Annotated in this window: 41 protein-coding genes and 4 tRNA genes (1 of these 45 cut by a window edge); 33 read left to right on the forward strand and 12 right to left on the reverse strand. The window is 69.9% G+C overall.

From position 1 onward, the window contains the following. Nucleotides 1–22 precede the first annotated feature (22 nt). The 9 genes from ABFT43_RS03120 (at nucleotide 23) to ABFT43_RS03160 (ending at nucleotide 24,969) form a co-directional block, all read left to right on the forward strand. Nucleotides 23–1,069, forward strand: coding sequence for a glycosyl hydrolase (locus tag ABFT43_RS03120; protein ID WP_347958926.1), 1,047 nt, complete (start codon nucleotides 23–25; stop codon nucleotides 1,067–1,069). Between the two features lie 224 nt (nucleotides 1,070–1,293). Then, complete coding sequence (locus ABFT43_RS03125) at nucleotides 1,294–2,499, forward strand: glycosyltransferase (RefSeq protein ID WP_347958927.1); 1,206 nt, start codon at nucleotides 1,294–1,296, stop codon at nucleotides 2,497–2,499. After that, nucleotides 2,496–3,131 carry an acyltransferase gene (locus ABFT43_RS03130; protein ID WP_347958928.1) on the forward strand — a complete coding sequence of 212 codons (636 nt, stop codon included), beginning with the start codon at nucleotides 2,496–2,498 and terminating at the stop codon, nucleotides 3,129–3,131. Before ABFT43_RS03125 ends, ABFT43_RS03130 begins: the two co-directional genes overlap by 4 nt. Beyond that, complete coding sequence (locus tag ABFT43_RS03135; RefSeq protein ID WP_347958929.1) at nucleotides 3,131–4,288, forward strand: glycosyltransferase; 1,158 nt, start codon at nucleotides 3,131–3,133, stop codon at nucleotides 4,286–4,288. The genes ABFT43_RS03130 and ABFT43_RS03135 overlap by 1 nt, the downstream gene beginning before the upstream one ends. Continuing rightward, entirely contained in the window at nucleotides 4,276–5,562 is a 1,287-nt protein-coding gene (locus tag ABFT43_RS03140; protein ID WP_347958930.1) for a lipopolysaccharide biosynthesis protein, read from the forward strand. Before ABFT43_RS03135 ends, ABFT43_RS03140 begins: the two co-directional genes overlap by 13 nt. Beyond that, on the forward strand, nucleotides 5,559–6,704 hold the full coding sequence (locus ABFT43_RS03145; protein WP_347958931.1) for a glycosyltransferase: 1,146 nt from the start codon (nucleotides 5,559–5,561) through the stop codon (nucleotides 6,702–6,704). The genes ABFT43_RS03140 and ABFT43_RS03145 overlap by 4 nt, the downstream gene beginning before the upstream one ends. Nucleotides 6,705–7,436: 732 nt before the next feature. After that, nucleotides 7,437–22,550: an amino acid adenylation domain-containing protein gene (locus tag ABFT43_RS03150; protein WP_347958932.1), complete on the forward strand. Its 15,114-nt coding sequence runs from the start codon at nucleotides 7,437–7,439 to the stop codon at nucleotides 22,548–22,550. Further along, nucleotides 22,547–23,209: an arsenate reductase/protein-tyrosine-phosphatase family protein gene (locus ABFT43_RS03155; RefSeq protein WP_457590090.1), complete on the forward strand. Its 663-nt coding sequence runs from the start codon at nucleotides 22,547–22,549 to the stop codon at nucleotides 23,207–23,209. Before ABFT43_RS03150 ends, ABFT43_RS03155 begins: the two co-directional genes overlap by 4 nt. After that, a complete protein-coding gene (locus ABFT43_RS03160) occupies nucleotides 23,206–24,969 on the forward strand; it encodes a DUF4012 domain-containing protein (RefSeq protein WP_347958933.1) in 1,764 nt (587 codons plus the stop codon). Before ABFT43_RS03155 ends, ABFT43_RS03160 begins: the two co-directional genes overlap by 4 nt. Before the next feature lie 32 nt (nucleotides 24,970–25,001). Here the strand turns inward: ABFT43_RS03160 and ABFT43_RS03165 are convergent, their stop codons facing one another. Further along, a complete protein-coding gene (locus ABFT43_RS03165) occupies nucleotides 25,002–25,973 on the reverse strand; it encodes a 1,4-dihydroxy-2-naphthoyl-CoA synthase (RefSeq protein ID WP_347958934.1) in 972 nt (323 codons plus the stop codon). A 205-nt stretch (nucleotides 25,974–26,178) separates the two neighbouring features. On the opposite strand from ABFT43_RS03165, the gene ABFT43_RS03170 reads away from it, so the two are divergent. Both ABFT43_RS03170 and ABFT43_RS03175 read left to right on the forward strand, forming a co-directional pair. Continuing rightward, a complete protein-coding gene (locus ABFT43_RS03170; RefSeq protein ID WP_347958935.1) occupies nucleotides 26,179–26,400 on the forward strand; it encodes a hypothetical protein in 222 nt (73 codons plus the stop codon). Nucleotides 26,401–26,483: 83 nt separating this feature from the next. Next, nucleotides 26,484–27,134, forward strand: a complete 651-nt coding sequence (locus ABFT43_RS03175) for a PaaI family thioesterase (protein ID WP_347958936.1) — start codon at nucleotides 26,484–26,486, stop codon at nucleotides 27,132–27,134. Here the strand turns inward: ABFT43_RS03175 and ABFT43_RS03180 are convergent. Further along, nucleotides 27,115–29,280 carry an Rv1355c family protein gene (locus ABFT43_RS03180; RefSeq protein ID WP_347958937.1) on the reverse strand — a complete coding sequence of 722 codons (2,166 nt, stop codon included), beginning with the start codon at nucleotides 29,278–29,280 and terminating at the stop codon, nucleotides 27,115–27,117. The genes ABFT43_RS03175 and ABFT43_RS03180 overlap by 20 nt on opposite strands. Nucleotides 29,281–29,456: 176 nt before the next feature. On the opposite strand from ABFT43_RS03180, the gene ABFT43_RS03185 reads away from it, so the two are divergent. Continuing rightward, complete coding sequence (locus tag ABFT43_RS03185) at nucleotides 29,457–30,215, forward strand: hypothetical protein (protein ID WP_347958938.1); 759 nt, start codon at nucleotides 29,457–29,459, stop codon at nucleotides 30,213–30,215. Here ABFT43_RS03185 and ABFT43_RS03190 read toward each other — a convergent pair. From ABFT43_RS03190 to ABFT43_RS03210, 5 genes are all read right to left on the reverse strand, one after another. Next, nucleotides 30,161–31,342 (reverse strand): GGDEF domain-containing protein, encoded by a 1,182-nt coding sequence (locus ABFT43_RS03190; RefSeq protein WP_347958939.1) that lies wholly within the window; start codon nucleotides 31,340–31,342, stop codon nucleotides 30,161–30,163. The genes ABFT43_RS03185 and ABFT43_RS03190 overlap by 55 nt on opposite strands. Before the next feature lie 603 nt (nucleotides 31,343–31,945). Then, nucleotides 31,946–32,398 (reverse strand): Hsp20/alpha crystallin family protein, encoded by a 453-nt coding sequence (locus tag ABFT43_RS03195; RefSeq protein WP_347958940.1) that lies wholly within the window; start codon nucleotides 32,396–32,398, stop codon nucleotides 31,946–31,948. Nucleotides 32,399–32,557: 159 nt separating this feature from the next. Next, on the reverse strand, nucleotides 32,558–33,868 hold the full coding sequence (locus ABFT43_RS03200) for a saccharopine dehydrogenase family protein (protein WP_347958941.1): 1,311 nt from the start codon (nucleotides 33,866–33,868) through the stop codon (nucleotides 32,558–32,560). Nucleotides 33,869–33,912: 44 nt separating this feature from the next. Further along, the gene (locus ABFT43_RS03205) at nucleotides 33,913–34,992 is read right to left on the reverse strand and encodes an AbrB family transcriptional regulator (RefSeq protein WP_347958942.1); all 1,080 of its coding nucleotides are present in this window, start codon (nucleotides 34,990–34,992) and stop codon (nucleotides 33,913–33,915) included. A 78-nt stretch (nucleotides 34,993–35,070) separates the two neighbouring features. Continuing rightward, nucleotides 35,071–35,688: a class I SAM-dependent methyltransferase gene (locus ABFT43_RS03210; protein ID WP_347958943.1), complete on the reverse strand. Its 618-nt coding sequence runs from the start codon at nucleotides 35,686–35,688 to the stop codon at nucleotides 35,071–35,073. Nucleotides 35,689–35,750: 62 nt separating this feature from the next. On the opposite strand from ABFT43_RS03210, the gene menD reads away from it, so the two are divergent. Both menD and ABFT43_RS03220 read left to right on the forward strand, forming a co-directional pair. Then, complete coding sequence (gene menD, locus ABFT43_RS03215; RefSeq protein ID WP_347958944.1) at nucleotides 35,751–37,427, forward strand: 2-succinyl-5-enolpyruvyl-6-hydroxy-3-cyclohexene-1-carboxylic-acid synthase; 1,677 nt, start codon at nucleotides 35,751–35,753, stop codon at nucleotides 37,425–37,427. Nucleotides 37,428–37,580: 153 nt separating this feature from the next. Continuing rightward, complete coding sequence (locus ABFT43_RS03220) at nucleotides 37,581–38,195, forward strand: DUF3592 domain-containing protein (protein ID WP_347958945.1); 615 nt, start codon at nucleotides 37,581–37,583, stop codon at nucleotides 38,193–38,195. Nucleotides 38,196–38,214: 19 nt separating this feature from the next. Here ABFT43_RS03220 and ABFT43_RS03225 read toward each other — a convergent pair whose 3' ends face one another. Next, nucleotides 38,215–38,835, reverse strand: a complete 621-nt coding sequence (locus ABFT43_RS03225; RefSeq protein ID WP_347958946.1) for a Type 1 glutamine amidotransferase-like domain-containing protein — start codon at nucleotides 38,833–38,835, stop codon at nucleotides 38,215–38,217. 118 nt (nucleotides 38,836–38,953) lie between these two features. Between ABFT43_RS03225 and ABFT43_RS03230 the strand changes: the two genes are divergently transcribed. Both ABFT43_RS03230 and ABFT43_RS03235 read left to right on the forward strand, forming a co-directional pair. Continuing rightward, a complete protein-coding gene (locus ABFT43_RS03230; RefSeq protein ID WP_347958947.1) occupies nucleotides 38,954–40,108 on the forward strand; it encodes a glycosyltransferase family 4 protein in 1,155 nt (384 codons plus the stop codon). 53 nt (nucleotides 40,109–40,161) lie between these two features. Next, the gene (locus ABFT43_RS03235) at nucleotides 40,162–40,869 is read left to right on the forward strand and encodes a demethylmenaquinone methyltransferase (RefSeq protein WP_347958948.1); all 708 of its coding nucleotides are present in this window, start codon (nucleotides 40,162–40,164) and stop codon (nucleotides 40,867–40,869) included. A 7-nt stretch (nucleotides 40,870–40,876) separates the two neighbouring features. On the opposite strand, the gene ABFT43_RS03240 is transcribed toward ABFT43_RS03235, so the two are convergent. Both ABFT43_RS03240 and ABFT43_RS03250 read right to left on the reverse strand, forming a co-directional pair. After that, nucleotides 40,877–41,890: an oxygenase MpaB family protein gene (locus ABFT43_RS03240; protein ID WP_347958949.1), complete on the reverse strand. Its 1,014-nt coding sequence runs from the start codon at nucleotides 41,888–41,890 to the stop codon at nucleotides 40,877–40,879. Nucleotides 41,891–42,402: 512 nt separating this feature from the next. After that, entirely contained in the window at nucleotides 42,403–43,617 is a 1,215-nt protein-coding gene (locus ABFT43_RS03250; RefSeq protein WP_347959262.1) for a geranylgeranyl reductase family protein, read from the reverse strand. 203 nt (nucleotides 43,618–43,820) lie between these two features. Here ABFT43_RS03250 and ABFT43_RS03255 point away from each other — a divergent pair, with 203 nt between their 5' ends. Then, the gene (locus ABFT43_RS03255; protein WP_347958950.1) at nucleotides 43,821–44,837 is read left to right on the forward strand and encodes a polyprenyl synthetase family protein; all 1,017 of its coding nucleotides are present in this window, start codon (nucleotides 43,821–43,823) and stop codon (nucleotides 44,835–44,837) included. 165 nt (nucleotides 44,838–45,002) lie between these two features. Here ABFT43_RS03255 and htpX read toward each other — a convergent pair whose 3' ends face one another. Together htpX and ABFT43_RS03265 are read right to left on the reverse strand one after the other, a co-directional pair. After that, on the reverse strand, nucleotides 45,003–45,863 hold the full coding sequence (htpX, locus tag ABFT43_RS03260) for a zinc metalloprotease HtpX (protein ID WP_347958951.1): 861 nt from the start codon (nucleotides 45,861–45,863) through the stop codon (nucleotides 45,003–45,005). A 324-nt stretch (nucleotides 45,864–46,187) separates the two neighbouring features. Then, the gene (locus ABFT43_RS03265) at nucleotides 46,188–46,679 is read right to left on the reverse strand and encodes a YajQ family cyclic di-GMP-binding protein (protein WP_347958952.1); all 492 of its coding nucleotides are present in this window, start codon (nucleotides 46,677–46,679) and stop codon (nucleotides 46,188–46,190) included. A gap of 217 nt (nucleotides 46,680–46,896) precedes the next feature. Here ABFT43_RS03265 and ABFT43_RS03270 point away from each other — a divergent pair. The 16 genes from ABFT43_RS03270 to ABFT43_RS03345 all read left to right on the forward strand — a co-directional run. Beyond that, a tRNA-Tyr gene (locus ABFT43_RS03270) sits at nucleotides 46,897–46,977 on the forward strand. A gap of 120 nt (nucleotides 46,978–47,097) precedes the next feature. After that, nucleotides 47,098–47,170: transfer RNA gene (locus tag ABFT43_RS03275), tRNA-Thr, on the forward strand. Nucleotides 47,171–47,190: 20 nt separating this feature from the next. Beyond that, a tRNA-Met gene (locus ABFT43_RS03280) sits at nucleotides 47,191–47,264 on the forward strand. Nucleotides 47,265–47,357: 93 nt separating this feature from the next. Further along, entirely contained in the window at nucleotides 47,358–47,525 is a 168-nt protein-coding gene (rpmG, locus tag ABFT43_RS03285; RefSeq protein ID WP_003929651.1) for a 50S ribosomal protein L33, read from the forward strand. Between the two features lie 338 nt (nucleotides 47,526–47,863). Continuing rightward, nucleotides 47,864–48,961 (forward strand): fused (3R)-hydroxyacyl-ACP dehydratase subunits HadA/HadB, encoded by a 1,098-nt coding sequence (locus ABFT43_RS03290; RefSeq protein ID WP_347958953.1) that lies wholly within the window; start codon nucleotides 47,864–47,866, stop codon nucleotides 48,959–48,961. Nucleotides 48,962–49,570: 609 nt separating this feature from the next. After that, on the forward strand, nucleotides 49,571–49,714 hold the full coding sequence (locus ABFT43_RS03295) for a hypothetical protein (RefSeq protein ID WP_347958954.1): 144 nt from the start codon (nucleotides 49,571–49,573) through the stop codon (nucleotides 49,712–49,714). A gap of 224 nt (nucleotides 49,715–49,938) precedes the next feature. After that, nucleotides 49,939–50,011, forward strand: a tRNA-Trp gene (locus tag ABFT43_RS03300). 39 nt (nucleotides 50,012–50,050) lie between these two features. Beyond that, the gene (secE, locus tag ABFT43_RS03305) at nucleotides 50,051–50,518 is read left to right on the forward strand and encodes a preprotein translocase subunit SecE (RefSeq protein ID WP_347958955.1); all 468 of its coding nucleotides are present in this window, start codon (nucleotides 50,051–50,053) and stop codon (nucleotides 50,516–50,518) included. Between the two features lie 66 nt (nucleotides 50,519–50,584). Continuing rightward, complete coding sequence (nusG, locus tag ABFT43_RS03310; RefSeq protein ID WP_347958956.1) at nucleotides 50,585–51,418, forward strand: transcription termination/antitermination protein NusG; 834 nt, start codon at nucleotides 50,585–50,587, stop codon at nucleotides 51,416–51,418. Nucleotides 51,419–51,522: 104 nt separating this feature from the next. Beyond that, nucleotides 51,523–51,954, forward strand: a complete 432-nt coding sequence (gene rplK, locus ABFT43_RS03315; protein WP_006900742.1) for a 50S ribosomal protein L11 — start codon at nucleotides 51,523–51,525, stop codon at nucleotides 51,952–51,954. 90 nt (nucleotides 51,955–52,044) lie between these two features. Next, the gene (gene rplA, locus ABFT43_RS03320; protein WP_347958957.1) at nucleotides 52,045–52,764 is read left to right on the forward strand and encodes a 50S ribosomal protein L1; all 720 of its coding nucleotides are present in this window, start codon (nucleotides 52,045–52,047) and stop codon (nucleotides 52,762–52,764) included. Nucleotides 52,765–52,898: 134 nt separating this feature from the next. Beyond that, nucleotides 52,899–53,831, forward strand: a complete 933-nt coding sequence (locus ABFT43_RS03325) for an ABC transporter substrate-binding protein (RefSeq protein WP_347959263.1) — start codon at nucleotides 52,899–52,901, stop codon at nucleotides 53,829–53,831. A 22-nt stretch (nucleotides 53,832–53,853) separates the two neighbouring features. Continuing rightward, on the forward strand, nucleotides 53,854–54,903 hold the full coding sequence (locus ABFT43_RS03330; protein ID WP_347958958.1) for a FecCD family ABC transporter permease: 1,050 nt from the start codon (nucleotides 53,854–53,856) through the stop codon (nucleotides 54,901–54,903). Continuing rightward, on the forward strand, nucleotides 54,900–55,715 hold the full coding sequence (locus ABFT43_RS03335) for an ABC transporter ATP-binding protein (protein WP_347958959.1): 816 nt from the start codon (nucleotides 54,900–54,902) through the stop codon (nucleotides 55,713–55,715). The genes ABFT43_RS03330 and ABFT43_RS03335 overlap by 4 nt, the downstream gene beginning before the upstream one ends. After that, nucleotides 55,712–57,043 carry a bifunctional adenosylcobinamide kinase/adenosylcobinamide-phosphate guanylyltransferase gene (locus ABFT43_RS03340; protein ID WP_347958960.1) on the forward strand — a complete coding sequence of 444 codons (1,332 nt, stop codon included), beginning with the start codon at nucleotides 55,712–55,714 and terminating at the stop codon, nucleotides 57,041–57,043. Before ABFT43_RS03335 ends, ABFT43_RS03340 begins: the two co-directional genes overlap by 4 nt. A gap of 251 nt (nucleotides 57,044–57,294) precedes the next feature. After that, a protein-coding gene (locus tag ABFT43_RS03345; RefSeq protein WP_347958961.1) for a carboxyltransferase domain-containing protein crosses the window boundary here: on the forward strand, nucleotides 57,295–57,671 show its 5' portion. Its footprint extends 568 nt past the window's final position; 377 of the gene's 945 nt are visible here — the first part of the coding sequence; its start codon is at nucleotides 57,295–57,297; the stop codon falls past the right edge of the window.

Raw genomic sequence — 57,671 nt, forward strand, 5'->3', positions numbered from 1 at the left:
CCGTGTCCTCGCCCCGTTTGTGGTGAGTGTCTCTCTGGTTCTCGGACTCGGGATCGCCGGCGGCCTCGCCGGACCGGGGAATGCCGATGACATGAATTTCGGCAGCTCCGAATCCACCAACACGGCCCTTCCGCTCACCTCCGGCGGATACGGCTTCGCCGGTGGCGCGCACCTGTTGACTCTCAGCGAATCCGATCTCGGCCGCGAGCTCGACGCGGCCAAGCGGGCCAAGGCGACCTGGATTCGCATGAGTCTGGACTGGAACAGCATCGAGACCGCGAAGGGCAGCTTCAACTGGACCGTTCCGGACCGGATCATCAATGCCGCCCGGGCTCGTGGTCTCAAGGTCCTGGCGAATCCGGTCTCGTCGCCGGGATGGACGCGAGGGGTCGCGACGTTCTTCACGGCGCCGCCCAACAACAATGCCGATCTCGCCGACTTCCTGCGTGCATTCATCGCCCGCTACGGGAACAAGGTGACGAACTACCAGATCTGGAACGAGCCGAACCTGCCGATCTTCTTCGGCCTGAACGTCGACGCCGCGCGGTACACCTCCTTGCTGAAGGCGGCCTACTCGGCCATCAAGGGCGCGCAGCCGCACGCCACGGTCGTCGCCGCCGGTCTGGCACGATCGTCCGGCTGGAACTCGCCGGTGAACTTCGTCAACACCATGTACGACAACGGTGCACACGGCTACTTCGATGCGCTGGCGCTGCATCCGTACGTGTTCCCGGGCGGCGTCACGGCGAATCCGGACAATGCGATCTCCGATGTCGGTTCGGTCCGCACGATCATGGTCGCCAAGGGCGACAGTGCAAAGCCGATCTGGTTCACCGAGATCGGCGCCGCGACCGGCTCGACCCCGGATTCGGTGTCGCAGCAGGAGCAGGCCAAGCAGATCACCGACGTGATGAGCTTCGCCAAGTCGTCCGGTTTCGTCGGTCCGGTGCTCATCTACACCATCCGCGACAGCGGCACCGACCCCAACGACCGCGAACAGAACTTCGGCGCCATCTACAAGCACGACTGGACCCCGAAGTACACGGCAGGCGTGCTCGGCGCCGCCTGACATCCCGCGCGCGGAACGTGATCGTGTTCTGCGCGAGGCCGATTCTCCTGCGCCCGCGCCGCGTCGGCGAGCTCACATTTCCGAGGGCTCGACGCGCGGCGCGGGCGCCCTACATCTAGGATCATCCGACATGCGGACATCGGGGTCCGCGCGAGTGCTTTCACTCGTCGTCACGAGAATTCTTCTCGAAATCAAGTCGGGGGAGAAGTGGTTCTTTGGTGCACATGATGGAAGCTGGTCGCGTCGTGCAGACCGCGCCCAGGGTGGCGATAGCGCACGACTATCTGACCCAGCGAGGTGGAGCGGAAAAGGTCGTCCTGTCCTTGAGTAGGGCATTTCCGGACGCTCCCATCTACACGCTCCTGTACGAGCCGGATGAGACGTACGAGGAGTTCCGGGACAAGACGATCATCACGTCCGCGGTGAATCGGGTTGCCGCGCTACGCAGGGATCATCGGACCGCGCTGCCGGTGCTGCCGTTCGCGGCATCCCGGATGCACATCGACGCGGACATCGTGCTGGTGAGCTCGAGTGGTTGGGCACACGGGTTCCCCACGACCGGTTACAAGCTCGTCTACTGCTATTCGCCTGCGCGCTGGCTGTACCAGACCGACGTGTACCTCGGCGAATCCTCTTCGCTCCTGAAGAGATTCGCGATCAAGCTGCTCGGCGGCGGGTTGCGCCGATGGGACCGGAACGCCGCACACGGCTGCGATCGCTACCTCGCGATCTCCAGTGCGGTCCGCGATCGGATCGCCACGACCTACGGTCTCGAGTCGACCGTCGTGCCGGCGCCGGTGCTCGCGCCGCTTCCGCCCGTCGACGGCCGGTGCGCGCCCGCCGGCATTCCTGGACGACCGTTCCACTTGTGTGTCTCACGGCTGTTGGCATACAAGAACGTCGACGCGATCATCGAGGCCTTCCGTGAGACCGACGACCACCTCGTGGTGGTCGGTCGCGGTCCGGAGGCGCACCGGTTGCGCGCGATGAAGCCCGACAACGTGACGATGCTCTGCGATCTGACCGACGCGGAGATGGGCTGGCTCTACGACAACTGCACGTCGGTGGTCGCGGCCAGCTACGAGGACTACGGACTGACCCCGCTCGAGGGTGGCATGCGAGGCAAGCCGTGCGCGGTGCTGCGCTGGGGCGGATTCCTCGACACCATCGCCGAGGGCGTCAACGGCGTGTTCTTCGACCGGCCCGAGCCGGAGGCCATCCGGGCGGCGGTGGCCGAGGTCTCCTCTCGCGACTGGGATTCCGAGCAGATCAAGACCCACGTCTCCCGCTTCGGCGAGGAGACGTTCATCAAGCAGATCAGAGCCCTCGTGTCCGAGGCCGTGTCGGGCGCCGACGGCGCCGATGCGGCAGCGGGCGCGGAGGAACTCGCCGCGGTCAGTGCGGCGACGAACGAAGTGGAGTGCGCGTGACCACCGAGACGACGACCCCGGCGGCCGGTCCGGCCGTCCTCACCCTCCCCGAGCGGGACGACTTCGAGCCGCGGTACTCCTTCACGGCCATCTCGACGATCGCGAAGGCGAAGAACCGCGTCGGAATCCTGTTGTTCAACAACCTGATCACGTACATCCCGTCGCACACCGTCCGGCAGGGATTCCTACGCCTGTTCGGCGCGAAGATCGGCAAGGACACCTCGATCCTCCGGGGTTGTCAGGTCTTCGACATCGACCAGCTGCGCATCGGCAACTGCTGCTCGATCGGCTTCCGGGTGCTGTTCGACGCCCGGTCGGGGATCTGCATCGGCGACAACGTGGTGATCGCCAGCGACACCCAGATCATCGCCGGCAAGCACGATCCCGCGAGCCCGGACTTCGAGCCGATTCTCGAGCCGGTGTACATCGGCGACTACGCGTGGATCGCGACCCGGGCCACCATCGTCGGCGGCGCCAACGTCGGCCGCGGCGCGGTCGTCGCCGCGGCCGCCTGTGTCACCCGCGATGTCCCCGATCTCGACATCGTGGGTGGGGTCCCGGCCAAGACCATCGCGAAGCGACCCGAGTCGGCCCTGCAGTACCGGCCGAAGTACCGGCCGCTGTTCTACTGATGACGGCCGACAGGGTGGAGGGGGCTCACGGCGCGCCGGACCTCTCCGGGGTGCGCCTCGTCTACGTGGCGGCCGAGCGTTCGGCGGGCGGGGTGGGCAACTACTCCGAGGTCTTCGCCGAAATGGTGCGACCCTTCGTCGCGGACTTCCACGAGGTGCGCCACGGCCGCCCGGGAACCGACACGATCTCCGGTCTCGTGGCCCGGCGTCGCCAGGTCGTCGACCTGATCGAGGGGGCCGCCGGACGACCGGTCGTCGTCCACGTGGAGTTGTCCGGCGGTTCGGTCGAATCATTCTGGCCGACAGCAGGTCTCGACGTGCGCCGCGGAAATGTGGTGGTCACCGCGACCGTTCACGATCCGCCGGGACTCATCTGGTGGCCGGCGCGGGTGGGGTTCATGGCGAAGCACAAGCTGCTCACCCATGCGCTGCACTACCCGCTGCGGCCCGTGTCGCGTGCGGTGGAACGTGCCGTGGCCGGGTCGCGCACCCTGTTCGCGATGAGCGACGTCGGGGTGCGGTCGTTGCTCGCGGCATACCCGAGGACCACCGTGCGCCATGCCCACATGCCGGTGTGGTGTCGTGGGGAGGTCGTCGCGGCGCCGGACCGTCCACGCGCCGTCGGGCTGTTCGGGTTGGTATACCGCGGCAAGGGTTTCGAGCACGTGGAACGGTTGCGCGCGCTGCTGCCCGACGACATCTCGATCCGTATCGCGGGGCGGGGAACGGAATCCCTGCCGCGAATGGAGGGCGTGGAGATCCTCGGCGGCGTCGACGACGCCGACCTGGCGGACTTCTTCTCGTCGATCCGGGCACTCGTCGTCCCCTACGGGTCGCGGAGTCCCTACGGTGACGCCTTCCCCGGGTCGAGTGTGGTGACCGACGCGATCGCGCATCTGACCCCGGTCGTCTGCACCGGACACGGTGCGCTAGGTGAGTTGCGTACCACCGGTGGCGTCGTCGTGGTCGACGAGGACCGCGACGATCCGTCGACGACCGTTGCGGGGCTCGCATCCGCGGCCGTCGAATTGGTGAACTCTCGGGATCGGCTGTCGGACATGGCCATCGCGCTCAAGGCGATGCGGGCGGTGCGTGAACCGGAGCAGGTGGTGCGCACCTACCTCGAGACCTGGGCGGGACTGACATGTCGGGCCTGACCGAGACGCCGCACACGGACAACGCCCGCCCGGACGCCGGCGCCCCGGACAGCCCGAACACCCCGAACACCGCGGATCGGCCGGACGTCTCGGCGTCGACGTCCGGTACCGGCAGGCGCCACCTCGTCAAGGCGTTGATCGCCGCGGGCTGGACCTACGGAGGGCGCGCCGCCGGCCTGGCATGGACCGTCGCCCTCGTCGTCCATCTCGGCGTCGGCGCATACGGCCAGTACGCGATGGCATTCGCACTCGGGGCCATCATCGCCGCGCCGCTGGACAACCCGTTCGCCGTCCGCGCCATCCGTGAGTCCGAGCAGGCATTCGTCGCCGAAAGGGTGACGCGCATCCTGCTGGGCATCGGCCTGATGGCAGTGGGCGCACTGTGCCTGGCGGCCCCGTACCTGGTGTGGTTCGCACTGATCGTGGCCGGTGGCGAGATCGTGTTCAACGCGGTGAAGAGTCGCGCTCTGCGCGACGGGCACCCCGACCGCGTGATGCGATACGACACCACCCGGCAGGTGGTGAGCATCGTCGCCGCTCTCGGATACCTGCAGTTCGCGTCCTCACCGGACCTCACGATCGCCAGTTTCTGGTATCTCGCACCGTATCTCGTGATCGCCGCATATGCGGCGACCCTCGTCCCGGGGGCCCGGCCGCACCTGCCCGGCTCCGCGCGTCTCATCGCGATCCTGTTCGGCGAGCACCTCGCGAACGCGCTGTACATGCAGGGCGACATCCTGCTTCTCGGTTGGCTGACCGATTCCGATGTCGCAGGCTATTTCGCGATCGCGAGCACCGTCGGATGGGCGGCCGGACAGGTCGGCATGTCCCTGGCCGGCACCTACCACGAACAACTGCGCGCGGCCGGCGGCGCCGTCGCGGCCGGACCGCCGGTCCGGCACGTCGTCGTCATGGCGGCGGCGACCGCGGCCCTGGTGATGGTCGCCGGGTTCGTGCTGCTCGCGACGTCGTACTCGTCCGAACTCGCCTGGTCGTTGGTCGTCATCTCGCTGTTCGTGGGCCTGCGTGTGATGAACAACGTGCTGACCACAGTGCTCTACGTGCAGCGGCGCGACCTCGTGCGCAGCGCCTCGGCGGCGGCCCTGGTGCCGGTGAAGCTCGGATTGGTCGGTGCCCTGGCGACCCTCGGCGCCGTCGGCGCCTCGGTCGCATCGGTCGTCACCGACGCGGTGCTGTTGGCCGTCTACCTACGTTCGGTGCGACCCGCAGGGGTCGGCACCCCATCGCCCGAGACCCCAGAGGAGAACGCATGACGACCGTGACGTTCATCGTGGCAAAGGACTTCGAACACGATCACGGCGGGGACATCGCTCTCACGCGGGTCATCGTCGGCATCGCGGCCGAGGGCTTCGACGCCCGGGTGGTGTGCCTGTCCAATCAGTTCGCCGCCGGTGAGGCGCCGCGTGTCTCCCGCGACGGCCGGCTGATCCGGGTGGCCAAGCCGCCGGTGGGTCTGCCGTCGCTGGTGGCGGACAGCCTCAGGACCGGGCGCAGCGTCTGCCACGTCCGGTTCGACGTCGACGATCTGGTTCGCACGCTCGACGATCTGGAGAGCGATGTCTTCCTGGCCGAACACTCGTACATGGCCGAGTCGTATCTCCGTTCCACCCAGGTGGGCCGTAGCGAGCTCGTCATCAACACGGTCAACTCCGAGTCCCTCGTGTGGCGGGTGACCCGGGGACTGCCCGGTCGGCTCGAGGCGCGCCGCATCCTCGCCGACGAGGTGCGCACCGCCCGTCAGGCGACCGCCGTCGGCACGTACGACCTCGAGGAAGCGCGGTTCTACCGCGACCGCGGCTGTCCGTCGGCCCGCTGGATCGACCTCACCCTGCCGCCCGGTCGGCGCGCGGGCGCCGACACCGAGGTTCCGCGCCTGGTGTTCATGGGCACGCGTGACTGGCCGCCGAACCAGGAGGGCTTCCTCGAGATCCTCCGGCTCTGGCCGCGCATCTCGGCCGGCATCCCGGGAGCGGAACTGTGCATCATCGGCGCGCCCAAACCCGGTGCCACGCCGCCGCCGCTGCCCGAGGGTGTCCGCGACATCGGGTTCGTCGAGGACCTCGACGCGTTCCTCGGTTCGTGCCGCGCGCTCGTCGCGCCGATCAAGACCGGCGGCGGCGTCCGCGTGAAGCTGCTCGACGCCGCGAGCCGGGGTCTTCCGGTGGTGGGCACCACCGCGGCCATCGGCTCACTCGGGCCCGTCTTCGGGCTGACCCCGTACGACGACGAGGGCGCGTTCGTCGAGCGCGCCCGCGCGTTCCTGCTCGACGCGGATCTGGCCCGCAAAGAGGGGCAGCGGATCTTCGATGCGAATGCCGACCGGTGGGAGCGGAGGATTCCGCACGGTGCGGTCGAAACGCTGCTGAGTCGTGGACCGGTCCCCGTGGGGCACTGACCCACAAAAGACCGCCTCGAATCTCCGAGAATCCCTCGCTGGGTGTCGGCCGAATGGACGACACGCATTCGTCGGGATTTCACAGCACTTCGCGTCACGTACGAGAAAGTGAATTCTTCGGCGTTGTCGAAAACGATTCGATATACCACGGACGGGCCGCAAGGGTATTAGGTCCCGATGCGAACCGTGGCCGGGTGCACACCTGCACCCCCGAGTTGTGGGGCGCCGACCCGTCCCATAGGCTTCTCGTTGTCCGCGCGGCGGGAGAAGGGCATTCGCCCAGGCACGCAGGTGTGACCGGGTCCTTCGTTCTCCACTGTGCTCCAACAGATGGCGTCTGCGATCAGGTGGTTCCGGAGAAGTCGGTGCACCGGGAAAACCGGGCGCGCCGGTACTGCGCCGAGGGTTTCCGTGCGCAGGCGAGCGGCGGTCGAATATGACGAGGACGGCGCATGGTGAGTGGTGAGGCAGGGTCTTCTTCGGTGAAACCGAATTCATTGACTCGGGGCTCCGAGAATGTGGTCTTGTCCGCAAACACGTTCAATTCGCGCGGTCATTCTCGGTTTGCGCGTTCTTTTTCCGGGAATATCCATCCGGTCAGCGGATTCCGCTGCGGAGGTCCGGGTACCGGGGTGCCGGCGGGTGCACTTCACGGGCCGGGTGGATTCGACGGCCGGCGTGCCCCATGAGGTCCCGGCCCGACGGACGGGGTGAGCGGGGAGCGGTCCGACCGTGACCGACCCGACGTCCCCCGAGCCCCACGAGCAGACGGACGACATCGCCGCAGGCGCGCATCGATTCCGGCTCAACGCCGCCCAGCGGTGGCTGTGGTACACCCAGCAGGCCGCGCTCGACGTCCCGATCAACATCGCCCAGTACGTGGAGATCGACGGGCCGATCGATATCGGGTTGTTCCAGCACGTCACCAGTGAGGTGGTCCGCCGCGCCAAGTTCACCCAGATCAGGTTCGAGGAGACCGACGAGGGGCCGGTGGGCGTCTACGACCCGTCGCTCCACTACTGGGCCGACGTCGTCGATCTGCGGGACCGTCCCGACCCCATGGCCGCGGCCGAGGCGATCATGCGCGAGGACTGTGCCCGACCGCTCGACCCGCGCGTCGACCGGACGGCCCGGGGATGCCTGTTCCGGCTCGCCGACGAGAAGTTCCTCGTCTACAACCGCGGGCATCACCTGCTCTCCGACGGCGTCGGGGGCAAGGACCGGATGGTGGAGGCACTCGCGGCGTACACGGCCGCCGTCACCGGCGCCGAGCCGCCGCCGGCCGTGCCGGTCGATCTGGGTCTGCCGGCACGCGCCGACGACGAGTACCGCGCCTCCACGCGGTTCGCCACCGACCGTGAGTACTGGCGGCAGGTCATGGCCGGCGTGGGAACGCCCATCACCCTGGCTCATCGACGGGGACGCCCGGAAGCGGTCTCTCGCCGTGTTTCCGGACGACTGCCCGACGCCACGATGCGTGCGCTGCGGCGGGCGGCCGAGGAACGCTCGACGATCCTGCCGAACGTCATCGTCGCGGCCTTCTCCGCCTACCTGTGTCGGGCGGCCGCCGACGGCGACGAGGTGATCTTCCGGTTCCCGGTCGCCGCCCGCACCACCGCGGCGCTGCGTTCGACCCCGATGCCGGTGTCGAACGTCGTGCCGTTGCGGACGGGGGTCGTCGGCCGGGCGACGGTGTCCGAGGCGCTGGCCACCACGCAGGCGGCGCTGCTCGGCGCGCTGCGTCACCAGCGGTATCGCGGCGAGGACATCTGGGCCGACACTGCTCTCGGTGACTCCGACGCCGGCCGCGGAGCGCGCCGGACCGCCGCCGCGGAGCGGTCCGGGCCGATGCTCAATCTCATGTTGTTCCAAAGGGAGTTCCCGTGTGGGGAAGCTCACGGCACCTTCCACGTCATCACCGTCGGACCTGCCGAGGACATGGCGGTGAACATCTTCCCGGTCGCCGGCGAGGACCGGGACGCGGCGCTGATGATCGGTGTGGAGGCCAACCCGAACCGGTACGACGACGCGGAACTCGCCGAACACCACCGGCAGTTCGTCGCGATGCTCTCCCGCTTCGCCGAGGCGCTCGTCGACGCCCCGGACACGCTGGTCGACGACCTGTCCCTCGACCGCCCGGTTCCCGCCGCGAGCGGCGCGCAGATCGGGCGGCACCCGGCGACCGTCCCCGAGGCGCTCGCCGAAGCGGTTGCACGACACGCTCATTTCCCGGCCATCGAGTGCACGGCGACCGATGGGCCCGCGCGGCCGCCGACCTTTGGCGAGATCCATGCTCGCGCCGGTGATCTCGCCGTCCGGTTGCACGCCCTCGGCATCTGGTCCGGCGCCGCGGTCGGCATCGCCCTACCGCCGGGGGAGGAGCGGCTCGTCGCGTGGTGGTCGGTCGCACGAGCCGGCGCGGCGGTCGTCCTGCTCGATCCCGACCGGCCCGCCTGCGAGAGCCTCGGCGACCTGCCCGAGGTGGCGCGCCCGTCGCTCGTCATCGGTGTGCCGCGCGCCGGGGACGTCGACGGCACGTACCGCGTGATGACCCTCGATGACATCGCCGGGGCCGCACCGGCGCCGACACCTCGACGACCGCCCGCGCCGGGTGACATCGCCTGCCACGTCACGACATCCGGGGCGGCCGGCCGCCCCCGGACGGTCGCGGTGCCGCAGCGTGCGCTGGCCGCCCTCGTCGTCACCGGCGTCTTCGACGCCCCGAATAGCACCGGCGTCTTCGACGCCCCGAGTACCACCGGCGTCTTCGACGCCCCGGCAGGAGATCTCGACCACGGCCGGCTGTCCTTCGGCGCCCCTGCGATGTCCTGGGCGGCGCACCTGGAGATCGTGGCCGCGGCGTCGCACGGCCTGCGGCTCGTCCCTGCCGGTGCCCCGGCCGGCGTCGCGGCACCGCCGACCCATGTCATCGCCACGACCGCCGATCTGCTGCGCCACGACGGCCGCGGTCCGGAGACCTCGATCCTGGTGGTCGCCGACGACGCCCCGCCCGCGGTGGTGGCCCGCCTCGCGTTCGGGCGTGAGGTGACGACCCCGTACGTCCCGCTCGGCACCCTCGGTCCGTTCACCCGTTCCCGACGGGTGGCCCCGGGCACCGAATCGGATAGCCGAATCCCCTGTGGTGCACCGGCACCCGGAACCGCGCTTGCGGTCCTCGACCACCGGTTGCGTCCCGTGCCGGCGGGCGTGACCGGCGACATCCACGTCGCCGGGGTCCTCCTGCCCGCCGGGTTCGCCGGTGACGCCGCCCGGACCGCCACCACCTTCGTAGCCTGCCCGTGGAGTCCTGGTACGCGCATGATGCGGACCGGCGACCGGGGCCACTTCGACCCGGCCACCGGGATGCTCGTCGTCGACCGTCGCGCCGTCGACCTCGTCACGGTCGGCCTCGGGTCCGGGACGGGCGTACAACTCGACCTGGCCGCCCTCGACCGTGCGGCCGCGCGGGTCCCCGGCGTGCGCCACGCGGTCGCGGTGGCGACCGCCGCCGGCCTGGACGTCGCGATCCTCGCCGACGACGGGGCGGTGGGTCCGGCCGCCGGGGAGGACATCGACCCGCAACGCATCCGGGCCGCCGTCCGCCGGCGGGTCGACGAGGAGGTCCCCGTCGTGACGCGACCGCGGCGTGTGGTGATCGTCGATCGCCTGCCGTGCGATGCAACCGGGACCGTCGACCGTGCCCGTGTCGCCGAGATGATCGCCGCCACACCGGAACTCCGTGGCGTCCACCGTTCCCCGGTCACCGGGGTCGAGAAGGTCGTCGCCGAGGCCGTGACCGATGTGCTCGGTGTGCCCGACCCGTCGATGGACGACGAGCTCGTCCAACTCGGCGCCACCTCTCTGGGGGTGATGCAGCTCGCGACCCTGCTCGGCACCCGGCTGCGCGTCGTGGTGGACGTGGCCGGACTGCTGGCGGCGACGACGCTCGCCGATATCGCCGCCGTCGTCGAACAGGCCGCACCGCGTCGCACCACGACCGGTGACGGCACCGTCACCTTCCGTCCCACTCGCGTCCAGCAGGAGATCTGGCTGCTCAACCGCGCCGACCCGCGGGCGACGGTGTACCACCTCGCGGTACGGCTGTCGTTCGTGCCGGGCGTCGGCGCCGGCGCGATCCGCGCGGCGCTGATCGATGTCGCCGAGCGTCACGAGGCACTGCGCACCCGGTACCCGGAGGTGGACGGCCGTCCGGTCGCCCGGGTCCGTCCGCGCGCCGAGGCCGCAGCCGCCGCCCCGATCACCGGCGCGACCCTCGACCCCGCCGGTGTCGAACTCGCCGTGTCGGCGTCCTTCGACCTGTGCACCGAGGTCCCGTGGCGTGCGGTCGTCGACGACACCCGCGACCCGGTGGAGATGGTCCTGGTCGCCCATCACATCACCGTGGACGAGTGGTCCCTGCACATCGTGCTCGCGGATTTCGCCCACGCGGTCGCGGCCCGCTCTGCCGGACGGGAACCGGCCTGGGACACCGAGGCCGTGGCATTCAGCGCGGTCCTGGAGGATCGCGGCCCTCACGAGGCGCCGGACTCACCCGGCGCGCAGGTGTTCTGGACGAAGTACCTCCGGGACACGCCGGAACGGCTCGCTCTTCCCGAACCGGCCCGCGCACCGGCCCGTACATCGGCCGGTGCCCTCGGACTCACCGCCGGACCGGCCGTGCACACGGGCCGCCGGATCGGCCGCGAGACCGTCGACGCGGCGGCCGCCCTCGCCCGCGCATCCGGCGCCACCCTCAACACCCTGTTGTGCGTTGCCCTGGCGGCGGTGTTGTCCGAGTACACCGACTCCGACGACATCGTGATGTCGATGCCGGTGGCCGGACGACGCACCAGCGACGAGCTCCGGCCCGTCGGCATGTTCGTCGAGACGGTGCCGGTCCGGGTCACCGGTGTACGGGCGCGCCGCGTCGGAGACGCCCTGCGGAACGTGGGCGACGACCTCGACGGTGTCGTCACCCATGCGCCGAGCGCACCCACCGGTCTCGCCGACGTCATCTTCGCCTACCATCCCGCGACCCCTGACCTCGCGACGGCCGAGATCGCCTCCGGCCGGACGCTGCGCACCGCCGACGCCCGAACATCGTTGGAGTTCACTCTGATCGACGACGGATCCGGGTTGTCGGTCACCCTGACCGTCGCCGCACAGCGCGTCGACGTCCGCGCCGCCGAACGCATCCTCGACACCTTCGTCACGACCGTCGCGGAGCTGGGCACATCCGACCCGGACCGCCGTGTCGTCGAGGCCCTGCCGGCCGGACGCATCCACGAGCCGCCCGCCCGCACGACGGCGTTGATCGACCCCGTCGAGGCGCTCGTCGCGCACGCGCTGCGACGGCCCGACGCCCCGGCCGTGGTCTCCGACGGCGCCCGCCTCACCCGCGGCGAACTGGTGCACCGCGCACGGTCGTTCGCCGGGGAGCTCCACCGCTGCGGTGTGCGCCCGGGGGACCGCGTGGCACTGCTCATGGGGCGCGGCCTCGACACCGTCGTCGCGATCGTCGCGGCCCTCATGGCCGACGCCGTCTACGTGCCGATCGACCCCGACCTCCCGCAGAAACGCAGGGAGGTGATCCTCGACGGCACCGCGCCGGCGGTCATCGTGCGCGACGGCCCGGAGATCTCCCCGGGGCCGGGACTGCGCCGCGCACAACCGATGCCGGGCGCCGCATACGTCATCCACACGTCCGGGTCCACCGGTGTGCCCAAGGCCGTCGTGGTGAGCCGGGAGAATCTCGCCGCCCTGCTCGGTGCCGGTTTCGACATCGTCGGCGCGACCGAGCGAGACGTGTGGGCGTGGACGCACTCCTACGCGTTCGACTTCTCGGTCTGGGAGATCCTCGGTGCACTCGCCTCGGGCGGCACCGTCGCCGTCGTCGATCTCCCCACGATCCGCGACCCATGGGCCATGGCCGCCGCCGTCGAGCGGCGCGGGATCACCCTGTTGTGCCAGACGCCGACCGCCTTCGCCGGCCTGGCCGCCGTGACGACCCGATCGGAGCTGTCGTCGCTGCGCACGGTGATCTTCGGCGGTGAGTCCCTCGCCGCCGAAGCGCTGCGCACCTGGGCTTGCGAACATCCGAACACCCGGCTGATCAACATGTACGGGGTCACCGAGACCACCGTCGTGCTCACCGCGACCGATGTCGACCTCGACGACGACCGCAGCGTGATCGGCACGGCCTTCGACGGCGTCGGCTGGATGATCCTCGATCGCGAGCTGCGGCCGGTGCCCACCGGAGCAGCCGGCGAGTTGTACCTGTTGGGGGAACAGGTGGCGCTCGGCTATCTGGCCGCGCCCGGCCTCACCGCGGCGCGCTTCGTCGCCGACCCGTCGGGCGGTGGGCGGCGGATGTACCGAACCGGCGACCGGGTCCGCGAGGTCGCGCCCGGCACATTGGAATACCTGGGACGAAACGACGACCAGATCCAGATCCGCGGCTTCCGGGTGGAGCTCGGCGAGATCGTCTCGGTCCTGCGTTCCGTGCCCGGCGTCGGTGATGCGCGGGTGCTGGTCCGTCCGGGCCGGCAGCCCGGTGACGAACAGCTCCTCGCGTTCGTGACCGAGGACGGACTCGCCGACTTCGACGTCCTCGACGCGCTCGACGAGCCGTCGATCCTGGCGGTGTGCACCGAACACCTGCCGCGGCACGAGATCCCGTCACGCGTCACGATCGTCGACGGCTGGCCGATGACCCGCACCGGAAAGATCGACCGGGACAAACTCTTCGATCAGGTCGCCGGGGCAACACCGGCCCCCGCCCGGACGCTTGATCCACTCGAGGAGACCGTCGCGTCGGCGATGCGCACGGTGATCGGTGACGACGTCGGGGTGATGGGTCCCGATACCAACTTCTTCGCCGCGGGCGGAACATCGCTCTCGGCGGCTCGTCTCGCGGCGACCCTGGAGGGCATGGGACACCGGGTCGAGGTCGCCGATGTCTTCGCACATCCGACGGTCGCCGGGCTCGCGGCGCGAATAGTCCGGCCCGGGCGCGACACCCTCTCGGCGGGAACGTCGAAGGGGCGGCACCCTCCGCTGCTCGCCGACGACCGCGCCCTCCCGGCCGACCTCCCGCTCACCCCCGAGCAGATGGACGTCTGGTTGCGGTGGCGGACCCAACCCGAGTTCTCCGGCTACCTGCTCCCGATCGCGCTGCCGGTCGACGCCACGGCGGACGAGATCCGGAAAGCGTTGTCCGGTATCGTCACCCGTCACGATGCGCTGTGCACGGTCTTCCCGACGCGTGACCGTGAGCCGGTACTCGAACGGCTTGGAGACGATGAGGTTCTCGCGCACCTCGAGCGCGAACTCGGCGGCCGGATCGCCGAACGCGCCGAACGGTTGCCGAATGCGCTCGCGGCACTGATGACCCCGATCGACCTCGCGACCACGCTGCCGTGGCGCGTCCGGATCGCCGAGATCGACGGGCGGAACTGGATTCTCGGCGTCATCCACCACATCGCCGCCGACGGCGAGTCCTTCGCGATCCTCGCCCACGAGTTCCGGGCCGCGCTCACCGGTTCGCTGCCGGAGCACACCGGCGTCGACTACCGCAGGTACGCGCTGTGGCGGACCGAGGTGCTCGAACGGCGCCGCGGGGAGCTGGCGGCGTACTGGCGGACGGCGTTCTCGCGTCCCGTCGAACCGCTGCGCCTGCGCGAGGTGAACCTGCAGGCAGGGCACGGCGCGAGCAGCAGCGCGACCGTGCTGCGTGCCCGGGCCACGCTCGACCCCGGGACGACCGCGGCACTCGACGACCTCACCGTCGGCCGACGATCCACCCCGTTCGTCGCCGTTCACACCGTCCTCGCCGCGGTTCTCGCGCGGCAGTCGGGCGCCGAGATCGTCACCATCGGCACCGCGCTGTCCGGACGGCTCGATCCCGCGGTGATCCGGGTCCCGGGCCTGTTCGCGCGCGCGGTCCCCTTGCACACGCCCGTCGACGTCGATGCCACGTTCGACCAACTGATGGCCCGGGTGACCCAGGTCGACCTCGGGGCCTTCGCGCATGCGGACCTGCCGCTGAACGAGATCGCCGAGATCGCCGATCCCGGCCGGGCGGGCGCCGGCACCCCGCTGTTCGAGGTGTCCTTCGGCGTCGTCCCCGACGCGATCGCCGATCGGTTTCCCGGGTTCGCGGCCCTCGGGGTCCCGCTCTTCGGTATCGACGTGTCGATGCACCGGCAGGGCGGCGCACTGCACGTGACCATGACGTGCACCGACGCCGTCGCGGACGCCGACCGTCTGAACGCCCTGTGCGACCTGGTCGTCGAGACCCTGCGGCGGGCGGTCGCCGCACCGGAACGGACGATCGCGGAGCTGACCGCGCCGGTGGACGACACCGTCGCCGAACCGGGGCATGCGCCGGAGACCTTCGCCGACCTCCTCACGACGGGACTCGCCGACCACCCGTCGCGTACCGCGGTCGTCGATCACCGCCACATCATCCCCGGATTCGGTCCCGAACTGAGCAACGCCGACCTCGACCGCGCCACAACCTGTCTCGCGCGCGTGCTGATCGCCCGCGGCATCGGCGCCGGTGACGTCGTGGTAGCGGCGCTGCCGCGCTCGGTCTTCGGGGTGGTCGCGGCCGGTGCGATCGCGCGGGCCGGCGCCGCCTTCGTCAACGTGGATCCGGCCGACCCCGACGAACGGCGTCGCGACATCATCCGTCGGTGCCGTCCGGTCGCCGTCCTCACCATCGCGGGAGCGCCGGAACCCGGCGCGGCCGGAATCCCCGTCATCGCCGTCGACGAGGTGTTCGCGGGGTGGGCCACGGGCGCGGAGCGCGAGACACCGGACCGTGCACGGTTCGACGGCGCACCGTTCGACAGTGCCGAACGCGTGCGCCCGGTGCGGCTCGACGACGTCGCCTATCTCACCTTCACCTCGGGGACGACGGGCGTCCCGAAGGGCGTACAGGTCACCCATCGCGGCCTCGCGGGATGGGCGCGCGACACCGCCGAGCGCCTGCGTCTGACCGAGTATGATCGTGTGTTGCACACGTACGCAACGGGATTCGACGCTCATCTGATGGGTGTCCTGCCACCCCGGATCGCGGGCGCGACCATCATCATCTGCCCACCGGACGTCATCGCCGGCGACGACCTCGCCGACCTGATGCGCCATCAGGCCGTCACCGTCCTGCTCACCACCCCGTCGGTGCTGCCGACCCTGCGTCCAGAGGAGGTCCCCGGCGTGCGGCACGTCGCGGTCGGCGGTGAGCCGCTCGGCGCGGCGGCGGTCCGCGAATGGACCCGCACCGGCACCCTCAGCAACGAGTACGGGCCGACCGAGGCGACCGTCGCGGTCTGCAGCGCCCGCTATATCGACGCGCCGGCCGGGCCCGTGCACATCGGGTACGCCCTCGACGGCGTGACCATGCACGTGCTCGACGAACGGCTGCGGCCGGTGCCCGACCACACCGTCGGCGAGCTGTACTTGGCCGGGAACTGTCTCGCCCGCGGATACCTCGACGATCCGGGCGCCACGGCGACCGCATTCCTCCCGGACATCGCCGGAACCGGCGGGCGCATGTATCGGACCGGTGATCTCGTGCACCGGCGTCCCGACGGCACCTTCGTGATCCACGGCCGCACCGACGACCAGGTGAAGGTCCGCGGCGTCCGCCTCGAACCGGCCGAGATCGACGCCGCGCTGTCGACCGCGCCGGGCGTCGCGGCGTCGGTCACCGACACCCGCACCACCGCGGCGGGGGAGAAGATCCTGGTGTCGTGGGTCGTGGCCGAACCCGGGGCCGAGGTGGGCTCCGCGACCCTCGCCGGGCATCTCGCGCAACGGCTTCCGCGTCCGATGGTCCCGGCCGCGTTCGTCAGGGTCGACGCGTTGCCGATCGGGCGCAACGGCAAGATCGACGTCGCGGCCCTGCCAGAACCCGCGTTCGCCGGCGCGGGTGCGGCGGAAACCGACGGCCGCGCACTCACGGGCACGACCGAAGAGCTCGTCGCGCGTGTCTTCGCCGAGATATTGGACCGTCCGGTGAGTGCTCTCGACGCCGCCTCCGATTTCTTCGCCGAGGGCGGCACCTCGCTGTCCGCGACCCAGGTGACCTCGCGTGTCGCGTCGGCGACCGGTGCCGGCATCGGCGTCCGCTCGCTCTTCGATGCCCGGACCGTGCGGGAGTTCGCCCGCCGCGTCGACGAAGCCGTGGACGCCGCCTCGTCTGCAGCCTTGCCGGTGCCGGCCCGCCTACCCGTGCCCGACCTGCTGCCGCTGGCATATCCGCAGCGGCGCATGTGGATTCATCACCACTTCGATCCGACGTCGACCGCGTACCACGTGCCGGTGGTGTTGCGCGTCAGCGGGCGCGTCGACGTCGCTCGACTCCGCAAGGCCGTCGACGAGGTCGTCGGCGCCCATGCGGTGCTCCGCACCGTCTACCCCGACACCGGGGGCGGGCCGGTCCAGCGGCGCATCGAACGTCGCAGCCCGGTGCTGTCGCACGAGCTGGTGCGGGTCGACGCGGCAGGGGACGCGGAAACCATACTCCGGCAACGGATCACCGAGTACCTGCGCGAGCCCTTCGACCTGGAGGCCGAACCCGGCTTCCGGGCAGCGGTGTTCGAGCCGGTCGCGTCCGGGGCGGCGACTCGCGACGACCGCCCCGCGGACACCGACCTCTACCTCGCTGCGGTGCTCCACCACATCGCGGTCGACGGCTGGTCGATCCGGGTGCTGCTCGACGACCTCGTCCGTGCCTACGACGGTGAACGCCTCTCGACCGCGGCGGACGAGGCCTTCACCTATGCCGACTTCACCCAGTGGCAGATCGCGCGGCTCGGCGACCCGGCGGACCCGGCGAGCCTGTACGCACGTCAGATCCGCTACTGGACAGCGGTTCTCGCCGACGCGGGAGATCCGGTGCGGTTCCCCGGACGCCGCGACGACGCGATCGGCGCCGGCTCCGGACGGCTCACCGCCACGGTCGCCGACACCGAGGCCCTGCACACGATCGCGCAGCGGTCGTCGGCCACCGTCTTCCAGGTGGCGCACGCGGCGCTCGCGGCCACCATCGGCCGGGTGACCGGCCGGTGGGATGCCGTCGTCGGTGTCCCGGTCCACGGACGCACCGCCGTCGAATGGGAGTCGGTGGTCGGCATGTTCGTCAACACCGTCGCCCTCCGCACTCGACTCGACCCCGCCGCCCCGGTCGGCGACGCCGTCGAGCACGTCCGCGAGACCGCGCTGGCCGCGCTCGCGCACGGCGACGTCCCGTACGAGGACGTCGCGCGCGCCGTCCGCCCTGATGCGCATGACGGCGACGACCCGCTCATCTCGGTGCTGCTGGTCAGCCAGGACGTGGTCCCGCACCTCGCCGGCGCGGTCACCCTCTGGGGGCCGTCCACTGGTGACGCGGGCCCACCCGAACCAGCCACGGCGAGGGTGATCGACGACATGGTCGAGACCGTCGACGCCAAGTACGACATCGAGGTCGTCCTCGCCGAGAGCGACCACGACCTTCGGATCACGCTCGTCCATTCGGCGCGTATCCCGCGCGCCGTCGCGAGCGGGTTCCTCGACGCATACACCGATGTGTTGACCGGTATCACCGATGCGGCGCAACCGTTCCCGGCGGTGACCGCCGACCTCGGGCAGATCCCGGCGGTGACCGCCGACCTCGGACAGCCGGACCGGGCAGGTGAGACCGACGACCAGACGACAGCGTCCGCCGCCGCCCGCGGGGCCGGCGCCGACACCGCCGGCCTGGTGGGCCGGATCGCCGCGATCATGGCGGAGGTGCTCGAACTCCCGGGCACTGCGCCCTCGGCGTCCGGGGACTTCTTCTCTCTCGGCGGCACATCCCTGTCGGCGACCCGCGTCACCTCAGCGCTCGGCCGGAGCCTCGGCGTACGCGTGCCCACACGCCTGCTGTTCGAGAACCCGACGCCCGAGGCCCTGGCCGCCGCGGTGGCCACCCTGATCGCACAGCGCGCGGTCACCGAGAACACCGAAACGGCAGCCGAATCCGCTCCGACCGGGACCGGCGGCGGCGTCTCGGACGTCCCGCTCGCCCCGACCCAGCGGCGGATGTGGGTCGCGGCCCAGCTGCTCGGCCCGGTGCCGATCTATTCGGTCCCGGTCGTCGTCCCGGTGGCGCCTGGATCGACCGACGACGAGGTGGTCGCCGCGGTCGAGCGGATCGTCGACCGGCACCCCGCGCTGCGCACCCGCTACCCGGCCACCCCCGACGGGCCGCGTCAGCGGGTGGTCGCCGGGTGGCACCCGGAGATCCGGCGCGTGACGACAGGAGATCTCGAGGATCTCGCGGCCGCAGACTTCGCCACGCCGTTCGACCTCTCCGGGGAACCGCCCGTCCGGGTGTGGCTGGTGTCCGATGGTGTCCCGGTCGGTGGTGTGCCGGCCGACGACGTCCCGGCCGGCGGTGCCTCGGTCGGCGGGACCCCGGAGGACGCCGCTCCGATGACCGCGGCCCCGGTCGCGGTGGTGCTCGTGGCGCACCACATCGCGATGGACGGCGAATCGGCGGCGATCGTCGAATCCGAACTCGCCGCACTGCTGCGCGGGGAGGTCCTCGACGAGGCTCCCGTCGGGTTCGACGTTCTCGCCCGTCGCATGCTCGCCGACGAACAGGCGACGCGTGCCGACCTACTCGACCACTGGCGGCGGACGCTCGACGGTTACAGTGGCGAGCTCGACCTCGCGTCCCGCCGTCCCGCCGTTCGGGACCTGCGCACCTCGATGATCGAGATCGGGGTCGGAGACGAACTCTCCGAACAGATCTCGGAAGCCGCGCGACGCTCGCGGGCGAGTGGGTTCCACATCCTGCACGCCGCGACCGCACTCGCCCTCGCCGCGCAGACCGGCATCGACGACATCGCGGTCGCGACCCCGGCATCGATGCGCCGCGACAACGACAGCGCTCGCACCGTGGGCATGCTCACCTCCACGGTGGTGTTGCGCACCCGGTTGACCACGGCGACGACCCTCGGCGAGCTGATCGAGCAGGTCCGCGACGCCGATCTCGAAGCGCTCGACCACGCCGCCATCGCGTTCGACGACGTCGTCGCCCTGGTCGACCCGCCCCGCGTCCCCGGACGGCATCCGCTCGTCCAGGTCGCGTTCTCGGTCATCGATGCGACGGTGCCGACCGCAGCGCTCGCCGGGCCGCCGGCGGCGAACCCGAACGCTGCACAGGCGGTGCCGGACTCGCACAGTGAGTTCGACGTGCACATCGTCGCAGTGCGTTCCGGGGACGGATGGCGGCTTCGGCTGTATCACGCGCGAGACCTGTTCGACGACCACGTGATCCACGAACTCGGCGAACGTCTGACCGCCGCCCTCGTGGCCGTCGTCGACACACCGGAGCGCCGTGTCGCGGGGGTCGAACCGCTCACCGTCGCCGAACGCGAGTTCGTCGGTCTCCGTGCGCGGTCCGCCCCGCCCACCGGCAACGAGCCGTTGCTCGCCGACCTGCTCGCCGAGGCGGTGCAGGCCCACGGCGATCGTCCGGCCATCACCGACGGAGACCGGACCCTCACCTACCGCGAGTTCGACGCCTGGGTCTCGGTCACCGCCCGCGCTCTGCGCGACCGGGGCATCGGTGCCGGCGACGCGGTGGCGGTGGTCATCCCGCGCTCGATCGAATCGGTGGTCGCGGTCTGGGCGGTCAGCCGTCTCGGCGGGACCTGCGTGCCCGTCGACGTCACCTACCCGATCGCCCGCATCGACCAGGTCACGGCCGGAGCCGGCGCCACGCCGATCCGGCCGTCGGACATCCCCGCACGGCCCGCCGGACCCGTTGCCTCCGAACCGGTCGCGCGGGTGTCCCCGGACTCGCTGGCTTACGTCATCACCACCTCGGGCACGACCGGAACCCCGAACATCGTCGGCGTTCCACACCGCGGCGTGCACCGCGTGGCCGCCCTCGGCGACGTCCGCTCCGACGACCGGGTCGGCATGGCCATCAGCCCCGGCTTCGATGCCACCTTCCACGACATGCTCCTCCCGCTCGCGACCGGCGCGACCCTCGTCGTGGTGCCGGCCGAGATCGTCGGCGGCAACGATCTCGCCGGCTTCCTCGACCGCACCCGGGTCAGCGTCTTCACCGCGACCCCGTCGGTGATGCGCACCATGCGGCCGGGGACGATCCGGACGTTGCGGCTGGTCTACATCGGTGGAGAGGCGCTGACCGCCGATCTCGCCGAGGCGTGGTCGGCGCACGCGCGGGTCATGAACATCTACGGCCCCACCGAGACCACCGTGACCGTGTCCACGAGCGCGGTGCGCCCGGGCGAGCCGATCCGGCTGGGCTCGCCGCGCCCGGGCATCGGTGTGGAGATCCTCGACGCCCGGCTGCGGCACGTGCCGCCCGGCGTGGTCGGCGAGCTCTATGTCAGTGGAACCGGTGTCGCGCGTTGCTATCTCGGGGACCCAGCGCTCACCGCGGCCTCCTTCGTCGCCGCACCCGACGGACGACGCCGCTACCGCACGGGCGATCTGGTGCGCTGGGACCGCGACACCGGCGAACTCGTCTACGTCGGACGCGCCGACCGGCAGATCAAGATCCGCGGTCAGCGGGTCGAGCCGGCCGAGATCGACGCGGTCCTCGTGCGTGCCGGCGCCGACCGAGCGATCACCGTGCTGCGGGACGGTCCGGCCGGCCCGGCGCTGGTGTCCTATGTGGTCTCGCAGGCTCCCGCCGAGGATCTGCTCGCGGTGTGCCGGGCGACGTTGCCGCGGCACATGGTGCCGAGCCGCGTCGTCGAACTCGACGACCTGCCGCTGTCCGGTGCCGGCAAGATCGACCGGGGCCGGCTCCCCGAACCGCAGTGGTCGTCGTCGACGAGACAGCCCGAAAACGTCACGCAGGCAACGGTTCGCGATGCGTTCCGCGCGGTGCTCCGCCGGCATGACGATGATGTGTCCGGTGGGGCGCAGGTCGGTATGGACGACGACTTCTTCGCGCTCGGTGGCAACTCGCTGGCCCTCGTCGCCCTGCGTGACGAGGTGTCGACACGCACCGGGGTCAGGGTCGAGGTGGCCGAGCTGTTCGCTCACCGCACGCCCGCCGAGGTTGCGGATCTCCTGGAGGCCAGGGCGTCCGGTGCGCCGATCTCCGACCTGCGGGTGGTGCCGCTGTCTCGACATCCGCGAGTGGGGGAGCGAGAGCGCATCGTCTGGTGTGTCCACACGGCGGCCGGCGTGGTCGAGCCGTTTAGGCCGTTCGCCGAGGCGTTGCCGGGCGTGACGGTTCTCGGTCTGCAGTTGCCGGAACTGGTGCTCGCCGGCCGCGAACTGCCCTCGACCCTCGCGGAGATCGCCGCGCTGCATGTCGAGTCGATCCGGCAGCGGCAGTCGGACGGGCCGTATCACCTCGTCGGCTGGTCGCTCGGCGGCAATCTCGCCCACGAGATCGCGCGACAACTCGTCGACGCGGGCGCCGAGGTCGCGACCTTGTTGATCCTCGACTCCCGGGCCCCCGACGAGCTGCGGGACGTGCCCGACGACGAGTTGCTCGGAGACGACCACCCGCTGCGCGACCTGGCGCGGCGGTACGACCCCGACGCCCTGCGCCGTTTCGAGGAACGGACCCGGACGCTGGCGCACGCGGTGCGTTCCCACGACCTCGGTGCCGTCGACGCGGGCGTGGGCGTCGGCAGGGTCGTCTACGTTGTCGCGGAGGACAATCCCGAACCCGGCCGCTGGGCCGGTGCGGTCGGGGATTCGAGGACCCGGGTGGACGTGGTGTCCGCCGGGGTCACGCATGCGCGCATGGGTGAGCCCGACGTGATGCGTCGGCTCGCGGAATCGTTCGAGACCTGGTTGTTAGAGGAGGAATGGTGACCGAGCCGTCAGCGGCGATGTCGATCCTGTTCGTGTGCACGGGCAACATCTGTCGCTCGCCGATCGGCGAGCGGGTGCTGGGCGGGCTCGTCGACCGGATGCGTGCCGAGGGGAAGGCGCTGGAGGTGACCTCCGCGAGTGCCGGCGTGGGCGCCCTGAACGGTCAGCCGATCCATCCGCACTCCGCGGCCGTGCTCGCCGAACGCGGTTATGACGCGAGCGGATTCGAGTCCCGGTACCTGCGTCCGCCGATGCTCGCCGCGGCCGATCTGGTGCTGTGCATGAGCCGCGCACACCGGGCCGCCGCCCAGCAGATGGCGCCCGCGCGCTGGAAGCGGGTCTTCACCCTCACCGAGTTCGTCACGCTGTCGGACCTCGGCCCGCTGCCCGAGGTCATCGCCGGCCGCGGACGGATCGATCCGAACTCGCCGCAGCTCGACATCGTCGACCCGATGGGGCGTCCCCGCGAGGACTTCGACCGGGTCTTCGCCGAGATCGAACCCAAGGTGGAGGTCGTCGCCTCCTGGCTGGCCACGCACCACGCGGCCGAGTCGGTGTCCTCCGACAACACAGCGCCGACGGAGTACACGGCGTCGACGGATAACACGGGGCCGATCGGGAACGCCGGACGGCCCGAGCACACAGGGGAGATCCGATGATCCGCCGCATCGCCGGGAACCGGGCCGTTCAGGTCCTCGTCGTCGTGGTGGTGCTCGTCGCCGCGGCGATCGCGTGGCTCGCCCATTCGGCACTACAGGTCAAGAGCGACCTCGAATCGGTCCGCGCCGACGCATCGCGGGCGCGGTCGCTCATGCTCGGCGGCGACAAGGACGGCGCGAGCGCCGCGGCCGAGGCCGCCGCCGAGAGCGCACGCGCCGCGTCGGACCGCGCGCACGGCGTCCTCTGGTCGACGGTCGCGGCGATCCCGTGGCTGGGTACGCCGCTGAAGGCGGTGCAGCAGATGAGCGATGCCGTCGAGGACCTGGCCTCCGACGTGCTGATCCCGGCCGCCGACCTGGCGCACGTCCTCGACCCGGACGCCCTCCGCACCGGGAACACGGTGAACCTCAGGCTCCTTCGCGAGGCACAACCGGAGCTGGCCGAGGTCGCCGCCCGGTCGGTCGAGGTCGCCGACGACGTCGCCGCGATCGACCCGGGCCGGCTGGGCGTCGTCGCCGACGCGAGGACCCGGTTGGCCGAACAGGTCGATGCCGCCGAGGCCACCCTCGTGGCCACCGACATCGCCGCGCAACTGCTGCCGCCGATGCTCGGTTCCACCGGACCGCGGAACTATTTCATGGCGTTCCAGACCCCGTCCGAGGCGCGCGGAACCGGCGGGCTCGTCGGTGGCTTCGGCCTCCTCAACGCGACCGGCGGCCGGGTGAGCGTGCCGGAACTCGGGGCGAATTCGGAGTTCCGCGACCCGCGGACCCCGCAGGTCGACCTGGGCCCGGAGTACGACGCGATCTACTCCTATTACCACCCGTACACGGACTTCCGGAACGGCAACCTCAGCGCCCACTTCCCGGACGCCGCACAGATCTGGATCGCCAACTGGAAGGCCCAGACCGGGCAGCGCCTCGACGGCGCAATCGCCGTCGACCCGATCGCACTGAGTTACGTGCTCGAGGTCGTCGGTCCGGTGACGTCGGCGAACGGGGAGAAGATCACCGCCGACAACGTCGTGCCGATCACCCTGTCGAGCGCGTACAAGCGGTTCGCGGACGACAACCGGGCCCGTAAGCAGTACCTGCAGGACATCTCGCAGGCCGTGGTGAAGAAGCTCGTCAACTCGGGTGCGAACACCCGCGACCTGCTCGAGGCCCTCGGCCGGGGCGTCCACGAACGCCGGATCATGGTCTACAGCACCCACGCCGAGGAGCAGGAGATCCTGGAGACCACGAACCTCGGTCACCAGATCTCCGACACCGACTCCCCGTATCTGCAGGTCGCGATCGGCAATGCGTCGGGCACCAAGCTCGACTACCACCTACGCCGCGAGATCTCCTACACCTCGGGCGATTGCAGCGGCGACACCCGCGAGTCGGTCATCACCGTCAGGCTCACCAACACCCTCGAACAGACCGACCTCACCGACTACGAGGCGGGCGGTCTCGGAACGGAACTCGACGTGAAGAAGGGCACCAATCTCGCCAACGTCGAGTTCCTGACGACCAAGGGCGCGGTCCTCAAGGAGATGACGCTCGGCGACGGCGGTGCCTTCTACGTCGAGCAGACGCTGCACGGGCGGCCGTACTACTCGACCCGCGTCGGCATCGCGCCGGGCGAAACCGCCACGATCACACTGAAGATCGACGAACCGACCTCCGCGAAGGGTGAGGCCGAGGTGCCGGTCCAGCCGCTCGTCGACGACCCGACCGTGACGGTCGACGTGCCGGCGTGCGGGCCGAAGGAGTGATCGAGGGGAGTCACCGCTGCACGCGCCGGTGATCAGTAGTAGTACGGGAAGTCGTCCCACCGCGGAGGCCGCTTCTCCAGGAAGGCATCCCGGCCCTCGACGGCCTCGTCGGTCATGTAGGCCAGGCGCGTCGCCTCACCGGCGAAGACCTGCTGGCCCATCAGGCCGTCGTCGGTGAGGTTGAACGCGAACTTCAACATGCGCTGCGCGGTGGGGGACTTGCCGTTGATCTTGCGTGCCCACTCGATCGCGACGTTCTCCAGTTCGGCATGCGGAGCAACTCGATTCACCGCACCCATGCGATGCATGGTCTCCGCGTCGTAGGCCTCGCCGAGGAAGAAGATCTCCCGGGCGAACTTCTGCCCGACCTGCTTGGCGAGGTAGGCCGAGCCGTAACCGGCGTCGAAGGAGCCCACGTCGGCGTCGGTCTGCTTGAAGCGGGCGTGCTCGGCGGAGGCGAGCGTCAGGTCGCACACCACATGCAGAGAGTGCCCGCCGCCCGCGGCCCAGCCGTTGACGACGGCGATGACGACCTTCGGCATGGTGCGGATGAGGCGCTGGACCTCGAGGATGTGCAGGCGTCCGCCCTCGGCCTTGACGCGTGCCTCGTCGATCGAGTCGGCGCCGGCGGCCTCGACGTCGGAGTCGTGGCTGGTCGCGTACTGGTAGCCGGACCGGCCGCGGATGCGCTGGTCACCGCCGCTGCAGAATGCCCAGCCGCCGTCCTTGGGGCTCGGGCCGTTGCCGGTCAGCAACACCGTGCCGACGTCGGGGGAGCGACGGGCGTGGTCGAGGACCCGGTACAGCTCGTCGACGGTGTGGGGCCGGAAGGCGTTGCGGACCTCCGGGCGGTCGAATGCGATCCGCACGATGCCGTATTCCCGGCCCTTCCCGACATGCCGGTGGTAGGTGATGTCGGTGAGGTCGGAGAACCCGGGTACCTCAGCCCACTGGGACGGGTCGAACGGCTGGTCGGCGGTACGTGTGTCGTCGGTCGCTGTCATGCGCTCAGCCTAGTGACGCGGCCGGCGTCCGCTGCGTCGGAGGTGGAGGCCGGGTCGGTCGAAGATCGGGGTGTCCCCTCCGGTCCGTCGAGGGCGTCCACCGGGTCGAATGACCTGGTCAGAGCCGATCGTGACGACGGTAACGAGGTGGTATATCTTCGTCGTTTTCAGCAAATTCCCAGTTCGTGGTGCTTAGGTGGGTGTCATGGACATCTGGGGGTGGATTCTCGTCGTCGCGGTTGCCTGGTGCATCCTGGCCGCGGTGGTCGCCTTCATCGTCGGACGAGCGGTGAGAATCCGCGACGAGAAGGAACGAGGACCGCGGGGCGTTCCGGATTTCGTCCCGGGGTCGGTGCGGGGGCTCGCCGATCACGGCGGGGCCCACATCGACCTCGCCGAGCATCGCCGGCCAGATCACGATCGGTGACCGATCGCGATCGCACGAGCCGCTGACCCGGCCCGGGCAGGCCGCATCCGATGGCGCGTTCGGTCTTCTTATACGGTTGACCGGTGAGTGAAGCCAACGATCGTGCTGTCGAAACCGTAGAGGAAGATCCGCACGAGGGTGGGTTCCGCGCCCACACCGCGGTCACCACCGAACGCGGTGGCCCTCGGTACGCCGAGTTCAGCGAGCAGGTCCGGCTGCTCATGGACAACGCGCGGTACGCCTGTCCCGAGGGAGACCTCGTCGACGAGTTGATCGAGCATCTCACCGTCGTCAACGAGAAGCTCGCCGCCGTCCGCATCGACGAATGGCATTCACCCGCCGGGACCCGCATCGACCTGCCATCCCGCGGCAACATCACCCTCCCGCCCTACGAGGTGGTCGAGGTCACCGAGACCGGCGTCGTCGCCGACCTGGTCTTCCGCGACTTCCACCTCGGCGGTAACAACGCCGCCCACGGCGGTCACATCGCGGTCGCCTTCGACGACATCGGCGGTTACGCGTCGGCGGTCGCGATCCAGCACGTCAGCCGCACCGCCTACCTCAACGTGCAATACCGTTCGATCACCCCGCTCAACAAGACCCTGCGCGTGCGCGCCTGGGCCGAGCGGATCGAGGGCCGCAAGGTCTTCATCAAGGGAACGATGCACGACGGCGACCGGCTGTGCGCCGAGATGGACGCACTGTTCATCAAGCTCAACCCCGGGCAGGCCTGACGGGCGCGGCAGGCAGACGCCGGCTGCGCACCGCCGGTGACGTACTCCGCGACAGTCGCAGCACGATCGTGATCGCCTCGCCGTCGGCGACCGGGCACAACTCGCCGAGCTCGTGTCGCAGGGCGACCAGCTCGTCGCCGTGGCCGGCCGACAACGAGCGTGCCGCGGCGTCGTCGGGCGCATAGAGGAACGTCGGTGTCATCGGGTGCACGGCGTAACCGAGGCGTTCGGCCTCGGTCCACACCTGCTCCATGACCGCGCCGGCCCGCAGGTAGTCGGCGGGGTCGGTGCCGCGTTGCACCACCATCAGGACCGCCGACGCCGAGGCGACCCGCGCCGCCGCGTCGGCGCCGAGGGCCGTACCCGCATCCCACTCATCGAGCAGCGCCATGACGTCGGCGCGGGCGAGCACGTCGAGCATCCCCGCCATGGCCGGCGGCAACTCGAGCGATGCGACGTCGATCCCGGTCGGAGACGCCGGGTCCGTGGTGAGTTCGGCGAACATCTCCCGGTGCAGATCGGGGGTGAGGAACCGCACGCGATCGGAGCGCGCGGCGATCGACCCGAACGCCGTGAGTTGCTCTCGAGTGGTGAGCGCGACGAGGCGGGTGGTGTCGGTGTCGGCGACATCGGTCAGACGCACCAGATCGTCGGCCGCCGGCGACGAACCGTCACCCGGGCCCCGGCGGGTGCCGCGGGCGAGCACGGCCTCCAGTTCGGCGCGATGGTCCGGCGATTCGACACCGGCGCCGACCCCCTTGAGCCGGACACGCCCGAAGACGGTCCGGCCGTCGGCGACGATCTCGACGTCGTCGAGGACCCCGCGCGCCGCCGCGGCGATCCGGGCGTTGTACAGCGCGGCGCCCACCGCCACCGCCGAACCACGGTGTCCGACATCGAGCGTCGACGTCCGGTCCTCGTCCACCTCGATCGTCACCGCGTCGTCGTCGACGACGATCCGCCACGGCTGCTGGTTGCCGGGTGAGGGGGCACGTCCCGCGGCATACGCGATGAGGTCGATGTCGGAGAGTTCGTCGGGGGAGATCTCGACGGGTGCGACCGCCGGTGCGTCCACGGAATCCCCCTGTGGGACAACCGCGGGGGCGAGCGGATCATCGAGTCCGTCGAGCCAGGTGTCGCGGTCGAACCGCACACGCCCGGACGGCAGCGGCCGCCCCTGCACGAGACGTCGGACCGCCGCGGCCACCGTCGCGCCGCCGAGCAGGACGTCGCCGGCCAGTTGCGGCCAGGCGGTGACGGTGTGACCGAGCTCGATCGCGGAGGCGGCCATCGACGCGGTGACCCTCTCCGGTTCGAGGATCTTGACCGCGAGCGGCGTGATCTGCGCGCGGTCGAGGCCGACGAGATCCTCGACGCGCAGATCGCCGACCAGCCCGTGGAACGGCGGCCGGTCGGGTTCGAGGTCGAAGCGTTCGACGTCGAGGGTGCCGCCGTCGCTGGTCTCCATGAGCACCGGGATGCGCAGGTCGCGGCAGCGTTGGCGCACCAGCACTTTCACGTCGAACGAATCACACTCCTCGACGACGAGGTCGAGTCCGTCCAGGAATTCGTCGACGTTCTCTCCGGTGAGCCCGTCGGTGAACACCTTTGTCCGAAGATAGGGATCGATTTCCGAGATCCGGCGCGACGCCACCACGGCTTTGTTCTGATCGATATCCATCAGCGTCGCCGGAATCCTGTTCATGTTCGTCAGCTCGATGCCGTCGAAATCGGCGAGACGCAATTCCCCGGCCAATCCCTCCAGCGCCAGGGTGAGCGCGATGGCATGGCCGACACTCAGACCCACGATTCCGATACGCAGTTTCCCGGCCGAATCCAGGTCGGCCGCGGTCAGTTTGTGTCGATTGCGATCCAGCCGAAGTCGTCGAAATGCCTTCGGGCCCGGGATCCTCACCAACGCACGGCGCCACGGGAAGTGGGCGTAACGCGGCTCTTCGCCGTATGATTCGGCTTCTGCGGCGGGCAGGATCTCGCCGAGCGCGCGGGTCGTCTGCCCGGTGATGTCGAGGATCTCCAGCGATGGGTCGGCGGTCACGGAATCCGGGATCCGTGAGGCCAGGTACACGACTGCGGAGCAAGCGATCTCGGGGGAAGGGGAGCCGCCGGCGGCCGGATCGGAGTGCATATGGACATGTTCGCCCACCCGATCTGTGACTGCCAACCGGGGTTGTTGGCACGCATTTTCGGCGGGGTCGTGGACGTGTGAACGTGCACGAAACCGGCGCTGTGGCAACATTGCTGCGGGGGTCAGGGGAGATCTCGCGACGAATTCTCCCTTTTCGTGGAAGGCGTAATCCTGCGATGAAATCGACGAAAGCCGCTCGTGGAGAGCTGCGCACCGGCGTGCTCCGGGGGTACGCGCCGGAGGCCTGCGCCGAATACACTGTCGTCGCCTCTGCGCCGCGCCGCGAGAGCGGCCTGTGGCAGCAGTATCTCGACGGCGCCGCGAAGTCCTACGACCGCCACGGGTGCGCCGCCGCACTCGACTACGACGAGGTGCTCCCGGGCGACGGGACCGCGCTGTTCTTCGCGGTGCTCGACGAGGCCGACCGGGTGTGCGGCGGACTGCGGGTGCAGCCCCGGTTCACCGCTGCGGCGCAGTCCCACGCGCTGGTGGAGTGGGCCGGCCGCCCCGGTCAGGTGCAGTTGGTGAACGCCATCGAGGCTCGGCTGGCCGGCGGGGTCGTCGAGGTCAAGACCGCCTGGGTGGACGAACGGTCGCCGATCGCGAGGTCCGTCGCCGCGCAGTTGTCGCGCCTGGGCCTGGTGATCATGGAGATGTCGGGCACCGACCACATGATGGCGACCGCCGCCGACCACGTGCTGCGTCGCTGGGAGTCCGGCGGTGGCCGGGTCGACGAATCCGTCCCTCCGACCCCCTTTCCCGACGAGCGCTATCGCACCCGGCTGATGTGGTGGGATCGTGCCCGGCTGCGCGAGCGCACCAGCCCGGAGACGTGGCGGCGTATGCGCATGGAGGCCGACATCCTGCAGGCGCAGTCGCCTCACCGGCTCGCGGACCGGCTCTCGGCGTCCACCAGGTCGTCCGGACGCTGGTAGAAGACCTCGTAGAGGCTCGCCGACGGCGGTGACGCGGGCGGGTCGGCGTCGGCATGCGCACTGCGTGTCCCGTCGTGCCACAGGATCGGGGGGACCGAGTCGAGGACCGTCGTGTCGCGGCCCATCTCCTTGGCCCGATAGACGCAGTCGTCCGCGTTTCCGAGCAGGACGCCGATGACGTCGTCGGTGGGGAGGGCGTCGGAGGCCCGGGCGGACAGGATCGGTGCGCACACCCCGCCGACGCTGACGGTCACCGGTGCGGTCGCGGCGACCGCGCTGCGCAGCCGATCGGCGATGTGCCGCAACTCCGTCTCGTCGCGGACGACGTGGAACAGCAGGAACTCTTCGCCGCCGTAGCGGCACACCTCCGCACCGACGGGTGCGTGCTCGCGGATGGCGGCCGCCGCGGCGAGCAGGACGCCGTCGCCGGCGAGGTGCCCGAACTGGTCGTTGATGCGTTTGAAGTGGTCGACGTCGACCAGCAGGACGCCGATGCGCCCCGTGGACGACCGGGCCGCGGACAGCAGCTGCGACGACCGGATGAGGAAGCCGCGACGATTGAGTAGCCCGGTGAGCGGGTCGATCCCGCAGAGCCGGGTCTGCTGGTCGAGCACCGCCTCCATCGACCGGCGCAGGGTCATGACCAGGAACACCGGCACGACGATCACGCCGGCCGTCGCGCCGAAGCCGATGAGGAACGCCGCCGTCGACGACGCGGTCAGCCCCAGGACCACGGCCGCACACAGAAGAGCGACACCCAGGTGGGACAGGGTGAGTCGCGTCGAGGCGGTGATCGCGCCGATCGCGGGGATCACGGCCACGATCGACAGGACCAGCGCGGAGGTCCTCGGGTCGGCGAGGATCAGAGACGTGCCGCCGATGCCGGCGATGCCGAGTCCGCCGAGGATCGCGAACTCGCGGTCGGTGAGGCGCCGGCGGAAGAGGGTGATGGCGAAGACCAGTGCGATGAACGACCAGATCACCGTCAGGACGATCATCATCCCGGATTTCACGGTTCCGGGCGCGAGCAGCGCGATGAGCGGAAGGGGAAGTACTCCTCCGGTGGAGATCAGCGTCGCCATGGACCGCGCGTCGTAGCGGCGCATCACGTTCCTGATCAATGCCATACGGCGTGACCGCTTTCCGTTCTCGAGGGCCGCGACGGCGGCCGCGGGCTCCGCTGAACAGCTGTGTTCGGGAACCAGAATCGTAACCGGAACCAACGAATCCTGGGTGACCCTGCCTCAGGACCGGATTCCACCCTAGCAGCCGTTTACTAGCCTTTCTAATTGTTCGGCCGGATTGTTCGTTCCGCCGTGGACAATCGAAATGAGCGATACTTCATGGCGAATTCGTGGTCGAACGTTGACCGCACTTGTTTGCCCGCCGTGTGCGATACATGCGGTCCGTCCGAGTCGATCGTGAATGGTGTGGCCTCCGTCGGCAACGCGTCCGCCGGTGCCCTGTCTCAGATTTTCACCTTCCGTGGCGAAGGCCGGCGGGTGACTGGTACGGGCGTACTCGATCCCGGCGAGAATCGGAAAGGAATCATGCAGAGGATTTGTCGTGACCGCGGCCGTTGGGGCGAGTGGGACGAATGATCAAGTGGGGGCGGCCGGTACGCCGTTGTGGCGTACCGGCCGCCGGTGCACCCCTGTCCCTCGGGTGTCGTTCTCGGTGACCCCCTCGAGTGATCGGAGGAAACTGTCGTGCCTCGGTGTGCCGGGCCGTCAGCTCTTGGACCCGGTCTCGATGGCCTGCTGCTGGTTGCCGCTGCTGACACTCTCGACCGCGATGCGACGCGGCTTCGCCTTCTCGGCGACGGGGATCGTCACCGTGAGGACGCCGTTGTCATAGCGGGCGGAGATGCCGGCGGCGTCGATGGAGTCACCGAGGGTCAACTGGCGGCGGAAGGTGCCGGAGAAGCGTTCGCTCGCCAGCCACTCGACCCCCTCATCGGACGGGGCGCTGCGCTGAGCGGACAGTGTGAGGACGCCGTTGTCGACCCTCACGTCGATCGAACCGGGGTCTGCGCCAGGGAGATCGGCGACGAGCATGTAGTGGTCATCGACCTTGTACAGGTCCATGGGCATGAAACGGGGCGCTCGTGCCGTCCCGGTCGCGGTGCCCAACATGCTTCTGGTCAGGGCATCGAAATCGGAGAATGGATCGAAACGCAGCACAGCACTTCACCTCCTGTCTCACACAGGCTGCCCGCCACTCGTCCAGGCGAGCAGCACACGAGCTGTACCAACACCAAGTTAGCACCGGATCCGGATGACTTCTAGCACTCTCGGGTGGAGAGTGCTAACCAGGACCCGGCGCCGTGGCCGGTGTCGGGTTCAGGTGAGTTCTGTTGCCTCGATGGTGAATCCGGCGTCCCGGAGTCGTGCGATGAGTGCGTCGCCCATCGCCGCGGCCGGTGTCAGGACGCCGGTTCGCGAAGGCAGGCGGTCGCGGTCGAGGGCGAGCGTGAGCGCGCTCTCGGCGAGCATCACCGCGGTGGCCTTGTAGCCGGGATCGCCCTTCGCGCGCATGCGGGCCCGGTAGCGGCGGCCGGTCGTGGTCCTCGTGTATGTCTCGGCGACGAAATATCCACTGTTGCGGGTCTTCTCGCTCGGACCCTCGCCGGGTTCGGGCAGCACGCGGTCGAGCAGTCGTCGGGTCGGGCCGAAGCTCATCGCACCCAGGAAGGCGCCGGTGCCGACCGCCACGACACCCGCCGCCAGCGTCGACAGGGCCGGGACGCCCCCCACGTTCATGGTCTCGGCGTAGTGGAAATCCGAGCCATAGGCGTTGTCCAGCAATGCATTCGATCGCCGCACGATGCGGGTGTTGTACGACGCCATGAAGAACGGCGCCAGGGTGCCGCGCAGCGACGGGTCGACCTTCTTCGCCTGGACCAGGTTCAGGTCGCTCGGCTCGGACGAGATGCCGGCCCGCGGGACCTCGCCCGGACCGCCCGACAGGGCCTGCGGGTTGAGCAGCAGGCGGCGGGTGGCCGCGTCGCGGGCCTGGTCGGCGATCACCCGCATCGAATCGATGGTGCCGCCGGACACGCCCCCGCGCATCGACCTCAGCACGAAGGTGGTGTCGGTGAGTTCTCCGGCGCCGTCGTCGGAGATCTTCTTGTAGAGCGCATAGACGTTGATGTCGGAGGGCACCGAGTCGAAGCCGCAGGAGTGCACGATGCGGGCGCCGGTCGCAACGGCGGTCTCGTGCGCCTTGTCGATGGAGTAGCGGACGAATGGGACCTCGCCGGTCAGGTCGACGTAGTCGGTTCCGGCGCTCGCCGCCGCGACCACGAGGGCCTCGCCGTACTTCAGGTACGGCCCGACCGTGGTGCACACGACGCGTGTGCGGGCGGCCATCGCGTCGAGCGACGCCGGCGAGTTCGAGTCGGCGACGATCAGCGGCCAGTCGTGGGCGCGCAGCGGCAGGCGGCGGCGCACCTCGCTCAGTTTGGTCTCGTTGCGGCCGGCGAGGGCGATCCTCGTGCCGATCGGCGCGTGGTCGGCGAGATACCGGGCGGTGATCTCGCCGACGAAGCCGGTGGCGCCGAAGACGACGAGGTCGAACTCGCGGTCGCCGTCCCCGGCCTGCGACTCCGGTGCCCCGGCGGTTGTGGTCTCCGTGATGTCTTCCCCACTCATGCGTCCGACCTTACGTGGGACGGACGTCACATGTGACCGCGGAGTCAGTTCGGTTGGTGCCCGCGCCGTCGGGATGCCGCACGGGCTGCGAACGGGGCGACGAAGAGCATGAGCAGGACCCGCAGGATCTGCGCGGCGACCACGAAGGCGACGTTCCCGCCCGCCCCGACCGCGGCGGCGAGAACGGCGTAGATGCCACCCGGGGTGGTCGCCAGGTAGCAGTCGAACATCGACTCGCCGGTCCACGCGGACAGGGCCACACCGAGCACCGCGCAGGCCGCGCCGATCGCGAGGATGAGCACCAGCGCGAACGGGAGGACCCGGCCGATCGCGCGGAGGCGCTCCATGGTGAACCCCAGCCCGGCCTGCCAGCCGATGACGGCGTAGGCGACGGTGAGCAGGATCGGGGAGACCGCGGCGTCGGCGGCGACACCGGTGAGCTCGGCGACCGTCGACAGGGCGAGCGGACCGAGGAGGCCGCCGGCCGGCAGGTGCAGCAGCCGGCCCAGCGGGATGCCGACGCCCAGGCAAGCCGCGAGCAGCAGCAGGCCCCAGCCCTGGTCGGCCCAGGACGCCGGCTCCTCCTCGACGACGCCCTCGCCCACGCCGAAGACGCCCGACGCGACGATCGGGATCGTGACCGTGACCAGTGCGACGCGCAGGTACTGGATGACCGCGACCATGCGTTCGTCGCCGCCGAGCTCGCGGGTCAGCGCGACCAGTCCGGACGCGCCGCCGGCGACGAGGGCGAGGGACCCGGTGAGCGGATCGACGTCGCGGTGCAGTCCGAGGAGGGCGCCGCAGACGACCGAGACGGCGAGCGTCGCGACGCCGATGACGAGCACCGGGAACCACGACGACCCGAGACCGCCCAGCGTCTCCTCGTCGGCCATGGTGCCGATGTAGACGCCCAGCACGCCCTGGGAGACGAGGAAGGCCGGCCGGGGAACGATCGGCGCATCGGGGTCGGGTAGACCGTTGCGAGGCCGTGGCGCGACACCGGCGATGGCCAGGATTCCGGCGACGGCGAGTCCGGCGAACAGCGCCGCGGCGTCGACGTCGACGGCTTCGAGGGCGAGCGTCGCGACCGCGGAGAGGACGGCCAGCAGGGTCCAGCGACGCATTCGCCTCACGCTAGGCGAGCAGGACCGGTCCCGCGGGTCGGGGTGCGTGGGCGGGTGATCTGCGTTACCCCTGCCCGGTCAGTCGGGTCGCGCGGTGCCGAGGCTCAGCGCACCGTGCGGCCTCGGGACACCCGGCTGGTAGAAGACGTCGACGGCTCCGAGGGCGAACCCGGCCGCCGTCAGCTCCGCACGCACGTCACGGGTGAGGTGACAGCCACCGGCGACGCGCTTCTGGATCGGTTCGAGTCGGCGCTGCCAGTTCTGCACGTCCGGGTCGGGAGCGAGGCCGTGTTCGAGGAAGGCGAAGGTGCCGCCCGGACGAAGGACCCGGCGGATCTCGGCGAGGGCGGCCCGCAGGTCGGGGATCGTGCAGAGGGTGAACGTCGACAGCGCGGTGTCGAACGAGGCGTCGTCGAAGGGCAGGCACTCCCCGTCGAGACCGCTGCGTTCGATGGGGACCGGCGATGCCGCGACCCGGTCGGCGGCCATCCGCCAGCCGACATCGGACGGTTCGACCGCCGCGACCGAGGTGAGGGTCGCCGGGTAGACCTCGACGTTGAGGCCGGAGCCGAACCCGACCTCGAGGACGCGGCCGGCCAGCGGCGCGCACGCCCGTCGACGAAGTGGGGTCAGCGCACTCATGCCGCAGGTCAGCTCGATCAGATGCGGCGGGATCCGGTCGCCGTAGAATCCCACCCGGCCAGCGTAGCGCCGTGCCCACGCGCCACGTCCGCAGTTCGAGTCCCTAGGCTTGAGGAATGAAACGACCGGTCTCCAATCCCTCGACCCTGCAGGCGCGGGTCATCGTCGACGAGATGATTCGCGGTGGGGTCCGTGAGGCCGTGTTGTGCCCGGGTTCGCGCAATGCGCCGCTGGCGTTCGCCCTGCATGCGGCCGACGCCGCAGGACGGTTGCGCCTGCACGTCCGCATCGACGAACGCTCCGCCGGTTATCTCGCGCTCGGTCTCGCGGTGTCGTCGGGGGTGCCGGTCCCGATCGTCATGACCAGCGGCACCGCCGTCGCGAACATGGGACCCGCGGTCTTCGAGGCCAATTACGCGCGGGTGCCGCTCGTGGTGGTCAGCGCCAACCGGCCGTACGAGTTGCTGGGGTCGGGCGCCAACCAGACCGTCGAGCAGTTCGGCATCTTCGGGACACAGGTGCGCGCCGCGATCAGCCTCGGTCTCGCCGAGAAGGACCTCGACACCAACAGCCAGTGGCGGTCGGCCGTCGGCCGTGTGCTCGCCGCCGCGCGCGGCGCCCGCACCGGCAATGCGGGGCCCGTGCAGTTCGACATCCCGTTGCGCGAACCGCTCGTCCCGGACCCGGAGGAGATCGCCGACGACGACCTCGGCTCCTTCGCCGGGCGGCCCGGCGGCCTGCCGTGGACGCAGGCGCCGGTCGGCAAGCTCGACGTCCCCCTGACCATCGACCTGTCGCTGGACACCGTCGTGGTGTCCGGGCACGGCTCGGGCGTTCATCCGGCACTCGCCGCGGTGCCCACGGTCGCCGAACCGACCGCCCCGCATCCGGCGACCCCGTTGCACCCGCTGGCCCTCGACTCGATCAAGCCGCAGCAGGCGATCATCTGCGGCCGCCCGACGCTGCACCGCGGTGTGTCGCGGCTCCTCGCCGACCCCGAGGTGCGGGTCTACGCGCTGACCACCGGCCCGCGCTGGCCCGACGTCTCGGGCAACGTGTACGCCACCGGAACCCGCATCGAGGCCGTCGGCGAACCGCGTGAGGATTGGCTCAAGGAGTGCGCGGCCGTGCAGGAGAAGGTCGTCGGGGCGGTCGCCGCAGAACTCGACGAGTCCGGCACCACGACCGGCCTGCACGTCGCGCGGGCGGTGTCCGCGGCGATGGAGCCCGGCGACCAGCTCGTGGTCGGGGCGTCGAACCCGATCCGCGACATCGCGCTCGCCGGACGGGTCGCCGAGGGCGTGCGGGTGCTGTCCAACCGCGGTGTCGCCGGCATCGACGGCACCAACTCGACCGCGATCGGCGCCGCCCTCGCACTCGATCGTGAGCGTCCGGGAGCGCGGACCGTCGCCCTCATGGGTGACCTCACGTTCATCCACGATGCGACCGGCCTGATCATCGGCCCCGCGGAACCGCGGCCGAACTCGCTGCGGATCGTCGTGGCCAACGACGACGGCGGCGGCATCTTCGGCCTGCTCGAACAGGGCGACCCCCGCTACAACCAGGGCCGGTACGCAGGCGCCTACGAGCGCGTCTTCGGGACCCCGCACCGCACCGACATCGCGTCGATGTGCGCGGGCTTCCACATCCCACACCGCCGCGTCGCGGTCGACGACCTGCGCGCCGCGCTGGCCGAGGACCCGGCCGCCGGCGGGATCGAGGTCATCGAGGTGACCACCGACCGCGGGCGCCTGCGGTCGGTGCACGAGGCGATCGCCGCCCGGCTGCGTTGACCTGCCGGAGCCATGCCCGGCGGTGCCGACCCTGCCGGGAGCCATGCCCGGCGGTGCCGACCTGCCGGACCACGCCCGGCGGGTGCCCAGGCGCTGGGCACTACGCCCGGCTCTCGTCACCCGTGACGCGCGCCGCCGGTTAGGCTGAACGCCATGACTCCGGTGATCCAGCGACGCGTGCAGCTCGGGCTGCTCGTCGTCGGTCTGACCATCACCGCCATGGCGTTCTCACTGGTCGCCGGATGCTTCAAGAACGACTCGGCGATCGAGGCCAGCAAGGCCACCGTGATGGCCGAGGTGGTCTCGGTCGACGCCCTGCACGCGGCGGTCGACTTCCAGACCCCCGACGGCTCGTTCCACAGTCCGCGCTTCGGGCTGCTGTACCCGACCGAGCTCAGCGAGGGGCAGCGCATCAGCGTCGAATACGCCGCCTACAACCCGGATCTCGCCCGGCCGACGGGCCGCACCGCGATGCTGTCGATCATCCCGGGACTGTCGGTCGCGCTCGTCGGATGGGTGATCGTCGGTCTGCTGATGTTCGGGGTCGCCGAGTTCGGTCGCCGGTGGCGGAATCGGCAGGAGAGCGGCGACGAGCCCGGTGTCGACGAGCCCGGTGTCGGCGAGACCGCCACCGCCGACAACGTCACCGCCGACAACGTCACCGCCGAGAATGTCACCGTCGAGAATGTCACCGTCGAGAATGTCACCGCAGCGACCGGCAGCACCGGGACCGACAGCACCGGCGAGGAGACGCTCGGCCACCGCTGACAACCGCGCGGTGGGCCGGCTAGCCGGGGATGACACGGGTGATCCCGCCGGACACGACGATCGCCTCGTCGTCGCGGAGGAAATGCAGCGGATGGTCCGCGAACTGCTCGCGGGTCCGGTCGATGCGCTCGCGTCCGCCGACGGTGCCCTCGGCGTGCGGAACGATCGTGACGCCGATGAACCCGAGCCCCTCGGTCGAATCCAGCGGTTCGGCCTCGGCGGGGTCGTCGAGCAGGGCCAGCGGCGCGATGTCCGGGCCGGTGATGCAGGCTCCCGCGCTGGCACCGATGTAGGGCAACCCATGCTCCACCGCGTGGACCAGCGGTCGGTCGGCACCGGTGCGCCGAAGCGCGCCGAGCAGATGGAAGACGTTGCCGCCCGCGACGAAGATCGCGTCGATCTCACCGAGCGCCCGGGTGAACGTGGCCGTCGAGACCTGTTCCGGGTCGACGTCGACGACGTCGAAACCCTGGGCTTCCAACGAGGCGCGGTCGAGCTCCAGCCACGCCTGATCGGGATAGATCGACGACGCGGTGGGGACGTAGCCGATACGTGCGCCCCTGCCCACCAGCGGGACGAGGAATCCGGGCACGGGGGTGAGCCACCGGCTCAGCAACAGCAGGTCTGGTGTGGAGGGCACATGTCCACTGTGCCGGACCGTGGCGACGACGCCGGTGACCCGCGTGTTCATCGAGTGTTGGACGCCGCGTCATGCCGTGACCGCGTGCCCGTCAGGTCCGGCGACGAGGGTCGACGGCATGCGCGTCGCGATCGTCGCCGAGAGTTACCTGCCGCAGGTGAACGGGGTCGTGAACTCCGTGCTGCGGGTCGTCGAGCATCTGGAGGCCACCGGGCACGAGGTGGTCCTCGTCGCCCCGGAATCGCCCCGGGGGAGCCCGCCCGCCCCGCGGATCGCGGGGCGGCGGACGCCGGTGCATCTGGTGCCGTCGGTGCGGGTTCCGCGGGTGACGTCGTTGCCGGTCGGGGTCCCGGTGCCGCTGCTCTACCGGGTGCTGCGGGACTTCGCGCCCGACGTCGTGCACCTGGCGTCGCCGTTCGTGATCGGGGCGGCCGGAGCACTGGCCGCACGAAGGCTCGGTGTGCCGGTGGTCGCGGTGTTCCAGACCGACGTCGCGGGGTTCGCCTCGGCGTACCGGCTCGGCGCGGTCGCACAGGCCGCGTGGCGGTACACCCGACGTCTGCACGAGATGTGCGACCTGACGCTGGTCCCGTCGTCGGAGGCGATGGTGGCCCTGGCCGCACGCGGGGTGCCGCGCCTGCGGCGGTGGGGTCGCGGCGTCGACGGCCGGCTGTTCTGCCCGGAGCGTCGGGACGAGTCGCTACGGGAGCGCTGGCGTGCAGACCGCGACGACGCGCTGCTGGTCGGATTCGTCGGGCGCCTGGCCCCGGAGAAGCGCGTCGAGCGCCTCGCGTGCCTGTCCGGCGATCCGCGCGTGCGCCCGGTCATCGTCGGCGACGGACCCGAACGACGACGCCTCGAACGGCTGCTCCCGGACGCGGTGTTCACCGGCGAACTGCGGGGATCCGAACTGGCGTGCGCGTTCGCGTCGTTCGACGTGTTCGTCCACCCCGGCGAGCACGAGACCTTCTGCCAGACCATCCAGGAGGCGATGGCCTCAGGACTGCCGGTCGTCGCACCGGATGCGGGCGGACCGCGAGACCTGGTCGCGCCGTTCCGGACCGGATATCTCCTCGGTGTGGACGACTTCGAGAAGACGCTGCCCGGGATCGTCGGAGCCCTGCGCGACGACGCGGTGCGCGCGGCGTTCGGCCGGGCGGCGCTCGAGGTGGTGCGGTCGCGGACCTGGCCGGCGGTGTGCGCCGACCTCGTCCGCCACTACAGGTCGGTGACCTCCACGGACGTCGCCGAGGGGTTCGGGCGCCCGGCCTGAGCGCCCAGAGGTCACCTGGTCCGACGGATTCGGCTCCCGGTAGGTTGTCTCCCATGGCACCGACGGGCACGAACCCACCGCAGCGGGCAAGTCTGGACAAGGATCCGGCCGAGGTTGCGGCCATGTTCGACCGTGTCGCGAAGCGCTACGACATCACCAACACGGTGCTGTCGTTCGGACAGGACCGCGGATGGCGCCGCAAGACGCGCAAGGCGCTCGACCTGAAGCCCGGCGAGGTGGTGCTCGACCTCGCCGCCGGCACCGCGGTGTCCACCGTCGAACTCGCGCGGTCGGGAGCGCACTGCGTCGCCGCCGACTTCTCCCTCGGCATGCTGAAGGCCGGCGCCCACCGGGACGTGCCGAAGGTCGCGGCCGACGCGCTGCACCTCCCGTTCGCCGACGACTCCTTCGACGCCGCGACGATCTCCTTCGGCCTGCGCAACGTCCACGACGTCCCGACCGCGCTCGCGGAGCTGCGCCGCGTGCTCAAACCCGGTGGGCGACTGGTGATCTGCGAGTTCTCCACGCCGACCTTCAAGCCGTTCCGCACCGTGTACATGGAGTACCTGATGAAGGCGCTCCCGGCGGTCGCGACCAAGGTGTCCTCCAGCCCGGCCGCGTATGTCTATCTGGCCGAGTCGATCCGGGCATGGCCCGACCAATTCGCGCTCGGTGACCTCATCCGCGAGGCCGGTTTCTCGCAGGTGCGCTGGCAGAACATGACCGGCGGGATCGCGGCGATCCACTCGGCGCGGGCCTGACCGCGCCCTACGGCGTCGCCGACCTCTCGGTCTCCGCGATCGGGTCGTGCGGCACCGGGCAGCCCGCAGGTTGCGGTGCGGCGCTGCGCTTCTCGGCCTTCGGTGCCGGGCAGCCGGGCGGGAACGTGCCGAGCTCCTCGAGACGGAAGCCGTCCGGGTAGCTGCGTAGCCTCCCGGTGTCGCGGGTGTACAGCGGTTCGGTGCGCGGCGGGAAGAAGAACCGGATGGCCAGGCCGCGCAGTTTCAGGCCGCCGCGGACCAGGATGCGTTCGACGAGGGTCGGCTTCGGGTAGTGGAAGGCCTCGAGCAAACGATCGTCCATGAGCGCGAAGGAGATTCGGCGAACCGCGGCCCGGGGGAGCAGTGTGAACGGCTTGAAGGTGCCGAGTAGGTCCAGTGTTGCGTCGGCGACGGCCAGGGCATCGGCGCTGTACGCGAAGTTGGCCTTCTCGTAGCCCTCGTAGAGCTGCTTGAACTCCTGATAGGTCTCCGGGATGTCCTTGATACCCATGAGCCGGCCGAGGCGGCGGTAGTAGTTGGTGAGGCCGCGGATCTCGTGGTCGGTCAGCTTGCGCCACTCGTAAGCGGCGACCCACTCGACCGGGCAGACCACGAAGGTCGAAAGCACGTACAGGAAGTCGTCGTTGGAGATGTCGTACATGGCGTGCATCTGGTTGATGCGGCGGATGCCGGCGCGGCCGAGGGGGCTCTCGATGCCGTATTCGATCGGGGCCTCGAGCAGCAGGGCGGTGTCGTCGTAGCGCTTTTGCGTGTGCTCGGTGAACTGGCGGGTCCGGTACAGCAGGTCACCGATCGACGGAACCGCGTAGGTGCGGAACAGCGCGAAACTCAGAGCCTGGTTGATGCCCCACGGGAACTCCAGGGTGCCGAGTGCGTGGGCGATCGACGTCGGGTCCTCGACGGCGTCCATGCGGGCGATCTCGCCGCGCAGGCGGTAGCGCTGCACGATCCGGTTCTGGACGGCGTGCTTTGCACGGGTGGCGAGGGCGGATGCGGGCATCGGCATCTCCTGCGGTCGACGGTGTTCTCGCTGGTCGTTCGGGTATGGCCGCTGCCACACAGCCAATGGAACAATAGCGCGCCGATGTCTCTTTGTGTCAACCGTGTGATTGCTGGGCACGAATTGTATAAGTCTGATTATGGAGAGGCTGTTTTTCCCGCACCTCGGGGATGGGGATTGGGTGCTGTATCGAGCCATCCGCTACACCGAGCGGCTGGCCGAGGCCGATGCGGTGACGTCTGTTGGCTCCACAGGTGATTCGTACACCAATACGATGGCCGAGGCGTTAAACGCCACTGTCAATCGCGAAGTGTTCAGCTCGCTCGCGCGATACGACAACCGCCGACGACACTCGTGGTGCGGGCACCTATCGCCACTCACCTACGAAAACCGTTACGCTGCTGGACTTCCACACGCAGCATTAATCCCACCCTGTGTCCAAGATCCGGGGGCTAGGCCCCTCGTCGCAGGCGCTCCTCGCACCGCACCCCGGGCAGCGGAGGGTGCGCTCCTCAGCTGAACGGCGGCCGCGCGTCGACGACCGTGGACACCCGCCCGACGCTCCGCCATGCCCGCGCGACCAGGTCGGCGTCCTCGGCGGTGATGAGGTTGCCCATCACCCGCACGACCGTCGACATCAGCCGCGCCGACCGGATCCCGGGCCGACCGAGCGTCGGGACGGTCTTGGGCATCGTCAGCAGTCCGGCCAGGCGTCGTGCCGCGGAGAACGCGAGCCCGTAGTGCTCGACGAGGGTATCGCGCCAGCGGGTCGTGTAGTCGTCGGTGCCGAGCAGTTCGACGGCCAGTCGCGCGGTCTCCAGCGCGTAGTCGATGCCTTCGCCGTTGAGTGGGTTGACGCATGCCGCGGCGTCGCCGATCAGCATCCAGTTGCGTCCGGCGACGCCGGTGACCGCACCGCCCATCGGAAGCAGTGCCGACGCGATTCGGACCGGTGGGCCGTGAAGTTCCCACTCGTCGCCGACCATCGTCGCGTAGTGCTCGAGGATCGGGCGAAGTGCCATGTGCGCCGGACGTTTCGACGTCGCCAGCGCGCCGACGCCGACGTTCACCAGCCCGCCGCCCGCGCCGCCGAGCGGGAAGACCCAACCGTAGCCGGGCAGCAGATCGCCGTCGGGGCCCCGCAACTCGAGATGCGAACCCATCCACGACGAGTCGGCCCGGCCCGACGGCGCGTACGCGCGCGCCGCGACGCCATAGGCGGTGTCCCGATGCCACTGTCGCCCAAGCGCCTTGCCGAGTCCCGACCGCACGCCGTCGGCGACGATGACGTCGCACACCCGAACGGTGTGGGTGCCGGCGGCGGCAGCGAACGTCACCGCGCCCACCCGGTCGCCGTCCATCGTGACGTCGACGGCCTTGGCGCCCTGCACCATCGTCACGCCCTTGCCGACCGCGTGCGCGCGGATCGCGTCGTCGAACTCGGTACGCGCGATGGCACTGCCATACGAGGGGAAGCGCCCCGACGGCCACCGCACCTGCTGCTGCGCGCCCCAGCCGTGGAGGTGGAGGCCGTCGATGCGCGGCCGGTCGGCGATCAGGTCGCCGAGGCCGAGTGCGTCGAGTTCGGCGATCGCGCGCGGGGTCAGACCGTCACCGCACGTCTTGTCGCGGGGGAACATCGCGGCGTCGACGAGCACGACGTCGCGGCCGGCGTCGGCGGCGTGGGCCGCGGCCGCCGAGCCCCCTGGCCCTGCGCCGACCACCAGTACGTCGGCATACTCGGGGAACGAGACCTCGGGCGACGAGCCGGCGCCCTGGGGCTCCGGACTGCTGGACGATGCGGTGCTCACCCGAACAGTATGTCCGTACGCCTGACGGGATAGGCTCGGCAGGCATGCGGGGAGACGAGCAGACTCCGGCTCTCCGCGCAGATGAATTTCCGGATCAGACGAGATGGGGCGGCGTTGCTGTGAAGTCCACATTCGCCGGGTTGGACCTGGTATCGGATGAGTTCGCCGAGACGGTGCGCTCCTCACTGCAGCGGGTCGAGGATCTGCTGCTCGGTGAGCTCTCGTCCGGCGACGATGTGATGACCGAGGCCGCCACGCACCTGGCCAAGGCCGGAGGCAAACGGTTCCGCCCGATGTTCGCGATCCTCGCCGCCCAGTTCGGCCCGAGGCCCGACCATGCCGACGTCATCACCTCGGCGACCGTGGTCGAGATGATCCACCTCGCGACGCTGTACCACGACGACGTCATGGACGAGGCCACCATGCGCCGCGGCGCCCCGAGCGCCAACGCGCGCTGGACCAACAGCATCGCCATCCTGTCCGGCGACTTCCTGTTCGCCCGCGCGTCGCGACTGGTGTCGACCCTGGGCCCCGAGGCCGTGCGGATCATCGCCGAGACCTTCGCCGAACTGGTCACCGGCCAGATGCGGGAGACCGTGGGGGTCAAGCCCGGCGCCGACCCCATCGAGCACTACCTGCAGGTCGTGTGGGAGAAGACCGGGTCGCTGATCGCCGCCGCCGCACGCTTCGGCGCGATGGCATCCGGGGCGTCCGAGGACGACATCGAGCGGCTCTCGCGGATCGGCGACATCGTCGGCGTCGCGTTCCAGGTCTCCGACGACATCATCGACATCAGCTCGGTGTCGGGGGACTCCGGCAAGACCCCGGGCACCGACCTGCGCGAGGGCGTCCACACCCTGCCCGTGCTGTACGCGCTCACCGGCGCCGACGCCACGTCGGAGCGGCTGCGTGAACTACTCGTCGGTCCCGATGGCGCACCGCGTCCGCTCACCGATGACGCCGAGGTCGACGAGGCGCTGAAGCTGCTCGTCGCGTCGGAGGGCATGGCGGCGGCCCGCGCCAAGCTCGAGAGCTTCGCCGACGAGGCGCACAGCATGCTTGCCGGGCTGCCCGAGACGCCGGCGCACAAGGCGCTGTCGTCGCTGGTGGATTACACGATCGACCGGGTGGGCTGACCGCGTACCCGGCGCCCCCGCGCGTGGCGCTCGTACCCCGGGGGTCTGGCCGCCGCGCGTCGTCGTGACCCGGCCGGCGAAGGGTGCGTGCCGTCTCGCCGGCTGCTCGGCCGGGCGGGCGATGCCGGGTTGGTACTTGGTTGGTACTGATGCGGAGTGGCGCCGTCAGCGATGCCCGCGCGCCATCTCCTGCAGCCTGCGGATGCGCTCCGCGGTCGGCGGGTGCGTGGAGAACAGCTTCGCCATGCGATCGGTGGCCCGGAACGGGCTCTCGATCATCAGATGCGACTGGGCGGCGATGTCGGGGTTCGGCGGCAGCGGTGCGGCCTGCACGCCGCCGGAGATCTTCGCGAGCGCCGACGCCAGGGCGAGCGGATCGCCGGTGAGCTCGGCGCCCGACTCGTCGGCCTGGAACTCGCGTGAGCGCGACACGGCCAGCTTCACCAGGGTGGCGGCGATCGGGCCCAGCAGGGCGACCAGCAGCATGGCGAGCGGGTTGGGCCCGTTGTCGCGGTTGCCTCCGAACGCGCCGGCGAACATCGCGAAGTTGGCCAGACCGCTGATGATCGACGCCATGGCGCCCGCGATCGAGCTGATCAGGATGTCGCGGTTGTAGACATGCGACAGCTCGTGGCCGAGCACGGCACGCAGCTCGCGCTCGTCGAGGATCTGCAGGATGCCGGTGGTGCAGCAGACCGCCGCGTTTTTCGGGTTGCGACCCGTCGCGAAGGCGTTCGGGGACTCGGTGGGGGAGATGTAGAGCGCAGGCATCGGCTGGTGCGCCGCGGTCGCCAGCTCGCGCACGATCCGGTACATGACCGGAGCCTGCAGCTCGGTGACCGGTTGGGCGTGCATGGCCCGCAGCGACATCTTGGCGCTGTTGAAATACACGAAGGCGTTCATGCCGACGGCGAGGATGACCGAGCCCCACAGGATCAGGGGGCTGCGGAACATCGCGCCGATGCCGACGATGATCGCCGACATCAGGCCGAGCAGTGCCGCGGTCTTCAATCCGTTCAGATTCATGGGGGTCCTCGTGGTGTCCGGCGCCTTCGGCCGGGGAGCCCGCGCCGGGCCGGGTGGGGGTCCCGATCGGATCGGCGTGGGGAAGGCGCATCCATCGGTCAAACGACGCAACGCCTCTCCGGGTTTCCGGTCGATGTCGATTACATCTGCCCTGTGGTGCGATGTTGCCCACATTTGCCGAAGTCGATGGCGGCCCTCGGGGCATCGGCGGTGCCGGGTGCCGTCGGGATCGGTCGTCTGGGGGTGTCGGGGTCGGGGTGTCGAGAGAAGCCATCCCCGCCCGGCTCGGCGCCAGGCGGGGATGGACATCGCCTCTGTACGGCTCTAGCGGTAGTTGACGAACTGCAGGGCGATACCGAAGTCCTCCTGCTTGAGCATGGCGATGACGGCCTGCAGGTCGTCACGCTTCTTGCTCGAGACGCGCAGCTCGTCGCCCTGGATCTGCGCCTTGACGCCCTTCGGGCCCTCGTCGCGGATCTTCTTGGAGATCTTCTTGGCGTGCTCGGCGTCGATGCCCTGGACGAGCTTGCCCGTGATCTTGAAGGTCTTGCCCGAGGCGACCGGGTCGCCCGCGTCGAACGCCTTCAGCGAGATGTCGCGACGGATCAGCTTCTCCTTGAAGACCTCGAGGCCGGCCTTGGCGCGCTCCTCGGAGTCGGAGGTGATGACGATCGTCTCCTCGCCCGACCACTCGATGCCGGTGTTGGTGCCACGGAAGTCGTAGCGCTGCGAGAGCTCCTTGGCGGCCTGGTTGAGGGCGTTGTCGACCTCCTGGCGGTCGACCTTGCTCACCACGTCGAACGATGAATCAGCCATGTCGGACAGCGTATGTCATCGACTCGGCGGCCCATGCCGTCCACGCACCGGTGCCCGGGACGTACCCGCCCGCCGGGCATGGGCGCACTGCCGGTCGGTGCGTTCCGAACGCGGAAAAACAGGCCTCTGACCAGCCGGTTTGCATGGGTGCGTGGGGTTCGTTGTATTCTTCACGGCGTTGTTCGAACGACCGCCACGGCGGCCGGCAGAACAGCACGGCAGGTTGCCCGAGCGGCCAAAGGGAGCGGATTGTAAATCCGTCGCGCAAGCTACATAGGTTCGAATCCTATACCTGCCACGACGTGGTGTACGTTCATGAGAACTGCAGACGAAAAGACGGTCCCTGACCTGCGATTTGTCTCCGAAGAAATGAATGTGTAACCTCGTTGAGGCTCTCGGGAAGAAAAGCCCGGGGCACGCCCCCTTAGCTCAGTCGGCAGAGCGTTTCCATGGTAAGGAAAAGGTCGACGGTTCGATTCCGTCAGGGGGCTCGCTGGACGACAGTCCGCGGGGCGGTGTAGCTCAGCTGGTTAGAGCGCACGACTCATAATCGTGAGGTCGGGGGATCGAGTCCCCCCACCGCTACACATCGGGTCCGACCGGAACCGAGCGCAAGGGTCGCAAGCCCTGAGGGAACTGCCGAACCCGACCACGTACCACCCGAAAGAAGGCAACCAAGTGGCCTCCTCAACAGATGTTCGCCCCAAGATCACCTTGGCATGCGAGGTGTGCAAGCACCGTAACTACATCACGAAGAAGAATCGCCGCAACGATCCCGATCGTCTCGAGATCAAGAAGTTCTGCCCGAACTGCGGCAAGCATCAGGCGCACAAGGAATCCCGCTAGACCTCAGGTCTGCACGATTCCGGTTACAGGATCCAGCGAACGGGCTGCCTCACTCCAGAGGTGGCCCGTCTTGCTGTTGGGGGAGCTTCGCTCCTCATCGGCAAGTGATTCGCACAACTGAATACGCAACACCGAACTCGGATGTGTGTCGCGCCCTCGCCGGGGGACACGGACCAGCCGGATCTGACACGGGAGATCCGTAGACGAGCGCTCCGCGGCACACCGCCACCGAACACAGGAAGACACGCGCAGCGCGGCGCGGGTGGGACGTCGCGAGACGGTCCACAGAAGTCCGGTCCCAGCTCACGGACCGGTCATGCGAAGGGAGCAACTGGTCAATGACAACAGCGAGCGGAACCGACCTCCAGGAGCGCATCGTGGAGGCGAAGAACGGCGGTCACAAGCTCACCCCGGACGAGATCGCCGCGCACACCGCGTCGCTGGTCGGCTTCCACTACACGGTGGACGACTACTACGAGATCGGTCGCGAAGAGGTCCGCAAGCACGCGATGGCCGTGCAGGACGCCCACCCCACCCACTGGAGTGAGGAGGGCGCCAAGGCCTACGGCCACGACACCCTGATCGCCGCTCCCACCTACGTGTCGGTGCTCGGCATCATCGCCCAGCGCAAGCTGTTCGCCGATTTCGTCACCGGCTATGACATGTGGCAGATCATGCAGACCGACCAGCGCCTGGTCTACCACCAGCCCATGAAGGTCGGCGACCGCCTCGTCTGCGACGTCTCGCTCGAGTCCTTCCGCCACGTCACCAGCCCTGAGACCATCGACCTGATGGTCACCAAGAACGTCATCTGGAACCAGTACGACGAGCCGGTCATGACCACCTGGACGTCGCTGGCCGCTCGCCCCGGCCTGGAGGTCGATCCGGCGCTCGAGGCATCGCTCGACCACGTGATGATGAAGGTCGACAAGATCGGCGACCCGGGCCACACCGTCGACGCCCCGACCGGCCGCTACGATCTGCCCGACCCCACCCAGACCCCGGGTGCGTACGGCGCGATCGACTTCGACACCCTGACCGTCGGCCAGGAGCTCGAGCCCAAGCGTTTCTACCTGACCCGCGGCAACCTGGCGAACTACGCCGGCGTCGCCGGGGACCCCAACCCGATCCACTTCTCCGACCACGTGGTGAACGCCGCAGGCATGGAGAACGTCGTCGCACACGGGATGCAGACGATGGGTCTCGGTGCCAGCTTCATCTCCGAGTTCATCGGTGATCCGGCCGCCTTCTGCGAGTACAACGTGCGCTTCACCAGCCCGGTGTACGTGCCGGCCGACGACAGCGCGGCCGTCGACTTCAGCGGCAAGGTCAAGTCGCTCGACCCCCAGACCCGCCGCGGCACCATCGCGATCACCGCCAAGCAGGGCGATCGTCGCATCTTCGGCCGCGCCCAGGCCGTCATCCAGTTCAACTGACCCTCTCACAGTGACAGACGGCGGCGACCACCCCGGGCGCCGCCGTCTGTTGTCTGTCCGGTGGTCTTCGGTCTCCTGTCCCCAGGGGTGAAAAACCCTCCCCCACACCGGGTCCCGCTGGATCGATGCCGTTTTCGGTCACTCGCTGGACGGTCCGTTGAGCGCGAGGGGCGTCGGGCGATGGCGTCGTGCCCATCCATCCGGGTATCGCACCGCTGAAGCTCCGGTGGCGTCGCTGGCGGCGACGAGACCAGACCTCTCGTCGACGAGGCGATCAGCGACGCGCGGGCCGCGCTCGAGCCTTCGACACCGCCACCGACGCGCTATGCCGGGACCTGCCGGACGCCGAGGACGGCTACGCCGAAGCGCTCGGCCGCGCGACCCGTCTCGACGCCCGGGACCGGCGACGCGGACGCGTCGACGCGCCCGCGTTGCCGGGGGGCTTCCGCTGTCGCCGAGGTCGCGCGAACGGCCGTCTCCCGGCTCTCTCGGGGCCGGCAATGACTGCTCCGTCTCGCGCCGGGTCCGGCCGTCCGGCCGGATCTGCTGCCCCTCGACGAACCGACCGAGACGATGCCGCCGCGGCCTGCGGTAGAGCGCCGGTGGAAGATGCCGGCGAATGTCGGCGACGAGCTCACCGAGGGCCTGCGGGACAGCTCCGCGGCGGTCGCCGTGGCCACCGACGACCGCGCCGTGCTGCGTGATCTCGACGACTGGCCGCGACCCGAACCTCCCGGTCAGGGGGTGTCCTGAGCGGCCGTCGGGGCCGAGCGTGTACGGTCGTGGACACTGGGTCTGGGAGCGCATTTTGGGTCCGCAGCTCCGGTGATCTACACTGAAGTGTCTGATTGATTCAGACTTGCGCGCTGCCCTCAGGGTGGCGCGTTGGTTTTGTCGGCGGTGAAACGCCGGTGACGGCCCTAGTGGCCGGGAATCGATGAGATGGCAACCGACCCACCCCGGTGGGGAAGTCGCAAAGGGGCGTAGCTCAATTGGCAGAGCAGCGGTCTCCAAAACCGCAGGTTGCAGGTTCAAGTCCTGTCGCCCCTGCCCTGGTGAAGGGCACACGTTGACGAGAGGACCGCGAAGTTGAGCAAGCGAGACCGGGCTGCCCGCGCGAAAGAAGCCGCGGAGGGTTCCGCGGCGGATTCGACCGCGGCTGAGCTCGACGCTGCCACTGGCGGTGAGGAGGCCGACGAGAAGTCGACCGGCGCCGCCAAGGAGCTGCGTCCGTCCGGCAAGCGCTCGGCTCGTGGCCGCCGCTCGTCAACGGTGTCCGTCACCGACGGAGACGCCGACTCCGGCAAGGGGTCGGTGGCCGTCAAGGACCGCAAGAAAAAGAAGAAGGCACCTGCCGAGGAGAGCCGGAATCCGTTCGTTCGGATCTGGGTGTTCCTCACGCAGGTCGTCGCCGAGCTGAAGAAGGTCATCTGGCCGACGCGGCGCGAGATGATCACGTACACGATCGTCGTGCTCGTGTTCGTCATCGTGATGACCGCGTTCATCGCCGGCCTCGACCTGGCCTTCGCCAAGGGCGTCCTCTGGTTGTTCGGCTGACCCACGCGGTGGGTGGCCGGGCGAGCGGGAGCCGACCGGAATGAACCATAAGGAGCGTGGGCTGCAGTGAGCACCCCGGAGAACGAACTCGCATCGACCGACGCCGTCGAGGTGACTGACACCGACGTCGACTCGGCCGTGTCCGACGAGGCCGACGAGGCTGCCGTCGACGAGGCGGGCGCCACCGACTCCGACGCCACCGAAGGCGATTCCGAGGCCCCGGCGGAGAGCGCTGACGAGGCCCCCGCCGAAGAGGCTGCCGCAGAGGAGCTCGACCCCCGCGAGGAACTGCGCAAGCAGCTCCGCCGCGCGCCCGGCGAGTGGTACGTGATCCACAGCTACGCCGGTTACGAGAACAAGGTCAAGGCCAATCTCGAGACCCGCGTCCAGAACCTCGACGTCGGTGACTACATCTTCCAGGTCGAGGTTCCGACCGAAGAGGTCACCGAGATCAAGAACGGCCAGCCCAAGAAGGTCAACCGCAAGGTTCTGCCGGGCTACATCCTCGTTCGCATGGAACTCAACGACGAGTCGTGGGGCGCCGTGCGCAACACCCCGGGCGTCACCGGGTTCGTGGGCATGACCAGCAAGCCGTCGCCGCTGTCGCTCGACGAGGTGCTGCAGTTCCTCATGCCGCGTACCGAGGCCAAGAAGACCGCCACCCAGCGCGGCTCGGCCGCAGAGGGTGTCGAGGCCGCAGCTGCCGCCGCGGCGTCGAGCAACATCGAGGTCGATTTCGAGGTCGGCGAGTCGGTCACCGTCATGGACGGCCCGTTCGCGACGCTGCCCGCCTCGATCAGCGAGGTGAACGCCGAGCAGCGCAAGGTCAAGGTGCTCGTGTCGATCTTCGGTCGCGAGACCCCGGTCGAGCTCGGATTCAATCAGGTCGAGAAGATCTGATCCGGTGCGCCGTGTGACGGCGCGCGCGGGCTCGGCCCGCACACATCAGGACTTTCACGTCTCCAGCGGGCGTGGATTCGCAAGGAAACAATCAAGGAACAAGGATGCCTCCCAAGAAGAAGAAGATCGCCGGGATCATCAAGCTCCAGATCCAGGCAGGCCAGGCGAACCCGGCCCCGCCCGTGGGTCCGGCGCTCGGTCAGCACGGCGTGAACATCATGGAGTTCTGCAAGGCGTACAACGCCGCGACCGAGTCGCAGCGTGGCAACGTCGTGCCGGTCGAGATCTTCGTGTACGAAGATCGCTCCTTCGACTTCAAGTTGAAGACCCCGCCGGCCGCGAAGCTGCTGCTGAAGGCCGCTGGTCTGCAGAAGGGCTCCGGCGAGCCCCACTCGAAGAAGGTCGGCAAGGTCACCATGGACCAGGTCCGCGAGATCGCGAAGACCAAGGCCGAGGACCTCAACGCCAACGACATCGACGCCGCCGCCAAGATCATCGCCGGTACCGCGCGTTCGATGGGTATCACCGTCGAGTGAGCTTGCCCTCCAACTGAAAGACCACGTGGGAGGGCCGGCTCGGCCCGCACCACAAACCCCGCCGAGTGAGTGCGGAGAAGGAACAGAGCAATGAGCAAGAAGAGCAAGGCCTACAAGGCCGCGGCCGAGAAGGTCGACCGCACCAAGCTGTACAGTCCGCTGGAGGCTGTGGAGCTCGCGAAGGAAACCTCGTCGAAGAACACCGACGCGACCGTCGAGGTCGCGATCCGGCTGGGCGTCGATCCCCGTAAGGCAGACCAGATGGTTCGAGGCACCGTCAACCTGCCGCACGGCACCGGTAAGACCGCCCGCGTGATCGTGTTCGCCGCCGGCGACAAGGCCTCCGAGGCCGCCGCCGCGGGTGCCGACGAGGTCGGTTCGGAAGACCTGATCGAGAAGATCCAGGGAGGCTGGCTGGAGTTCGACGCCGCGATCGCGACCCCGGACCAGATGGCCAAGGTCGGTCGTATCGCCCGTATCCTCGGTCCGCGTGGCCTGATGCCGAACCCGAAGACCGGCACCGTGACCACCGATGTCACCAAGGCGATCAACGACATCAAGGGCGGCAAGATCAACTTCCGCGTCGACAAGGCCGCCAACCTGCACTTCGTGATCGGCAAGGCCTCGTTCGACGCCAAGAAGCTGGCCGAGAACTACGGCGCCGCGTACGAGGAGATCCTGCGCGCGAAGCCGTCGGCTGCCAAGGGCCGCTACATCAAGAAGGTCACCATCTCGACCACCTCGGGTCCGGGCATCCCCGTCGATCCGCAGGTGAGCCGGAACTTCGCCGAGGCGCCCGCCCAGGCGTGATCGCTTCGTAGCTGATCTTCCGCAAGACCCAGAAGGGGCCCGGCATCACTGGTGCCGGGCCCCTTCTGCATCCTTGTGCAGGGGCGCTTGGTGCGCCGGTGAGCTCGGGCGGGGCGTTTCTCGTCGCGATGTCCATGGAGGTGGTCGTGCAGGTCGGATTCCGGCATTCGTCCGTTCGTCGTCGGGACGCGGCCCGGGCAGCGGTCGTCGTGGTGTTGTCGCTGCTCGTCGCGGCCGTCGCCGGGTGCGGCTCCTCCGGTGACGGCGGCGGGGCGTCGGGCACCGGGTCGCCGGGCACGCCGTCGACGATCGTGTCACTGAGTCCGACCGGCACCGAGATGCTGTTCGCCGTCGGCGCGGGTGACCAGGTGGTGGCCGTCGACGACCAGTCCGACTTCCCGGCCGACGCGCCGCGCACCGAACTGTCGGGCTACACGCCCAACTTCGAGGCGATTCTCGCCCACGATCCCGACCTCGTCGTGCTCACCGACGACAACAACGACATCGTCGCCAACCTCGAACGCGTCGGCGTCGAGGTGCTGCAACTGCCGGCCGCGAAGAACCTCGACGAGACCTATGCCCAGATCGAGCAGGTCGGCGAGGCCACCGGCCACGAGGACGAGGCGGAGAAGCTCGTCGCGTCGATGCGCACCGAGATCGAGCAGATCATCCGCACCGTCCCGCTGCGCGAGGTGCCGCTGACCTACTACCACGAACTCGACGACACGTACTACACCGTCACCGACGACACCTACATCGGCCAGATCTACCGCCTGCTGGGACTGCGCTCGATCGCGACCGGTCAGGACGGCTATCCGCAGCTCTCGGCGGAGTTCATCATCGACAGCGATCCCGAGGTCATCTTCCTCGCGGACTCCCAGTGCTGCGGCGTCACGCCGGAGAAGGTGGCCGCGCGCGCCGGCTGGGGTGATCTGCGGGCTGTGGCCGACGACCGGATCCACGTGCTCGACGAGGACATCGCGAGCCGGTGGGGACCCCGCGTCGTCGACCTGTTCCGCGAGGTCGCGCGGATCGTCTCCGACGCCGGGGTGCAGGCGACGCCGTGACCTGGTCAGCACAGGAACCGCGATGACGGCGCAGGCGGTGACCGCGCGGCGTGCCCGGATGGTCCCCGGCGTGATCGCGGGGGCGGTGCTCGTGCTCCTCGGTGCCTGCCTGCTCGCGGTGCTCGTCGGCCCGGCCGGACTCACCGCCAAGGGCGTACTCATGGAGCTGGCCGACCGGATCCCGCTCGTCGATGTCGACTCCGGACTGACACCTCGCCAGCGGACGATCCTGTGGGAGGTCCGGGTTCCGCGCATCGTACTCGGCGCGCTGGTCGGGGCGATGCTGGCCGTGGCGGGCGCGGCGTATCAGGGAGTCTTCCGCAATCCGCTGGCCGATCCGTACCTGCTGGGTGTCTCCAGCGGCGCCGGGCTGGGTGCGACGACAGCGATCGTCGTCGGCGGCACACTCGGCTCGGCAGCGCTGCCGCCCGCCGCATTCCTCGGCGGCCTGGTGGCCGTCGGCGCGACCTACGCACTCGGCCGCACGGTCGGGGGCGCGCGCACCGAGGTCGTCATCATCCTCGCCGGGGTGGCCGTCGCGGCCTTCGCCAACGCCATCCAGACCTTCCTCATGCAGCAGCACGACGACACGCTGCGGCAGGTGTACAGCTGGATGCTCGGCCGCCTCGCGACCGACGGGTGGTCGGAGGTGCTGACCGTCGCGCCGTACGTCGCGGTGTGCAGCGTGGTGGTGCTGCTGTTCGCACGCACCCTGGACGTGATGGCGGTCGGTGACATCGAGGCGTCGAGTCTGGGCATCCGTCCCGAGCGGGTTCGGCTGTTCCTCGTGTGCGTGGCGACCCTCGGGACCGCGGCCGTGGTATCGGTGAGCGGGCTGATCGGATTCGTGGGCATCGTGATACCGCACGCGGTGCGGCTGCTCGTCGGTCCCGGCCACCGGTTGCTGGTGCCGCTGTCGATGCTGGTGGGGGCGGCTTTCCTGGTCCTGGCGGATGTGGTGGCGCGGACCGCGATGTCGCCGGCGGAGCTGCCGATCGGCGTCGTGACGGCCGCGATCGGTGCGCCCTTCTTCCTCGTCGTCCTCCGGCGCACCGGCCGGGTTGTGTCATGACCGCCGTCGTGTGTCGTGGGGTGGGTGCCGCCCGTGGCGGGGTCGAGGTCCTGCACCACGTGGACCTCGAGATCCGCGCGGGGGAGTGGGTGTCGCTGGTCGGGCCCAACGGTTCGGGCAAGACTACGCTCCTCCACGCGCTCGCCGGACTCGTCCCGGCGAGCGGGGTGATCGACGTCGCCGGTGTCGATCCCGGACGGGCCCGCCGCCGCGAGATCGCGCGGGCCGTCGCGCTGATGCCGCAGCGGCCCGTCGTCCCGGAGGGGACCACCGTGCGTGAACTCATCGCGCTCGGGCGCACGCCGCACCTGCCCCGGTTCGGGCCGTCGACCCGGGCCGATCGGGCGATCGTCGACGAGGTGATCGCCCAGCTGGATCTGCGCGCCTTCGCGCACCGGTTCGCGTCCGCGCTGTCCGGCGGTGAGCTGCAGCGCGTCGTGCTGGCACGCGCCCTGGCCCAGCAGCCGCGGGTCCTGCTGCTCGACGAACCGACCAGCGCACTCGACATCGGCCACCAGCAGCAGGTGCTCGACCTGGTCGACTCGATGCGCAGGGCCAACGACCTCACGGTGATCGCCGCGATGCACGACCTCACCTCGGCCGCGCAGTACGGACAGCGCCTCGTGTTGCTCGACCGCGGGCGCATCGTCGCCGACGGCCCGCCCGCGGACGTGCTGACCGCGCAGCGGCTCCGGGACGTGTACGCGGCGAACGTCGAGGTGCTGCAACGCCGGGACGGGCCCGCGGTGCTTCCGGTCCGGGGAGACGGGCCGTCGGTCACGGCCGAGACGTCGAGGTTCGGCGACCGATGAGGGTCACGCTGCTGGGCACGGGAGCCGCCGACGGGTGGCCGAATGCATTCTGCCGCTGCGGGTCCTGTGACGACGCCCGCCGCCGCGGCGATCATCGCGCACAGACCGCGGCGCTCGTGGACGACGCACTGCTGCTGGACCTCGGGGCCGATGCGATGGGGGCGGCCGTCCGGCACGGGGTGTCGCTCGCCGCGGTGCGACACGTGCTCGTGACCCATGCCCACGCCGACCACCTCGCGCCGTCGGCGCTGCTGTACCGGTCCTGGATCGCCGGCGTCGGCGACCTGGAGCTCATCGGCCCGGCCGATGCGCTCGACGCCTGCCGACCGTGGCTGGGACCCGACGATCCGGTCCGGTTCCGGGCCGTCGAGGCCGGGGACCGCGTGTTCGTCGGCGGGTACGAGGTCCGGGTTCTCCCCGCCCGCCACAGAGTCTTTCGCGACGGCGACGCGGTGCTCTACGACCTCACCGGCCCGGGTGGGCATCGGCTCCTGTGGGCGACCGACACCGGGCCGTGGCCACCGGCTTGGTTCGATGCGGTCGCCGGCACCGCCTATGACGCGGTGTTCCTCGAGGAGACCTTCGGCGACCGGGAGGGATTGTCCGACGGCCACCTCGGGTTGAGCCGTTTCGGGCGGATGGTCGGGAAGATGCGCGGTGTCGGCGCCGTCGTCGACGGGACGGACGTCGTCGCCGTCCATCTCGGTCACCACAACCCGCCGCTGGGCGAGTTGCGGCGGCGGCTCGCCGAGTACGGGGCCAGGCCGGGACACGACGGGGAGGTGCTCGAGATGGGGAGGCCGTCACCGCGGCGGGTGTTCGTCACCGGCGGCGCGAGGTCGGGCAAGTCGCGGTACGCAGAGGGGCTCTTCGCGGGCGCCGAGGACGTCGTCTACGCGGCGGCCGGCGGCCCGCGCGAGGATGATCCGGACTGGGCGCGGCGCGTCGACGAACACCGCATGCGCCGGCCGGCGTCGTGGACCACGGTCGAGGACACCGACGTCGCCGGGGTGCTGCGCACGGCTGGGCGTCCGGTGCTCGTCGACTGCCTCGGCACCTGGTTGGCGGCCCGGATCGATCACCACGATGCCTGGGAGACCGGCGATCTCGCGGCGGTGCGGGCCGACGTCGACGACCTCGTCGACGCATGGCGGACGTGCGGCGTGCCGGTGGTCGCGGTGAGCAACGAGGTGGGCAGCGGCATCGTGCCGGACACCGCGTCGGGCCGGTTGTTCCGGGACGAGCTGGGACGGTTGAACGCAAGGGTCGCGGAGGCCTCCGACGAGGTGGTCCTGATGGTCGCCGGGCAACCGCTGACCATCCGCTGAACCGTCGCCGAGTCGTGTGGCGCCCGTTTGCGGCCGGTCGCAGGGGCCTCGAAGCCGGCGTGGAGCGTGACGCAGCCGACGTCGGGCCTGCCGATAAGCTTGCCGAGTTTGTTCACCATCGGCGTGGCGGTGGGGGGGCTCCGGCCGCGGGTGATCAGGACGACAGATGCGGCTGACGGCAGTGACGAGGTGTGAGAAGTAGTGGCAATCAGAGCAAACCGATGTGACGACCGGCGGGCGGTGGCGCTGCGATGACACAGGCGGTGGCCACCGTGGAACCCCAGTTCTTCATGCTCCCCGGCAAGGCGCGACTGTCCTTCGGCGGTGACGAGTTCGTCGTCGTGCAGCTGCGCGAGGTCGTCGACCCGGCGGTGGGCTTCGACGTCAAGGCCGCGCTGCAGGTGCAGGCGATCGTGGCCGCGGTCATCTCGCTCGACTTGGACGGGATCGTCGACATCGCCCCCGCGCACACCGGGTACACGATCCGGGTCCGTCCCGAGGAGCTCGACCCGCGCGATCTGATCCCGATCCTGATCGCCGCGCACCAGAAGGCGATCGCCGGCAAGGGGGAGTTCGCGCCGACTTTCGCGACGACCGTCGTCGAGATCCCGGTGTTCTACAACGACCC

Origin of the sequence: Gordonia aurantiaca, from assembly GCF_039939235.1 — a bacterium.
Lineage (GTDB): Bacteria > Actinomycetota > Actinomycetes > Mycobacteriales > Mycobacteriaceae > Gordonia.

Coding starts and splice junctions, on each gene's coding strand:
- ABFT43_RS03125 (WP_347958927.1), top strand. CDS start 1,294: ATGATGGAAGCTGGTCGCGTCGTGCAGACCGCGCCCAGGGTGGCGATA.
- ABFT43_RS03135 (WP_347958929.1), top strand. CDS start 3,131: ATGACGGCCGACAGGGTGGAGGGGGCTCACGGCGCGCCGGACCTCTCC.
- ABFT43_RS03140 (WP_347958930.1), top strand. CDS start 4,276: ATGTCGGGCCTGACCGAGACGCCGCACACGGACAACGCCCGCCCGGAC.
- ABFT43_RS03145 (WP_347958931.1), top strand. CDS start 5,559: ATGACGACCGTGACGTTCATCGTGGCAAAGGACTTCGAACACGATCAC.
- ABFT43_RS03160 (WP_347958933.1), top strand. CDS start 23,206: ATGATCCGCCGCATCGCCGGGAACCGGGCCGTTCAGGTCCTCGTCGTC.
- ABFT43_RS03165 (WP_347958934.1), bottom strand. CDS start 25,973: ATGACAGCGACCGACGACACACGTACCGCCGACCAGCCGTTCGACCCG.
- ABFT43_RS03170 (WP_347958935.1), top strand. CDS start 26,179: ATGGACATCTGGGGGTGGATTCTCGTCGTCGCGGTTGCCTGGTGCATC.
- ABFT43_RS03180 (WP_347958937.1), bottom strand. CDS start 29,280: ATGCACTCCGATCCGGCCGCCGGCGGCTCCCCTTCCCCCGAGATCGCT.
- ABFT43_RS03185 (WP_347958938.1), top strand. CDS start 29,457: ATGAAATCGACGAAAGCCGCTCGTGGAGAGCTGCGCACCGGCGTGCTC.
- ABFT43_RS03190 (WP_347958939.1), bottom strand. CDS start 31,342: ATGGCATTGATCAGGAACGTGATGCGCCGCTACGACGCGCGGTCCATG.
- ABFT43_RS03200 (WP_347958941.1), bottom strand. CDS start 33,868: ATGAGTGGGGAAGACATCACGGAGACCACAACCGCCGGGGCACCGGAG.
- ABFT43_RS03205 (WP_347958942.1), bottom strand. CDS start 34,992: ATGCGTCGCTGGACCCTGCTGGCCGTCCTCTCCGCGGTCGCGACGCTC.
- menD (WP_347958944.1), top strand. CDS start 35,751: ATGAAACGACCGGTCTCCAATCCCTCGACCCTGCAGGCGCGGGTCATC.
- ABFT43_RS03220 (WP_347958945.1), top strand. CDS start 37,581: ATGACTCCGGTGATCCAGCGACGCGTGCAGCTCGGGCTGCTCGTCGTC.
- ABFT43_RS03230 (WP_347958947.1), top strand. CDS start 38,954: ATGCGCGTCGCGATCGTCGCCGAGAGTTACCTGCCGCAGGTGAACGGG.
- ABFT43_RS03235 (WP_347958948.1), top strand. CDS start 40,162: ATGGCACCGACGGGCACGAACCCACCGCAGCGGGCAAGTCTGGACAAG.
- ABFT43_RS03240 (WP_347958949.1), bottom strand. CDS start 41,890: ATGCCCGCATCCGCCCTCGCCACCCGTGCAAAGCACGCCGTCCAGAAC.
- htpX (WP_347958951.1), bottom strand. CDS start 45,863: ATGAATCTGAACGGATTGAAGACCGCGGCACTGCTCGGCCTGATGTCG.
- ABFT43_RS03265 (WP_347958952.1), bottom strand. CDS start 46,679: ATGGCTGATTCATCGTTCGACGTGGTGAGCAAGGTCGACCGCCAGGAG.
- ABFT43_RS03290 (WP_347958953.1), top strand. CDS start 47,864: ATGACAACAGCGAGCGGAACCGACCTCCAGGAGCGCATCGTGGAGGCG.
- ABFT43_RS03295 (WP_347958954.1), top strand. CDS start 49,571: ATGCCGGCGAATGTCGGCGACGAGCTCACCGAGGGCCTGCGGGACAGC.
- rplK (WP_006900742.1), top strand. CDS start 51,523: ATGCCTCCCAAGAAGAAGAAGATCGCCGGGATCATCAAGCTCCAGATC.
- rplA (WP_347958957.1), top strand. CDS start 52,045: ATGAGCAAGAAGAGCAAGGCCTACAAGGCCGCGGCCGAGAAGGTCGAC.
- ABFT43_RS03325 (WP_347959263.1), top strand. CDS start 52,899: ATGGAGGTGGTCGTGCAGGTCGGATTCCGGCATTCGTCCGTTCGTCGT.
- ABFT43_RS03330 (WP_347958958.1), top strand. CDS start 53,854: ATGACGGCGCAGGCGGTGACCGCGCGGCGTGCCCGGATGGTCCCCGGC.
- ABFT43_RS03335 (WP_347958959.1), top strand. CDS start 54,900: ATGACCGCCGTCGTGTGTCGTGGGGTGGGTGCCGCCCGTGGCGGGGTC.
- ABFT43_RS03340 (WP_347958960.1), top strand. CDS start 55,712: ATGAGGGTCACGCTGCTGGGCACGGGAGCCGCCGACGGGTGGCCGAAT.